At 72.3% G+C, this 57,671-nt stretch carries 46 protein-coding genes (1 of these 46 only partly in view); 22 read left to right on the top strand and 24 right to left on the bottom strand.

The features are described from left to right. The 4 genes from AC07DO_RS24575 to AC07DO_RS24560 form a co-directional block, all read left to right on the top strand. Positions 1-492, top strand: the end of a protein-coding gene (locus AC07DO_RS24575) for a DUF4331 domain-containing protein (RefSeq protein ID WP_479062641.1). 1,059 nt of this gene lie to the left of the window's left edge; only the last 492 of its 1,551 coding nucleotides appear in the window; its start codon lies off the left edge, out of view; the stop codon is at positions 490-492. Between the two features lie 137 nt (positions 493-629). Beyond that, entirely contained in the window at positions 630-1,967 is a 1,338-nt protein-coding gene (locus AC07DO_RS24570) for a tetratricopeptide repeat protein (RefSeq protein WP_479062640.1), read from the top strand. Further along, complete coding sequence (locus tag AC07DO_RS24565) at positions 1,964-3,409, top strand: nickel transporter (RefSeq protein WP_479062639.1); 1,446 nt, start codon at positions 1,964-1,966, stop codon at positions 3,407-3,409. Before AC07DO_RS24570 ends, AC07DO_RS24565 begins: the two co-directional genes overlap by 4 nt. A gap of 31 nt (positions 3,410-3,440) precedes the next feature. Further along, positions 3,441-5,147, top strand: a complete 1,707-nt coding sequence (locus AC07DO_RS24560; protein WP_479062637.1) for a serine/threonine-protein kinase — start codon at positions 3,441-3,443, stop codon at positions 5,145-5,147. A 16-nt stretch (positions 5,148-5,163) separates the two neighbouring features. On the opposite strand, the gene AC07DO_RS24555 is transcribed toward AC07DO_RS24560, so the two are convergent. Next, on the bottom strand, positions 5,164-5,985 hold the full coding sequence (locus AC07DO_RS24555) for an SGNH/GDSL hydrolase family protein (RefSeq protein WP_479062635.1): 822 nt from the start codon (positions 5,983-5,985) through the stop codon (positions 5,164-5,166). A gap of 235 nt (positions 5,986-6,220) precedes the next feature. Here AC07DO_RS24555 and AC07DO_RS24550 point away from each other — a divergent pair, with 235 nt between their 5' ends. The 6 genes from AC07DO_RS24550 (at position 6,221) to AC07DO_RS24525 (ending at position 14,785) form a co-directional block, all read left to right on the top strand. After that, positions 6,221-6,646 (top strand): hypothetical protein, encoded by a 426-nt coding sequence (locus AC07DO_RS24550; RefSeq protein ID WP_479062634.1) that lies wholly within the window; start codon positions 6,221-6,223, stop codon positions 6,644-6,646. A 15-nt stretch (positions 6,647-6,661) separates the two neighbouring features. After that, a complete protein-coding gene (locus AC07DO_RS24545) occupies positions 6,662-7,762 on the top strand; it encodes a GNAT family N-acetyltransferase (RefSeq protein WP_479062632.1) in 1,101 nt (366 codons plus the stop codon). 361 nt (positions 7,763-8,123) lie between these two features. Next, positions 8,124-8,957 carry a glycosyltransferase family 2 protein gene (locus AC07DO_RS24540; RefSeq protein WP_479062630.1) on the top strand — a complete coding sequence of 278 codons (834 nt, stop codon included), beginning with the start codon at positions 8,124-8,126 and terminating at the stop codon, positions 8,955-8,957. Next, positions 8,954-10,000, top strand: a complete 1,047-nt coding sequence (locus tag AC07DO_RS24535) for a glycosyltransferase family 2 protein (RefSeq protein ID WP_479062628.1) — start codon at positions 8,954-8,956, stop codon at positions 9,998-10,000. The genes AC07DO_RS24540 and AC07DO_RS24535 overlap by 4 nt, the downstream gene beginning before the upstream one ends. Then, positions 9,997-10,800, top strand: a complete 804-nt coding sequence (locus AC07DO_RS24530) for a polysaccharide deacetylase family protein (RefSeq protein ID WP_479062627.1) — start codon at positions 9,997-9,999, stop codon at positions 10,798-10,800. The genes AC07DO_RS24535 and AC07DO_RS24530 overlap by 4 nt, the downstream gene beginning before the upstream one ends. Beyond that, positions 10,793-14,785 (top strand): lipopolysaccharide biosynthesis protein, encoded by a 3,993-nt coding sequence (locus AC07DO_RS24525; protein ID WP_479062625.1) that lies wholly within the window; start codon positions 10,793-10,795, stop codon positions 14,783-14,785. Before AC07DO_RS24530 ends, AC07DO_RS24525 begins: the two co-directional genes overlap by 8 nt. 24 nt (positions 14,786-14,809) lie before the next feature. Here the strand turns inward: AC07DO_RS24525 and AC07DO_RS24520 are convergent, their stop codons facing one another. Then, the gene (locus AC07DO_RS24520; protein ID WP_479062623.1) at positions 14,810-16,234 is read right to left on the bottom strand and encodes a GH39 family glycosyl hydrolase; all 1,425 of its coding nucleotides are present in this window, start codon (positions 16,232-16,234) and stop codon (positions 14,810-14,812) included. A 106-nt stretch (positions 16,235-16,340) separates the two neighbouring features. Between AC07DO_RS24520 and AC07DO_RS24515 the strand changes: the two genes are divergently transcribed. Then, positions 16,341-17,435: a DUF5925 domain-containing protein gene (locus AC07DO_RS24515; RefSeq protein ID WP_479062621.1), complete on the top strand. Its 1,095-nt coding sequence runs from the start codon at positions 16,341-16,343 to the stop codon at positions 17,433-17,435. Positions 17,436-17,470: 35 nt separating this feature from the next. Here AC07DO_RS24515 and AC07DO_RS24510 read toward each other — a convergent pair whose 3' ends face one another. Then, positions 17,471-17,851, bottom strand: a complete 381-nt coding sequence (locus AC07DO_RS24510) for a GntR family transcriptional regulator (protein ID WP_479062619.1) — start codon at positions 17,849-17,851, stop codon at positions 17,471-17,473. Between the two features lie 130 nt (positions 17,852-17,981). Here AC07DO_RS24510 and AC07DO_RS24505 point away from each other — a divergent pair, with 130 nt between their 5' ends. Continuing rightward, positions 17,982-18,920: an N-acetyltransferase family protein gene (locus tag AC07DO_RS24505; protein ID WP_479062617.1), complete on the top strand. Its 939-nt coding sequence runs from the start codon at positions 17,982-17,984 to the stop codon at positions 18,918-18,920. After that, on the top strand, positions 18,901-19,413 hold the full coding sequence (locus tag AC07DO_RS24500; protein ID WP_479062615.1) for a ribonuclease FAU-1 family protein: 513 nt from the start codon (positions 18,901-18,903) through the stop codon (positions 19,411-19,413). The genes AC07DO_RS24505 and AC07DO_RS24500 overlap by 20 nt, the downstream gene beginning before the upstream one ends. A 57-nt stretch (positions 19,414-19,470) precedes the next feature. Here AC07DO_RS24500 and AC07DO_RS24495 read toward each other — a convergent pair whose 3' ends face one another. Further along, the gene (locus AC07DO_RS24495) at positions 19,471-20,973 is read right to left on the bottom strand and encodes a methyltransferase domain-containing protein (protein ID WP_479062614.1); all 1,503 of its coding nucleotides are present in this window, start codon (positions 20,971-20,973) and stop codon (positions 19,471-19,473) included. Positions 20,974-21,095: 122 nt separating this feature from the next. Between AC07DO_RS24495 and AC07DO_RS24490 the strand changes: the two genes are divergently transcribed. After that, entirely contained in the window at positions 21,096-21,236 is a 141-nt protein-coding gene (locus tag AC07DO_RS24490) for a hypothetical protein (protein WP_165283996.1), read from the top strand. Positions 21,237-21,260: 24 nt separating this feature from the next. Here the strand turns inward: AC07DO_RS24490 and AC07DO_RS24485 are convergent, their stop codons facing one another. From AC07DO_RS24485 to AC07DO_RS24470, 4 genes are read right to left on the bottom strand one after another with little or no spacing between them, the layout of a single operon-like run. Then, entirely contained in the window at positions 21,261-21,734 is a 474-nt protein-coding gene (locus tag AC07DO_RS24485) for a GNAT family N-acetyltransferase (protein WP_479062612.1), read from the bottom strand. Then, the gene (locus AC07DO_RS24480; RefSeq protein ID WP_479062610.1) at positions 21,731-23,236 is read right to left on the bottom strand and encodes a tripartite tricarboxylate transporter permease; all 1,506 of its coding nucleotides are present in this window, start codon (positions 23,234-23,236) and stop codon (positions 21,731-21,733) included. Before AC07DO_RS24480 ends, AC07DO_RS24485 begins: the two co-directional genes overlap by 4 nt. Position 23,237: 1 nt before the next feature. Further along, positions 23,238-23,762, bottom strand: a complete 525-nt coding sequence (locus AC07DO_RS24475) for a tripartite tricarboxylate transporter TctB family protein (RefSeq protein WP_479063238.1) — start codon at positions 23,760-23,762, stop codon at positions 23,238-23,240. A gap of 38 nt (positions 23,763-23,800) precedes the next feature. Then, positions 23,801-24,784, bottom strand: a complete 984-nt coding sequence (locus tag AC07DO_RS24470) for a Bug family tripartite tricarboxylate transporter substrate binding protein (protein WP_479062609.1) — start codon at positions 24,782-24,784, stop codon at positions 23,801-23,803. Between the two features lie 131 nt (positions 24,785-24,915). Here AC07DO_RS24470 and AC07DO_RS24465 point away from each other — a divergent pair, with 131 nt between their 5' ends. After that, entirely contained in the window at positions 24,916-25,623 is a 708-nt protein-coding gene (locus AC07DO_RS24465) for a response regulator (protein WP_479062607.1), read from the top strand. 201 nt (positions 25,624-25,824) lie between these two features. Next, positions 25,825-26,832, top strand: a complete 1,008-nt coding sequence (locus tag AC07DO_RS24460) for a lytic polysaccharide monooxygenase (protein WP_479062605.1) — start codon at positions 25,825-25,827, stop codon at positions 26,830-26,832. Positions 26,833-26,884: 52 nt separating this feature from the next. On the opposite strand, the gene AC07DO_RS24455 is transcribed toward AC07DO_RS24460, so the two are convergent. The 3 genes from AC07DO_RS24455 to AC07DO_RS24445 all read right to left on the bottom strand — a co-directional run bounded on the left by AC07DO_RS24455 (position 26,885) and on the right by AC07DO_RS24445 (position 32,564). Then, on the bottom strand, positions 26,885-27,757 hold the full coding sequence (locus AC07DO_RS24455) for an esterase/lipase family protein (protein WP_479062604.1): 873 nt from the start codon (positions 27,755-27,757) through the stop codon (positions 26,885-26,887). 257 nt (positions 27,758-28,014) lie between these two features. Then, positions 28,015-28,998 (bottom strand): DNA polymerase Y family protein, encoded by a 984-nt coding sequence (locus AC07DO_RS24450; protein ID WP_479063236.1) that lies wholly within the window; start codon positions 28,996-28,998, stop codon positions 28,015-28,017. A gap of 50 nt (positions 28,999-29,048) precedes the next feature. Continuing rightward, the gene (locus AC07DO_RS24445; RefSeq protein WP_479062603.1) at positions 29,049-32,564 is read right to left on the bottom strand and encodes a DNA polymerase III subunit alpha; all 3,516 of its coding nucleotides are present in this window, start codon (positions 32,562-32,564) and stop codon (positions 29,049-29,051) included. Positions 32,565-32,749: 185 nt separating this feature from the next. Between AC07DO_RS24445 and AC07DO_RS24440 the strand changes: the two genes are divergently transcribed. Further along, on the top strand, positions 32,750-33,802 hold the full coding sequence (locus AC07DO_RS24440; protein ID WP_479062602.1) for an ABC-2 transporter permease: 1,053 nt from the start codon (positions 32,750-32,752) through the stop codon (positions 33,800-33,802). Between the two features lie 68 nt (positions 33,803-33,870). Continuing rightward, a complete protein-coding gene (locus tag AC07DO_RS24435; protein ID WP_479062601.1) occupies positions 33,871-35,019 on the top strand; it encodes an AAA family ATPase in 1,149 nt (382 codons plus the stop codon). Between the two features lie 80 nt (positions 35,020-35,099). Here the strand turns inward: AC07DO_RS24435 and adhE are convergent, their stop codons facing one another. The 10 genes from adhE to AC07DO_RS24385 all read right to left on the bottom strand — a co-directional run bounded on the left by adhE (position 35,100) and on the right by AC07DO_RS24385 (position 48,107). Beyond that, a complete protein-coding gene (gene adhE, locus AC07DO_RS24430) occupies positions 35,100-37,706 on the bottom strand; it encodes a bifunctional acetaldehyde-CoA/alcohol dehydrogenase (protein WP_479062599.1) in 2,607 nt (868 codons plus the stop codon). A gap of 275 nt (positions 37,707-37,981) precedes the next feature. Next, complete coding sequence (locus AC07DO_RS24425) at positions 37,982-39,061, bottom strand: S1 family peptidase (RefSeq protein ID WP_479062598.1); 1,080 nt, start codon at positions 39,059-39,061, stop codon at positions 37,982-37,984. Between the two features lie 279 nt (positions 39,062-39,340). Next, positions 39,341-40,249, bottom strand: a complete 909-nt coding sequence (locus tag AC07DO_RS24420) for a slipin family protein (protein ID WP_479062597.1) — start codon at positions 40,247-40,249, stop codon at positions 39,341-39,343. 135 nt (positions 40,250-40,384) lie between these two features. After that, complete coding sequence (locus AC07DO_RS24415) at positions 40,385-41,287, bottom strand: S1 family peptidase (protein ID WP_479062596.1); 903 nt, start codon at positions 41,285-41,287, stop codon at positions 40,385-40,387. A gap of 232 nt (positions 41,288-41,519) precedes the next feature. Continuing rightward, positions 41,520-42,320 carry a DUF1684 domain-containing protein gene (locus tag AC07DO_RS24410; protein ID WP_479062595.1) on the bottom strand — a complete coding sequence of 267 codons (801 nt, stop codon included), beginning with the start codon at positions 42,318-42,320 and terminating at the stop codon, positions 41,520-41,522. A gap of 5 nt (positions 42,321-42,325) precedes the next feature. Continuing rightward, entirely contained in the window at positions 42,326-43,645 is a 1,320-nt protein-coding gene (locus AC07DO_RS24405) for an NtaA/DmoA family FMN-dependent monooxygenase (RefSeq protein WP_479062594.1), read from the bottom strand. Beyond that, complete coding sequence (locus AC07DO_RS24400) at positions 43,642-44,703, bottom strand: LLM class flavin-dependent oxidoreductase (protein WP_479062592.1); 1,062 nt, start codon at positions 44,701-44,703, stop codon at positions 43,642-43,644. Before AC07DO_RS24400 ends, AC07DO_RS24405 begins: the two co-directional genes overlap by 4 nt. A gap of 8 nt (positions 44,704-44,711) precedes the next feature. Then, positions 44,712-45,488 carry an amino acid ABC transporter ATP-binding protein gene (locus AC07DO_RS24395; RefSeq protein ID WP_479062590.1) on the bottom strand — a complete coding sequence of 259 codons (777 nt, stop codon included), beginning with the start codon at positions 45,486-45,488 and terminating at the stop codon, positions 44,712-44,714. After that, a complete protein-coding gene (locus AC07DO_RS24390; protein ID WP_479062588.1) occupies positions 45,472-47,244 on the bottom strand; it encodes an FAD/NAD(P)-binding protein in 1,773 nt (590 codons plus the stop codon). The genes AC07DO_RS24395 and AC07DO_RS24390 overlap by 17 nt, the downstream gene beginning before the upstream one ends. After that, complete coding sequence (locus AC07DO_RS24385) at positions 47,241-48,107, bottom strand: amino acid ABC transporter permease (RefSeq protein ID WP_479062587.1); 867 nt, start codon at positions 48,105-48,107, stop codon at positions 47,241-47,243. Before AC07DO_RS24385 ends, AC07DO_RS24390 begins: the two co-directional genes overlap by 4 nt. A gap of 501 nt (positions 48,108-48,608) precedes the next feature. Between AC07DO_RS24385 and AC07DO_RS24380 the strand changes: the two genes are divergently transcribed. Continuing rightward, positions 48,609-49,571 carry an ABC transporter substrate-binding protein gene (locus tag AC07DO_RS24380; RefSeq protein ID WP_479062585.1) on the top strand — a complete coding sequence of 321 codons (963 nt, stop codon included), beginning with the start codon at positions 48,609-48,611 and terminating at the stop codon, positions 49,569-49,571. 20 nt (positions 49,572-49,591) lie between these two features. On the opposite strand, the gene AC07DO_RS24375 is transcribed toward AC07DO_RS24380, so the two are convergent. Further along, positions 49,592-50,929 (bottom strand): DUF5685 family protein, encoded by a 1,338-nt coding sequence (locus AC07DO_RS24375; protein WP_479062583.1) that lies wholly within the window; start codon positions 50,927-50,929, stop codon positions 49,592-49,594. A 291-nt stretch (positions 50,930-51,220) separates the two neighbouring features. Here AC07DO_RS24375 and AC07DO_RS24370 point away from each other — a divergent pair, with 291 nt between their 5' ends. Then, positions 51,221-51,670 carry a cell division protein SepF gene (locus AC07DO_RS24370; RefSeq protein ID WP_150166149.1) on the top strand — a complete coding sequence of 150 codons (450 nt, stop codon included), beginning with the start codon at positions 51,221-51,223 and terminating at the stop codon, positions 51,668-51,670. A 61-nt stretch (positions 51,671-51,731) separates the two neighbouring features. Here the strand turns inward: AC07DO_RS24370 and AC07DO_RS24365 are convergent, their stop codons facing one another. Continuing rightward, a complete protein-coding gene (locus AC07DO_RS24365) occupies positions 51,732-52,928 on the bottom strand; it encodes an acyl-CoA dehydrogenase family protein (protein WP_479062581.1) in 1,197 nt (398 codons plus the stop codon). 365 nt (positions 52,929-53,293) lie between these two features. After that, entirely contained in the window at positions 53,294-54,931 is a 1,638-nt protein-coding gene (locus AC07DO_RS24360) for an MFS transporter (RefSeq protein ID WP_479062580.1), read from the bottom strand. Positions 54,932-55,162: 231 nt separating this feature from the next. Here AC07DO_RS24360 and AC07DO_RS24355 point away from each other — a divergent pair, with 231 nt between their 5' ends. Both AC07DO_RS24355 and AC07DO_RS24350 read left to right on the top strand, forming a co-directional pair. Beyond that, positions 55,163-56,311 carry a glycosyltransferase family 39 protein gene (locus tag AC07DO_RS24355; RefSeq protein WP_479062578.1) on the top strand — a complete coding sequence of 383 codons (1,149 nt, stop codon included), beginning with the start codon at positions 55,163-55,165 and terminating at the stop codon, positions 56,309-56,311. Positions 56,312-56,559: 248 nt separating this feature from the next. Next, positions 56,560-57,588 (top strand): phosphatase PAP2 family protein, encoded by a 1,029-nt coding sequence (locus AC07DO_RS24350; RefSeq protein ID WP_479062577.1) that lies wholly within the window; start codon positions 56,560-56,562, stop codon positions 57,586-57,588. The last annotated feature ends 83 nt before the right edge of the window (positions 57,589-57,671 follow it).

Genomic DNA, 57,671 nt, shown 5'->3' with positions numbered 1-57,671 from the left:
AACCAGCCGCCCGGCGTGCGCCCGGCGGAGGCCCTGCGGCTCAACACCTCCATCAAGCCGTCGGCCGACCCGAAACGGCTCGGCGTCCTCGACGGGGACACCGCGGGATTCCCGAACGGGCGGCGGCTCACCGACGACGTCGTCGACATCGAGCTGCAGGCCGTCGCGGGTGAACTCGTGGGCGCCAAGAACGACCTGGGCGACGCGGTGGACGCGAACGACCGGGCGTTCGGCAAGACGTTCCCGTACCTGGCGCTGCCCACGTCCCCGACACACGCGTCCGCGGCCAAGGGCGGCGGCGACAACACCTCGATGCGCGGCGCGCTCGGGGGCGGGGCGAAGGTCCAGGCCCCGTCGTCGTCCGACGGGTCCGGCGCGTCCGACGCGGTGCTGATCGCCTCCGCGGCGGCCGGGGCCGCGGGTGTGCTGCTCGTCGGGCTCGGGCTCGCGTGGTGGCGGGCCAGGAGGCGGGGTGCCGGCGGGGTCTTCTGAGCCCCTCCGGGCCCCTGCCCGGTGCTCTTCGAGCTCCTCCCTGAACGGGCGCGGTCCGCACCTGATCCCCCTGCGGGCCGCGCCTCCTCCCCCCTCTCCGTCTCTGCTTTCACTCTTCCGAACGATTGGTCTTCTCCGTGACACGCATCTCCGTACGGAGCGCCGTGGCCGTCGTCGCGCTGGCCCTCGCGCTCACCTCCGGCGCCGTCGTCGTCAGCGGTGGCGCGGGTGACGACGGGGCGGGGCGGTCCACGCCCGCCGCGGCCGGACCCGCGGCGCCGCTCGACGGTCTGCGCGGCGGCGACCTGGACCGGGGCGTGGAGGCGCTCCGGACCAGGCTGCGCGACCGGCCGAAGGACTTCACGTCCTGGGCCACGCTCGGCACGGCCTACGTCGAGCAGGCCCGCACCCGCGGCGACCCCGCCCTCTACCGCGCCGCCGACCGCGCCCTCGACCGCTCGCTGGAGCTGCGCCCCGGCTACGACGCGGCGCTCGCGGGGCGCGCCGCCGTCGCCGCCGCCCGGCACGACTTCCGCGGCGCCCTGCGCCACGTCACAGCCGCCCTCGCCGAGAACCCGTACGGCGAACGGGCCCTGGCCACCCGCATCGACGCCCTCGTCGAACTCGGGCGCTACGGCGCGGCGTCCCGCGCGGCCGACGAGGCGGACGCGCGGCGGCCCGGCATCCCCGTCTTCACGCGGTACGCGTACGTACGGGAGCTGCGCGGCGACACGGCGACCGCGCGGCGCGTCCTGGAGCGGGCGCTCGACGGTGCGACCGCGCCCGGCGACGTCGCGTACGTGGCGACCGCCCTCGGGCAACTGGCGTGGCGGCAGGGCGAGTACAGGGCCGCGCTGCGCCACTGCGGGGCCGCGCTGCGGGCGGACTCCACGTATCTGCCCGCCCTGGAGTGCCGGGCCAGGGCGCGGGCGGCACGGGGCGGGACGGCGTCGGCGGTGGCCGGGCTGCGCGAGGTCGTCGGGCGGCAGCCGCTGCCGGGTCCTGTTGTGGCGCTCGGCGAACTGTACGAGGCGAAGGGTGAGCCGGCGCGGGCCCGTGAGCAGTACCGCCTCGTGGACGCGTGGGCCGCGCTGGCCCGGGCGAACGGGGTCGACCCCGACCTGGACACGGCTCTCGCCGCGGCCGACCACGGGGACGCGGCTGTGGCGCTGCGGGCGGCGCGCGCCGAGTGGGAGCGGCGCAGGACGGTTCACACGGCGGACGCGCTGGGGTGGGCGCTGCACGTGAACGGACGGGACGAGGAGGCGCTGCGGTACGCGCGGCGCGCCACGGCCACGGGGTTCAAGGAAGCGGCGTTCCGCTACCACCGCGGGATGATCGAACGGGCCGTCGGGGACGAGGAGGCGGCGCGCGGGTCGCTGACGTCGGCGCTGCGCCTGAACCCCGGTTTCTCGCCGGTGGGTGCGCGCGAGGCGCGGGAGGCGCTGCGGTCGCTCGGGGGTGACGGGTCGTGAGGCGCCGGGGGCTGTGGGGGGTCCGGGCCGGTGTGGTGCTCGGGGTGGCCGTCGCGCTCGGCGGCCTCGGCGGTGGCGCGCACGCGCATCCGCTGGGCAACTTCACCGTCAGCCGGTACGACGGACTCGTCGCCGGGCCGGGGCGGCTGACGGTCGACCACGTGGAGGACCTCGCCGAGATCCCCGCCGCCCAGGCCGCTCCGCGCATCCGCGAGGCGGGCCGCGCCGGCTGGGCCGGGCAGCGCTGCCGGGGCGCGGCCGACGACACCCGCGTCACTGTGGCGGGACGGGACGCGGAGCTGACGGTGGGCGCCGCGCGGGTCCGGGTCCGGCCGGGACAGGCGGGGCTCGACACCCTCCGCGTGGAGTGCACCTTCACCGCTCCGCTGCCGCGGGAGGACGGGGTGACCGTGGAGTTCCGGAGCGGCGCGCGGGACGGCACCGGCTGGCGGGAGATCACCGCCCGCGGCGACCGGACGACCCTCACCCGCTCCGACGTGCCGAGGACCTCCGCGTCGGAACGGCTCACCCGCTACCCGAAGCGGCTGCTCTCCGCCCCGCCCGACACCGCCTCCGCGTCGCTGCGGATCATCCGGGGCGGCCCCGCCCTCGCGGACACCCGTCCCGGGGAGGGGGAGAGCGGCGTGGCCTCCGTGCTGCCCCGCGGTGCCGACCGCTGGGCGCGGGCCCTCACCGGCCTGGTCGGCCGGCATCCGCTCACCCCGGCCTTCGCCGCACTCGCCCTCGGCACCGCCGTGCTCCTCGGCGCCCTGCACGCGCTCGCGCCGGGCCACGGCAAGACACTCATGGCCGCCACCGCCGCCGCGCGCGGCCGTGCCTCCGTACGCGACGTGCTGCCGCTCGCCGCGTCCGTGACCGTCACGCACACCCTGGGCGTGCTCGCCCTCGGTCTGCTGGTGAGCGGAGGCTCCGCCGCGGGTCCGTCGGTGGTCGCCTGGCTCGGCATGGCCAGCGGGCTGCTCGTCACGGGTGCGGGGGCGCTGCTCGTGCGCAGGGCGTGGCCGCGACGGCGCGGGACGGGCCACGAGCACGGTCACCCGCACCCTCACGACCACGGCCACCACCACACGCACGCCCACCACCACTCCCCCGGTACCGGCCTGCGGGGCACGCTCTTCCTCGGTTTCGCCGGGGGTCTGGTGCCGAGTCCGTCCGCCGTCGTGGTGCTGGTCGGCGCCGCCGCGCTCGGCGAGGCGTGGTTCGGGCTGCTGCTCGTGGTGGCGTACGGGGTGGGGCTCGCCGCCGCGCTGACGGCCGCCGGGTTCCTCGTCGTACGCGTGGGGGCGTTCGCGGGGCGGCGCGTGGGGTCGGAGTGGGTGCGTCGGCACACCCGGCGGTTCCTGCCGCTCGGTTCGGCCTGCGTGGTTGTCGCTCTTGGGTGCGGATTGGTGTTCAAGGGGGCTGCAACGGCGCTCGGTTGAGCTACTTTTGTGGAGAATCGCACCGCTAGGGATGGGGGCGCCCGTGAGCCGGCCAGAGCGCGTGATCGCGGGGCGGTACCGCCTCCTCGCCCCGTTGGGCGAGGGCGGCATGGGCACCGTGTGGCGTGCCAGGGACGAGGTGCTCGGCCGCGAGGTGGCCGTCAAGGAGGTGCGCGCCCCCGCCGGGCTCCCGGCGCCCGAGGTCGACCGGTTGTACGCGCGCCTCGAGCGGGAGGCCTGGGCGGCCGCCCGCATCCCGCACCGGAACGTGGTGACGGTCTACGACGTCGCGACCGAGCACGGCCGCCCCTGGATCGTCATGGAGCTGGTGCGCGGCCTGTCGCTCTCCGACGTGCTGGAGGCCGAGGGCGCGCTGACCCCGCAGCGGACCGCCGAGATCGGCGCCGAGATCCTCGGCGCCCTGCGCGCCGCCCACGACGCCGGTGTCCTGCACCGCGACGTGAAGCCCGGCAACGTACTGATCGCGAACGACGGCCGCGTCGTCCTGACGGACTTCGGGATCGCGCTGGTCGAGGGGAGTTCGGCGCTGACGATGACCGGTGAGGTCGTCGGGTCGCCCGAATTCCTCGCGCCGGAGCGGGCGTTGGGGCAGCGTCCGGGGCCCGCTTCCGATCTGTGGTCGCTCGGCGTGCTGCTGTACGCCGCGGTGGAGGGCACCTCGCCGTTCCGTCAGGACACGCCGTTGAGCACGTTGCGCGCGGTGGTGGACGAGGAGCTGCCGCCCGCCCGCCGCGCCGGTCCTCTCACGTCGGTCATCGAGGGGCTGCTCCGCAAGGATCCGGACGAGCGGATGTCGGCCGCCGAGGCCGAGCGTGATCTGCGGATCGTGGCCGGGGGCGGCACCCCGCGCACGGAGGCGGCGTTCCCCTACATGCCGACGACCACGTCCGAGCGGCCGCCCTCCGGGCCGACGCCGCCCGCGCCCTTCCCCGTTCCGCCGCCGGGACCGGCCACGGTCGTCGGCGCCCCGACGGACGAGCCGCGCCGGGACCGCCGTGCGAGGGTCGCTCTGGTGGCGGGGCTCGTCGCGCTGGCGCTGGCCCTGGGCGGCCTCACGTACGCCCTGGTCGGCCGGGACGACGACGGGGGCGGCGGCTCCGAAGGAAACCAGAACAACGGCGCCGGGACGACCGGGTCCACCGGCGACGAGGACGGGGGCGGGTCGGCCGGGTCCACGGGCGGGAAGGACGACGGCGGCTCCACGGGCGGCGGCAGCGGAGGCAACGGCAGCAACGGTGGCAGCAACGGTGGCAGCAGCGGCAACGGCGGCGGCAACGGCAGCAACAGCGGGAACAGTGGAAACGGCGGCAACGGCGGCGGCACCAAGCCGCCCGCTCAGAGCGTGAAGGTGCACGTCGTGGGCGCCCACACGCAGTACGAGGGGGCGTGCCCGCCGGCGGCCGGTCAGGCGCCGTCGTTCGCCGCGACGTTCACGGTGGGGCGCGTGCCCGCCACGGTCGAGTACCGCTGGGTCACGGCGTCGGGCGAGTCCGGCGACCCGGGCTGGAAGACGCTGTCCTTCTCGTCGGGCGGCGGGAAGACCCGGCAGGTGAATCACGCGGAGACCGCGTACGACGAGGGCGGCGGGACGTATCAGAACTCCGTCCACGTCCAGGTGCGCGAGCCGGTGTCGGCGACGTCGAACTCGGTCGCGTACACGGTGGCCTGTGAGCAGGAGACCCCGACGGGCGGGGCCTCCTACACGCCGAACGGGTAGGTGGATCCCGGGGAGGTCAGGCCGCCGCGGTGAACACGGGGAGGTAGCCACCGGACTGGCCGGCGGCGGTGGGGTGGTAGGACTCGCCGATGTTGGTCCAGTTCACGCTGTGCAGCCAGGGGCTGCCCGAGCAGATCTCGTGCCCGGAGAAGGCCGCCGTGACGTTGCCGAACGCGAAGCCGTGGTCCGCGGCGCGCTTGGCGGTGGCCGTGTTGAGGTAGTCGGAGGCGTCGTTGATGGCGGCCCGCTCGCGCTCGGAGAGGCCGGCGAGACAGCTGCCGCTCAGCTTGTAGAAGCGGGGATAGCCGAGCACCACGACGCGGGCGGAGGGTGCCTTCGCGCTGATCGCGTCGTACACCTTGTCGAGGTTGCCGGGGAGCGTGGAGTCCACGTACTGGCGGGCCTGGTTGACGCGGGCGACGCAGTTGCTCTCGGACTGCAGCACGCAGGTCGTCATGACGTCGGCGAAGCCCGCGTCGTTGCCGCCGATGGAGATCGACACGAGCCCGGTGCCGCTGCCGAGCGGGCCCAGCTGGTTCGCCAGAACATCACCCGTACGAGCGCCCGAGCAAGCCGTGAAGTTGAAGCTCGAGGGTGAGTGGGCGGCAGCCCACAGCGCGGGGTAGGCGCGGGTGCTGCGCTTGCAGTTGCCGCTGCCGCCGTCGTAACTGCCGGCGCCGACACCCGAGGAGTAGGAGTCGCCGAGGGCCACGTAGCCGGTGGCTGCGGCCTTCCGGTCGGCCGACTGGTCCGCGTGAGCCGCTGCCGCGCCGGTGAGCGCGAAGGCGGCCGCAAGGAGGAGCGAGGACATGTATGCCGTGATTCGGGACAATTTCATGGAACCTCCCTTAGCAGGATTTCTGCCTCGACCGTGGTAGCACCGCTCCCCCGGCCGCCGATAGTGTCCATGTCAATGAATTCCTCAACAATTCCCTTTCCCACGTGGGAAGTTCATCTACCGCGGAAGGGTGTGGCGGGGAACATCTGCACACTCCCTCCGCATCTTGACGGGCCGCCGGGGACTGCGCGACATTGAGGCCCGGCATCCGGTGCGTCGGGGGGCAAAGTCACCAATGCAGACCATCAGGATCAAGGCCCTGCCGTCGGACACGGGGCGCCAGACCGGACAGGGCGCGGCGAAGGACCTGCCGCCACTGCTCGCCGGGGCGGCCGTCGCCGTGGGCGGGGTCGGCGCGGTGCTCGCGCTCGTCGACCTGAGCTCGCCGCTGCGCGGCCCCTTCACCCTCTTCTTCCTCATCGCCGCGCCGGGTGCCGCCATCGGCGCGGCGCTGCGCTCCCTCTCGCCGTGGGGCCGGGCCGTGGCCTCCGTGTCCGGTGCGATGGCCGTCAACCTGCTCGTCGCGCAGGGGATGCTGGCGCTGCACGCGTGGTCGGTGCGCGGAGGCGTCGTCGCGGTCGCGGCACTCAGCTCGCTCGTCCTCCTGCTGATGGCGGGACAGCGGCTGCGCCACCGCGCGGCGAAGAGGCGGACCTCCTGACGTGGACCTCCTGACGTGAACATCACCGTGCACCGTCCCGGCGAACTCACCGCGGCCGACCGGGCGGCGTGGGCCGCGCTGCAGTCCAAGGCGCACCTCGACGGCTCACCCGGGCTCGGCAACCCCTTCCTCTCCCCCGAGTTCGCACTCGCGATCGGGCACGAACGGCGCGGGGTCCGGATCGCCGTCGTGCGCGAGCAGAGCGAGCGGACCGCGTTCCTGCCGTTCCAGCGGTCCGTCACCGGTGTCGGCCGGGCCATCGGCCTCGGCCTCTCGGACTGCCAGGGACTGGTCCACCGGCCGGGCTTCGACTGGGACGCGCGTGACCTGCTGCGGGCCTGCGGCCTCTCCGTGTGGGAGTTCGATCACCTGGTGGGCGGGCAGACGCCGTTCGAGGCGAGCGCGTCCGGCTCGTTCCCGTCCCCCGTCATGGACGTCGACCGGGGCTACGACGCCTATCTAGGCCAACTTCGCGCCCGCGCACCGAAGTTCACTCGCACCACACTGGCCAAGGAGCGCAGGCTCGGCCGCGATCACGGCCCGGTGCGCTACGTGCACGACGAGCGCGACCCCGCGGTCCTCGCCGCACTGATGGGCTGGAAGTCCGCGCAGTACCGCAGGACCGGCCGCAGCGACCGCTTCGCGCACCCGTGGATCGCCCACCTCGTGCGCCGGCTCTTCCACACCCGCTCCGACTCGTTCGCCGGGGTGCTCTCGGTCCTCTACGCCGGGGGCGCGCCGATCGCCGCGCACTTCGGGCTGCGCTCCGAACGGATCCTCGCCTGCTGGTTTCCCGCGTACGATCCGGCGTTCGCCAAGTACTCGCCCGGTCTGGTCCTGCATCTGCGCATGGCCGAGGCCGCGGCGGCCGACGGCATCGCGTACCTCGATCTCGGCCGCGGCCAGAAGGCGTACAAGGACTCCCTCAAGACCCGTGATCTCACCGTCTCCGAGGGGTGGGTGGCGCTCCGTCACCCGGTGGCGTTCGGACACCTCGCGCGGCGCGCACCGGTCAGAGCACTGCGGAACACTGTGCAATCACGACCGGAATTCTTCGAACCGGCCGACAAACTGCTCAAGCAGATGGGTCGAATTCGATCTAGAGGCAGGGAATAAGGCAGTCCGAATGTGGTCGCACAGATTACTCAAATCATGTGAAACGTGGGACCACGTTCCAGGTCTTGCCATACAGTCTCAATCATCAATACCGTCGTACATCCACCCGCAACGGTCCATCACGCAATGCGATCCGGGGGAGGGCTCAGGATCACGGTGAGACCGGAGCGGGGCGCGGTAGGGGGGTGCCGTGCTCGGTGACCGCTCTTCGGCCGAGTCACGTCCCGCGCAATGCCAGCTCACTCGACATGCACGGAGATCCATTTCGGCATGCTCAAGTGTGAACCCCCCTTTCGAACCGGATCAATTGCCGGACCGCCCGGGGGCGGGCGGTCCACCGGACGAGAGGGACACCGGACTCATGAGTTCGTTTGTGCGCCCGGCAGACGCCGGACAAGACCCGCTGGAAGAGATCTCCAGAAACTACCGTCCGATCTCCACGCATTTGGCGATCACGCCACCGGTCAGTGTGGTGATACCCGCCATGAACGAAGCGGAGAACCTCCCGTACGTCTTCAAGACGCTGCCCGACTGGATCCATGAGGTCGTCCTCGTGGACGGCAACTCCACCGACGAAACGGTGGCCGTGGCCCGCGACCTGTGGCCGGACGTGAAGGTCGTCCGCCAGCTCGGCAAGGGCAAGGGCGACGCGCTGATCACCGGCTTCGCCGCGTGCACGGGCGACATCATCGTGATGGTCGACGCCGACGGCTCGGCCGACGGCCAGGAGATCGTCTCCTACGTCTCCGCCCTCGTCTCGGGCGCGGACTTCGCCAAGGGCTCCCGCTTCGCCAACGGCGGCGGCACGGACGACATGACGCCGATCCGCAAGCTCGGCAACCACGTCCTGTGCTCCGTCGTGAACACCAAGTTCGGGGCCCGCTACACCGACCTGTGCTACGGCTACAACGCGTTCTGGCGGCACTGCCTCGACAAGATCGAGCTCGACTGCACCGGCTTCGAGGTGGAGACCCTGATGAACATCCGGGTCGTCAAGGCGGGGCTCAAGGTCCAGGAGATTCCGAGCCACGAGTACCTGCGGATCCACGGCACCAGCAACCTCAGGGCCGTACGGGACGGCATCCGCGTACTGAAGGTGATCCTCTCGGAGCGCTCCAACCGTGACAGACGCGGCGCGCGGCGCAAGGCCGCCCGCGTCCTGCCCCTCCCGGCGGGGCGGGGAGAGGCGTCTTGAGCGCAGGGATCTCCGTCGTCATCTGCGTGTACACGGAGGACCGCTGGGAGGACATCCTCGCGGCGGTCTCCTCGGTCCGCGCGCAGTCACTGACGGCCCGGGAAACACTCCTCGTGGTCGACCACAACCCCACGCTCCTCGAACGGCTCACCAGGGAGTACAAGGCGTACCGCGACACCGGGGAGAACGGGGACGTGCGGGTGCTCGCCAACGCGGGCCCCCGCGGCCTCTCGGCGGGACGCAACACCGGGATCGCCGCGGCCCGCGGCGACATCATCGCCTTCCTCGACGACGACGCCGTCGCCGAACGGGACTGGCTGCGGTACTTCGACGAGGGGTTCGACGACCCGCGGGTCCTCGCCGTCGGCGGCCGCACCCTGCCCGCCTGGGAGTCCGGGAGGCGGCCCGACTGGTTCCCCGAGGAGTTCGACTGGGTCGTCGGCTGTACGTACAAGGGGCTCCCCCGCGGCCGGGTGCGGGTGCGCAACGTCCTCGGCGGCAACGCCTCGTTCCGGCGCGCCGCGTTCGACGCGGCGGGCGGCTTCGCCACGGGCATCGGACGGGACGGCGACAAGCGTCCGCTGGGCTGCGAGGAGACGGAGTTCTGCATCCGCCTCGCCCGCGCGGTCCCGGACGCGGTCCTGCTCATCGACGACCGCTCGGTGATCCACCACCGGGTGCCGGCCGTCCGGGAACGGTTCGGCTACTTCCGTACGCGGACGTACGCGGAAGGCCTCTCCAAGGCGCTCGTCGCCCGCAGCGTCGGCGCGTCGAAGGGCCTCGAGTCCGAACGCCGGTACACCACGCGCGTGCTGCCCTCCGGCGTCGGCCGCGGGCTGCGCGACGCGGTGCTCGGGCGGCCGGGCGGCGCGGGCCGCGCGGGGGCCATCGTGGCGGGCGTGCTCGCCGCGACGGGAGGGTACGTCATCGGGAGCGTCCGTGCGCGCGGGGGCGGCGCCACGTTCCCGGCAGGGCCGGTCGGCGACGTCGACGGGCGTGCCGGGGACGTGCGGAGCGCGGGTGGCGAGGGGGCTGCCGCATGAGCACGGAGACCGTGCCGATCCTGATGTACCACTCCGTGGCGCGCGTACCGAGCGCCGCGACGCACGCGCTGTCGGTGTCGCCCGACGCCTTCGCGCGCCAGATGGAGGTGCTCGGCGAGCAGGGCTTCACACCGCTCACGACCGCCCAGCTGGCCGCCGCCTGGCGGTCGCAGGGAAGGACACTGCCCGAGCGGCCGGTCCTGATCACCTTCGACGACGGCTACGAGGGAGTACACCGGTACGCACTGCCCGTGCTCGCCAAGCACGGCTTCGCGTCGACCCTGTTCGTCTCCACCGGCTGGCTGCGCGGCGAGCACGACACCGGGGGCGGCCTCGACCGCATGCTCGACTGGGACCAGGTGCGCGAACTCGCCGCCGACGGCGCGGAGATCGGCGGGCACAGCCACACGCACCCCGAGCTCGACCAGCTGGACGAGGGCACGCTCCGGTACGAACTGCGGCGCTGCCGCGACATCGTCGCCGACCAGCTGGGCACACGGCCCGTGTCGTTCGCGTACCCCTACGGCTACTCCAGCCGACGGGTCCGTGCACGGGTGCGCGAGACGGGGTTCCGACAGGCGCTCGCCGTCGGCAACGGCCTGGCCCGCCGCGCCCAGGGGCCGTACGCCCTGCGGCGCGTCACCGTGCGCCGCACCACCGGGGCCGAGGAGTTCGAGCGGCTGGTGGCGGGCCGCGCGCTCGGCCGCGCCTTCGCCGGGGACCGCGCCCTCACCAAGGGGTACGCCCTGGTCCGCAGAGCCCGACAGGTCCGCCGGAAGGCACTCGGTTCCCGTGTCTGACACGACCACGTCCCATACCGGCGTCTCCGGTCCCGGGGGCTCCGGGAAGCGGACGCCGGCCGGTACGTCCGGCGGGCCCCGCGGAATGCGCCTGCCCGGCCGGGGCGGCGGCAACAGCCCGCTGTTCCGCAACGCGTACGCGCTGATGCTCAACACGGGCATCTCCGGCGTGCTCGGCGTCGGCTTCTGGCTCGCGGCCGCCCGCTACTACTCGGAGTCGGCGGTCGGCCAGGGATCGGCGGCGATCGCGGCGATGAAGCTCCTCGCGGGCCTCACCGCCGTGACGCTGACGGGCGCCCTCGCACGGTTCATCCCCGTCGCGGGGCGCGCCACCGGCAAGCTCATCTTCCGTACGTACGCGGGGAGTTCGGTGGCGGTGGCGCTCGCCGCCGCTGCCTTCCTGCTCACGCTCGACCTGTGGGGACCCTCGTACCGCTTCCTGCACGGGCCCGTCCACGGCATCGGGTTCGTCCTCGCCGTCGTGGCCTGGTCGGTCCTGACGCTGCAGGACGGAGTCCTGACCGGGCTGCGCAACGCTCTCTGGGTGCCCGTCGGCAACACCGTCTTCTCGGTCGCCAAGCTGGGCCTGCTCATCGCGATGGCCGCGGCGATCCCCACCGCCGGAGTCTTCGTCTCCTGGGTCGCCTCGATCCTCGTGTCGGTGATCCCGCTCGGCTGGCTGGTCTTCCGGCGCCTGGTGCCGCGGCACGTGAAAGCCACCGCCGGGAAGGCCCGTCCGCCGACGCTGCGCGAGATCGGCCACTTCCTGGCCGGCGACTACACCGGCTCGCTCTTCTCGCTCGCCGTGGTCTACCTCGTCCCGGTCATCGTCGCCTCGCAGGTCAGCTCGGTCGACAACGCGTACTTCTACATCACCACCACCATCGGCGGCACCGTCAACCTCCTCGCCATCAACATGGGCGCCTCGCTGACCGTGGAGGGCGCGCACGATCCCGCGCTGCTCGCCGCCAACACCCGCGCCGCGCTGCGCCGGATGGCGACGATCATGCTGCCGGTGTGCGGGATCCTCTTCCTGGCTGCGCCGCTGATCCTGCGCATGTTCGGGCAGGGGTACGCGGACGCGGCCACTCCCCTGCTGCGCTGGTTCGCGGTGGGCGCGCTGCTGCGGGTCGTCATGGAGACGTACTTCGCGGTGCAGCGCGCGCAGAGCAAGACCTCGGGGATCGCCTGGCTGCAGGGCCTGTTGTGCGTCCTGGTGCTCGGACTCACGCTGCTCCTGCTGCCGCGCATGGGGCTGACCGGCGCGGGCATCGCGGAGATCTCCAGCCTGGCCGTGATCGTGGCCGTCGCGGCGCCGAAGCTGTACCGCGTGGTGCGGGCCGCGCCCTCGGCGAAGGCCGAACACGCGGCGCCCGACGGGGACCTGGCCGACCTGGGAACACCGGACGCGCCCACGGTGCAGATGCGGGCCGGGGCGGCGGGGACGGCGGGCGAGGGCGGCGGCGGGGGCCGGACGCACAAGGAGCGGCACGGGCCCGCGTGGGCGTGGCGCGAGTCGCTCGACTCGCCCACCCTCCAGCTCGCCGTGCAGCTCGACTTCGACCACCAGGAGCGGCGGCCGGACGTACGGCCGGGGCCCGGCACGCCTGCCGCGGACACGCCGGTCCGCACGGCGCCCGCGGCACGGAGCGAGGGGGACGACATGGAGCACCGGCCGACCTGGGCACGGAGATCCCCTGCCGGGCCGGTGGCGGACGAGGTGTCGCCCGAGCCGACGTACGCGCCGACACCTGCGGAGTGCGTGGAACCTGCGCAGACCGCCGGACCCCTGGAGACTGCGGAGCCCGCAGAGCACGCGGAGCCCGCGAAACCCGTGACGCCCGTGACGCCCGTGACGCCCGTGACGCCTCCGGGAGCCGTGGAGCCCGAAGAACCCGCGGTCCCGGTTGAGCCCGCCCCCCGCGCCACCCCCGCCGACGGCACCCATGACGACGACGCACCGCCCGAGCGCGCCCCCCGCCACCACGTGCTCGTCATGGCGCTGCTCCTCGCCGCCGCTCTCGCCCTCTACTGGCTGCCCGTCCTCCGCCTCGGCGAACGGGACCTGGACGACATGGGCGGGCTCGGGCTGATCTCCGTGCTGCCGACGCCGACGCTGGTCGGCGCCGCCCTCCTGGTCGTCGTGTTCGCCGCGCTGCTCTGGATGGACCGGCCGATCAAGGGCCTCCTCCTGCTCACCCTGCTCGCGACCGTGGTGTCACTGCACGCGCTGCCCGCCGTCATCGAGACCGAGCCGCGGTTCGCCACGGCCTGGCAGCACCTGGGCTTCATCGAGTACATCGAAAGGACCGGCACCGCGGTGCCGGATCTGGACGCGCGCTGGAGCTGGCCCGGGTTCTTCGCCGCGGCCGCCTTCGTCGCCGAGGCGTGCGGTCTCTCGGACCTGACCGAGGTGATCCGCTGGTGGCCGACGGTCATCCAACTGCTCTACCTGGCACCGATGTTCCTGCTCGTGCGCTCCGTGCGGGCGGCCTGGCGCGCCAAGTGGACGGGCCTGTGGATCTTCGTCCTGAGCGGCTGGGTGGGGCAGGACTACTTCTCGCCGCAGGGCTTCACGTTCCTGCTCTACATCGCCTTCGTGGCCGTGCTGATGGTGTGGTTCCGTGCGCCGCGCATGCTGTGGGCCAAGCGGCGGCCGGGCGAGACCGAGGTCGAACCGGCGGGTCGCAAGGAGCGCGCCGTGCTGCTCCTGGTCCTCATCGGCCTGTTCGCCGCGACGGTCCCCGCCCACCAGCTCACGCCGTTCGTGATGCTCGGCGTGCTGACCGTCCTCGTCCTGGTCGGCCGCTCCGAGCTGCGCGGGCTGCCGATCCTGTTCGGTGTGCTCGTCGCCGTCTGGCTCGGCTTCCTCGCCGAGCCGTACTGGTCGGGCCATTTCGACGAGCTGTTCGGCGGGGTCGGCGGCGTCGGCGGCAACGTGTCGTCGTCGGTCTCCGGGCGCATCGAGGGCGGCAGTTCGACCCATCGGCTGGTGCTGTACGTGCGGGTGGCGATGGCGGGCGCCGTGCTGGCGTTCGCGTGCTGGGGCTGGTGGCGTCGGCGCTTCTACCGGTACGGCGAGCGCTCGCTGCTCGTCCTGACCTTCGTGCCGTTCCTGGGCTTCGGCATGCAGTCGTACGGCGGCGAGATGGCCCTGCGCGTCTTCATGTTCGCGCTGCCGGGCGCCGCCCTGCTCGCCGGTCTCGCGCTGTTCCCGCGGGCGGGGATCACCCCGGACGAGCGCGACCGCGACCGGGTGAGCCTCGCGCCGCTGGCCGCGCTGATGGCCGGGCTCGTCCTGATGGGCGGGTTCCTCGTGGCCCGCTGGGGCAACGAGCCCTTCGAACGGGTCCGCCCCGGCGAGGTCGCGGCGATGGAGTACCTGTACGAGCACGACGACCCGACGGCGCGGCTCCTCTGGATGAGCGACGACACGGTCGAGAACGTCACCCCGTCGATCCCGTGGGGCGCCCGCGACATGGAGAGGCTGGAGTACGTGCCCACGCTCGCGCCCGCCGACCCGGTCCTGGTGTCGGGCCTGGTGAAGGCGCTCAAGGACGCGGGCCCCGACTCGTATCTGATGATCAACCGAGGTCAGACAACCTATCTGCAACTGAACGCCGGCTACCCGACGTCGTGGGAGCCGCGGCTCATCCGCAACCTGGACGACCGCGAGGACCTCAGGAAGGTCTTCTCCAACGCCGACGCGACCCTCTACACCCTGAGCGAGCAGCCGGACGGCAGGGCCGCCGAGCCCGATCCGGGTCCCGCGGGGCCGAGGGTGACGTGGACGCCGTGGTCGGTCGTGGGCGGGCTCGCCGCGGTGGCGCTCATCCTGCTCCTGGGGGCGCGCGAGATGGTGCGGGTCGCGGCGGCGCCGAGCGTGCGGCAGCAGCGGTGGCTGCAGGGCAGCTTCTGGTTCTCGCTGCCGCTGCTCGCGGTGCTGCTCGCCTCGCTGATCCAGCGGTTCCTGACGATGGCGTGAGGGGGACGCGGGCCGGGGGGGCGGCTAGCGCTTGAGCCACTTCACCTCGTACCCCGCCATGTCGAGGCGCCGTCCGTCGACCTTCGCGCTGATCCGCCGGGTGAGGGTGTTGACCACCAGGACGGCCTCGTCGTCGGCGAGGACGCGGACGTCCGCCCGGTCGTCGGAGGTGACGGACACCTTCTCGTACGTCGTACCGGGGCCGAACTCCCTGCCGAACCGCCCGATGAGCTCCAGCATCGGCAGTCCGGCCCCTCCGTCGGGGAGCTCGGTGGAGGTCCAGAGGCAGCCCGCGCACTTCTTGCCGCGTTTCTGCGGGTTCCAGTAGAAGCCGCTCGTGGCGCCGCCGCGGACCATCGCCATCAGGCCGGTCGCCTGGACGGCGACGCGGTGCGCCTCCGACCAGTCGTCGCGGTTGTCCTGGCTGTCGCCCGGCTCCACGTAGTACTCGGCCCACCACAGCGGCAGGTCGCCGGTCCGCTCACGCACCCACTTGCCGACGTCCGTGAACTTCTCGGTGGCCCCGAACTCGTCGGGGAGCAGCTCGTCGTCCGCGGTGTAGCTGGAGCCGTCGACGACGACGAAGTCGGCGCCCGCCTTGTGCTTGTTCCAGTGGTCGAAGGCGTCGAGGATCCGCTGGTCCATGCGGCCCCACGGGCCCTTCGGCTCCTTAGCGATGCCCTCGGTCCGGCGCGGGTCGAAACTGTTCATCACCAGGTAGGGGCCGCCGACCATGATGTCCTCGTCGACCTTCTTGAGCTCTTTGTAGACGAGGTTGTAGAGCTCGGTGTACCCCTCGTAGTCCCAGCGGCCCTCCTCGTCGTTCCAGAAGCCCTTGAACTCGTTCCAGACGACGAAGTGACGGACGTCGGGGTAGCGCTTCGCGACGGTCGCGGCGAGCTTCGCGAAGTCCTTGTAGTGCGCGCGCTCGGGGGCGGTCTCCAGGGCCTGCCGGCTCCAGTCCGTGTTGTCCGCGCCGGGCTCGCCGCCCTTCATCCAGTCGGGCGCGCAGCACAGCGTGACGACGGGGGTGCCCTCGCTCGCCCGGACGAAGTCCATCCGGCGGTCCATCGCCGAGAAGTCGTAACGCCCCTTCACCGGCTCGGGGTTGCCCGCGCCCCAGCCCATGATGTGCTGGATCTGCGGGACGGGTCCGCCCTGGTCCGCGAGCGCGGCGCGGACGCGCTCGACGGCCTTGTCCCCGCCGTCGTCCGCGCTGTACTGGGTGTGGGTGAAGCCCCAGCCCACCTGCGGCTCGGCGGCGCCGGTCGGGACGACGGGCGTGCCGTGCACCTTGTCCCCGTCCGGGGTGGTGCCCGCGGTGCTGCCCCGGTCGCCGGGCAGCGTGTTGACCAACGTGATCACCAGGGCAAGCGCGGTCAGAGCGACGCCGAGCAGCGCGGTGAGACGCCATCGCCGTGCGGTCGCATTCCACTCATGTCGTCCCATCGTCGGCCAGGCTAGCGGCGCAGGTCGGTGGCGGAACAGGTTCCTGACGACAGCGCACGACGGAAAGTGGATGCACAACGGCGCACACGTGCCGGATCATGTCGGCATGTCTGCGAACCCACAGGACGCCCTGCCGATCCGGCTCAACGTCGACGACAGCGACTCACCGACGGATGTCGTGGACGCCCTTTTCCTCGGCCGTTTCGCCACGGGCGAGCAGCCCTTCTCGCACAGCTCCAACATCGACCGCGTCAAGTCCGGTTCCACGCTGTTGCCGCCCGGCGCGAAGGTGCTCCGCGCGGCCCGCGACGACGACCGCAGCGCCACGCTCGCCGAGGGCGAGGGCTGGACGCTGCTGGTCTCGCGCTGGAACCGCGGCGCGGACGTCACGGTGACGGCGACCACCGCCGAACTCGCGGAGGCGATCCTCGGGCAGGCCACGGACGGCGCGCAGGACGAGCCGGAACCCCAGCCCGAGAACGTGACGATGGGCTTCTGGTACGTCTCCCCGCGGCGCGGCCCGCACCGCACCACCCGCCAGATCTCGGCCGGTACGTGGGACGAGGTGCGGGCCAACTACACCGAGCCGGTCGCCGACGCCATGGACACCCTGATGAAGACGACCCCCGAGGACATCTCGGGGCGTCTGCTGCTGCTCCACGGCCCGCCGGGCACCGGCAAGACGTCGGCGCTGCGGACGCTGGCGCGCTCGTGGCGCGACTGGTGCCAGGTGGACTGCGTGCTGGATCCGGAGCGGCTGTTCAGCGACGTCGGCTATCTGATGGACATCGCGATCGGCGAGGAAGACGGGACGGCGAAGGGCCGCTGGCGGCTGCTTCTCCTGGAGGACTGCGACGAGCTGATCCGGGGCGAGGCGAAGCACACGGCGGGCCAGGCCCTCTCGCGGCTGCTCAATCTGACGGACGGCCTGCTCGGCCAGGGCAGGAACGTACTGGTGGGCGTCACGACCAACGAGGACCTGGAGCGCCTGCACCCCGCGGTGGTCCGCCCCGGCCGCTGTCTGGCCCGTGTCGAGGTGGGCCCGCTGACCCGCCCCGAGGCGGTGGAGTGGCTCGGCACGGAGGAGGGGGTGCCCCGCGAGGGCGCGACCCTCGCGGAACTGTTCGCCCTGCGCAGGGGCACATCGCCGACGTCGGTGCCGGGGCAGCGGGAGGGGGCGGACTCGGGGCTGTACCTGTAGGCGCGGCGTGGTCACCCGTAGGCGCGGCGTGGTCTTTACCCGGCGCTCCCGTACGCCGCGCGCAGGGCGTCCTTCACCGCCGCGAGCGCGGCGTCCTCCGCGAGGCCGAGCCTGCGGGCCCGCTCGGCGTACGCCTGCGCCTCGGCCGACGCGGCCCGCGCGGCCGCGTCCCCCGCCGCCGCGACGAACGTCCCGTTCCGCCCCCGGGTCTCGATGACCCCGTCGGCCTCGAGCGCCCGGTAGGCCTTGGCCACCGTGTTGGCGGCGAGTCCGAGGGATTCGGCGAGCCCCCGCACGGTGGGCAGCTTGTAGCCGGCCGGCAGCGCTCCGGACCTCGCCTGTTCGGCGATCCGGGCGCGCACCTGCTCGTACGGCGCGTCGCTCGCGCCCCCGTCGATATCGATCTTCAGCGTCACGGGGTGATTGTCCCGCACCGGCCGCCCCCGGCGGCACATTCCGTGCGCCGGGGCCGTGGCGCGCGACGAGCGGGGACGCCGCGGGAAAATGAGGAGCGGTGCGGCACGTCCCGCCCGTAGCGTGCGGCCCATGACAGTGATCGTCCGAGCCCTCGACCGCGACGCGCCGACAGCCGCCGCGGACGACGCGGGTTTCGCCGCCGTACGCCGGGCCTGCGTGCCCGCCATGCTCGCCACGCCCGCCTCGGTCGCCTTCGACCGCGCCCACGCCCATCCGGACGCCGGGTACCGGCAGTTGGTGGCGGAGACCGACGGCGAGGTCATCGGCACGGCGCAGGTCGGCATCGCCTACGACAGCCCCGAGCCGGGCCAGGGCTTCGCCAACATCTACGTACATCCCGAGCGGCTCGGCCGGGGTGCCGGGACGCTGCTCCTGCGCACGGCGGAGGAGCACCTCGCCGACGCGGGCGTGCGGGACGTCTACTCGTGGGTCCTCGACGAGCCCGCGAACCTCGCCTTCGCCGCCCGCCACGGCTACCGGGCGCGGCGCAGCGCGCACTTCCTCCGCCTGGACCTGGCACACGGCACGCTGCCGCCCCGCCGCGAGCCGCCCGCCGGGGTCGAGCTGGTGGCGGGGTCGGTGTTCGCGGACGACGCGCGTCCGCTGTTCGCGCTGGACGCGGAGACGGTGGTGGACGAACCGGGTGACGTGGCCGCCGAGTTCTCGGACTACGAGCACTGGCTCGCCGAGACCTGGCACCACCCGCTGGTCAGCCAGGAGCTCACCACGGTGGCCCTCGTGGACGGGCGCCCGGCGGCGTTCACCCTGGCCCGCGCGGACGGCGCCGGGCGCTACGCGTCCAACATGACCGGCACCTCGCGCGCCCACCGCGGCCGCGGCCTGGCCAAGCTGGCGAAGAACGACTCCCTGCACCGGGCCCGCGCGGCGGGCTGCACGGAGGCGTTCACGGGCAACGACGCCGGGAACGAGCCGATGCTGGCGATCAACGAGTGGTTCGGTTACGAGATCTGCGGGACGGAGGTCCGCCATGTCCGCACCCTCGGCTGACGACGTGCCGGAGCCGGCAGCGGCGGTCACGCTGGAGGTCGCGCTCGTCAAGGCGGGTCGGACGAAGATCCGTTACCCCGCGGGGCTGCTGCGCGACGACGGGAACCACATCGCCGTCCGGGCGCCCTGGGCGGCCCCCGGCGCTCGCGACTTCGGCTTCGTCCGCTTCGAGCCGGGCGACGTCTTCGTGGAGCACTACTGGCGCGACCGCTGGTACGCGATCAAGGAGGTGTACGCCGCGGACGGGGCCCTCAAGGGCTGGTACTGCGACGTGACCCGCCCGGCCGTCCGCGACGGCGCCGTCCTCACGGTCGAGGACCTGGATCTGGACCTGTGGGTCTCGGCCGACCGCGGCACCGTACTGCGCCTGGACGAGGACGAGTTCGCGGAGAGCGGGCTCGCCGCCGCGGACCCGGGGGCGGCCGCCGCGGCGGTCCGCGCCCTGGACGAGCTGGAAGCGCTGGCGCTGGGCGACGGGTTCGACCTGCGCTGAGCCGGGGCGCGGGCGGGGCGGGGACGCAGCGGCCCCGGCCCGGGCTCGGGGCGCGAACTATTCGGCGACCAGTTCCACTTCGTACCCCCACTCGTCCTCCAGGTAGGCCGCGTACCGGCCCTCGCCGCCCGCGTGCGGGTGCCGGTCCGCGAAGAGCAGGGACCAGCCGTGGTCGGGCGCGGCGGCCACGAGCCGGTCGAGCTCGGCCCGACCCGACACGTGGAACGCCAGGTGGTTGAGGCCGGGGCGGTGCCGGTCGTGGCCGCCGGGCCGCAGGTCCGGGGACTGTTCCAGGACGATGTACGTCTCGTCGCGCCGCCAGCTCATGCCGTGGCCCCAGCGCTGGAACGGCACATGACCCAGCGCGCCGAGCAGCCACCCCCACGGGCCGCGGGCCGCCGCCAGGTCCGGCACCCACAGCTCCACGTGGTGGATCCCGCCCGTCCGCGCCACGGGGGCGAGGGATTCCGGCGCCGTGGTGCGGTCGTCATAGGCCACGGACTCACCGTCGGACTGCCAGTGCACGAGGAACCGCTCACCCGCGCGCCAGGCGGCCAGGCCCGCCCTGCAGTACGCCACCATGTCGTGCGGCAGCGCGGACAGGGGGTGCCAGACGAGCTCGGAGCATTTGTCCGGCTCCGCGTTGACCGGTTCGCCGCCCGCGCCGTGCTCCGCCGAGAAGAACCAGCCGGTGCGCGGCGCCCCGCCGGGACCGCGGTGCTGGACGACCGCCTCCATGCGCAGGTCGGCGGGGTCGAGGTCGAGCCCGACCTCCTCGCGCGCCTCCCGGATCATGGCCGCGCGGACGTCCTCACCGTCCTCCACGTGACCGGAGGGCAGGTGCAGGAGGCCGTCCCCGTACCCCGTACCGGCGCGGCGGGCGAGCAGTACGTCACCGCCGCGGCGCAGGATCAGGTGGACGTCGACGACCTCGGTGTGCCGGGCCGGGGCGGCCGGCACCACGCCCACCACCGCGTACCGCTCGTCGTCGACCCGTCTGCCCCACAGCCGGGCGTCCCCCGAAAGGCGTTCGGAGTGCAGCCGGGCGACGAGCGGGGTGAGGGCCGCCACCAGGCGGGACATGGGGAGGCCTGAAGGGCTCACCGTGCCCCACACGCCCTCGACGAGGATCAGTCTCCCGCCGGGCCGCAGCAGTCCGCGCCAGTGCCGCAGGGTCGCCTCGGGGTCCGGGAAGGTCCACAGGACGTGGCGGGCGAGCACGACGTCGAAGCGCCGCCCCCGGACCGGCGGCCGGCCCGCGTCGCCGACCAGCACCTCGGCGCCCCGGCCCGCCAGCTTCTCGCGGGCCAGCTCCACCATGTCCGGCGAGAGGTCCACCCCGGTGACCCGGTGCCCGCGTTCGGCGGCGAGCAGGGCGAGGCTGCCGGTGCCGCAGCCGAGGTCGAGGACGTCACCGGGGGTGTCCGGCAGCCAGTCCCGCAGGCGGTCCGCCCAGGCCTCGCGCACGGTGTCGTCGCGCAGACCGTGGTCCGGCTCGTCGTCGAAGGCGGCCGCCGCGGCGTCCCAATCGATGGGCCCCGAAGCCTCGTTGCTCGTCATGTCCCGATGGTCGCAGCTGCCACTGACATTCGGCCCTCGATCAGAAAGCGGGCCCCGAGAGGTCTACGACAGGCCTTGAATGGACATCGGTAAGGCAGGAAGCAGAAGGCAGGGAGGCCGCGATGCGCCGAGTGACCACACACAAACCCGCCGCCAAGACCGTCAGTCGTCGGGTGCGGGAGCGTCAGGAGGCGGAGTCCCGGCCCCAGGAGAGGCCCGAGGTCCGCAAGGACGTCCAGCGGACGTGGTGGCCGGACGGGTGAGATGCCGCGGGGGCGGCCGCGCCGTCAGCGGTCCCGGAGCCGCTTGCGGTAGTGGATCCGGTCGTACGGCCCGTCCACGCGTCGCTCGACGACCTCGTACCCGTACCGTTCGTAGATCTTCTGGTTCTCCCGCATGAGCGCGTTGGTGTAGAGCCGGATCTCGGGAAGCCCCAGCTCGCGCGCGTGGGCTTCCACGAAGGAGAGCAGACGCCGGCCCACCCCCCGCCCCGCGGCATCGGGGTGGACCGCGATCGACTCCAGGAGGAGCCGTCCTTCGTAGGGACGGGGGACGAGCACCAGGAGACCCACCACGGGCTCCCCGGTGACGTACACGAAGCCCGCCGCCACATCGGCCGCGTGGTCGGCCTCCATCGGCTTGGGAACCAACCCGATGCGTTCGATGTAGTGGTGGTACGCCGCGTCGGTGACCGCCCGCACGGCGGGCACGTCGGCGGCGGTGGCGAGGCGGATGTCCGTGGGGCCCTCGGTGGTGGTCATGCCTCTACGTCTACGTCACGGCGTCGCGCCCGCACCACCGCCTTCCTCAACAAGGGCCAGGCCACGATCAGGACGATGAGGCCATAGACCGTGACGGAGAACGGCGTGAGGAGGCCGCCGGCGTCCCCGTCGCTGATCTGCAGGGCGCGGCGCAGCTGTTGCTCGGCGTTCGGGCCCAGGATGACGCCGATGACGGCGGGCAGGACCGGCAGTCCGTAGCGCCGCATGCCGAAGCCGATCAGGCCGATGACGAGGAGGACGACGAGGTCGAGCGCTTCGCCGCCGACCGCGTAGGCGCCGACGGCCGCGAAGAAGAGGATGCCCGCGTAGAGGTAGGGGCGCGGGATGCGCAGGAGCTTCGCCCAGACCGGGGCGAGGGGCAGGTTGAGGGCCAGCAGGAGCACCATGCCGACGAACAGCGAGGCGATGAGGCCCCAGACGAGGTCCGCCTCGCGTTCGAAGAGGAGCGGTCCCGGCTGGATGCCGTACTGCTGGAAGGCGGCGAGCATCACGGCGGCGACGGCGGTCGTGGGCAGGCCGAGCGTGAGCATGGAGACGAGGGTGCCCGCCGCCGACGCGGAGGCCGCCGACTCCGGGCCCGCGACGCCCTCGATGGCGCCCTTGCCCCACTCGTCCTTGTGCTTCGACAACCGCTTCTCCGTCACGTACGACAGGAACGTCGGGATCTCCGCGCCGCCCGCGGGGATGGCGCCGAACGGGAAGCCGATGAGGGGGCCGCGCAGCCAGGACTTCCAGGTGCGCCGCACGTCGTCCCCGCCCAGCCAGGGACGGCCCACGGGGATCGCCTGCCCGCTGGTGCGGCGCAGGTGGGCGGCGACCCACAGGGCCTCGCCGATGGCGAAGAGGCCCACCGCGACGATGACCACGTCGATGCCGTCGGCGAGTTGGAGCGAGCCGAAGGTGAGCCGCTGCTGGCCCGTCATCTGGTCGAGGCCGACCAGGCCGATGGTCAGGCCGATGAGGAGCGAGGCGAGGCCGCGGATGCGGGACGAGCCGAGCACGGAGGTGACCGCGATGAACGCGAGCACCATGATGGCGAAGTAGTCGGGCGCGCCGATGTCGACGGCGAGGTCGGCGACGGTGGGGGCGAGCGCGACCAGGAGCAGCGTGCCGATCATGCCCCCGGCGAAGTGCCCGATGGCGGCGGCCGCGAGGGCCTGCGCACCACGGCCCGCCCTGGCCATCGGGTGGCCTTCCATGGCGGCGACGACGGCGGCGCTCTCGCCGGGGGTGTTGAGCAGGATGGAGGTCGTCGAGCCGCCGAACATCGCGCCGTAGTAGATGCCGGCGAACATGATGAAGGCGCCGGTCGGTTCGAGTCCGTACGTCACGGGGAGCAGCAGGGCGACGGCCATGGCGGGCCCGATGCCGGGGAGCACGCCGATCGCGGTGCCGAGGAGCACGCCGACGGCGGCCCACAGGAGGTTGACGGGGGTCAGGGCCGTGCCGAAGCCGTCCATGAGGGAGGTGAAGGCGTTCATGTCACAGCACTCCCATCAGGGGGCCGCCCGGCAGGGGCACGCCGAGCAGGTTGTTGAAGACTTCGTACGTGACGACGGAGAGCCCGGCGGCGATGAGCGGATCGCGGTCGAGGTGGCGGCTGCCGAGGGCGTAGGCGGAGCCCCAGAAGAGCAGCGCTCCCGCGATGGGGAAGCCGACCGGTTCGATGAGGACGGCGGTGGCGAGGAAGACGCCGGCGAGCAGCAGCACGGTGCGCCAGTCGGCGGGTTCGGACAGGTCGATGTCCTCGCCGCCCTCGGCCTCGCCGCGCCCGCCGCGCAGTACGTCGACGGCGAGCAGCAGCGCGACGACGAGCAGCCCGGCCCCGACGACGATCGGCACGGTCTTCGGGCCGATGGGGCCGCGCTGGGTGATCTCGACGTCCATGGTGAGGGCGTCGGTGAGGACGAGGGCGCCGAGGGCGAGGAGCAGGACGCACACGCCGAGTTCGGAGTGGGCGCGCAGCCAGGCGCGGCGGCCGTGCGGCGCGCCGGGGATGCCGGGGATGCCGGGGGCACCGGGGTTGTCGGGGAGGCCGGTGGTGGTCACAGTCCCAGCTCCTTCAGTACCGAGACGACGCGCTTGTCCTGGGCGTCCAGGAAGTCGCCGAACTTCTCTCCGGTGAGGAAGGCGTCGTCCCAGCCGTTCTTCTTCAGGGATGCGCGCCATTCGGGCGACCCGTGCAGCTTCTTGACGAGCCCGGTGAGCTTCTTGCGCTCGGCGTCGCTGAGGCCGGGCGGTGCGACGATGCCGCGCCAGTTGGTGAAGTCCACGTCGTAGCCGGACTCCTTGAGTGTGGGTCCGTCCAGGCCCTTGACCCGCTCGGGTCCGGTGACGGCGAGCAGCCGCAGCTCGCCCGACTTGATCTGGTCGAGGTACTCGCCGACTCCGGAGACACCGAAGGCGACCTTGCTGCCGAGGATGGAGGCGAGAAGCTCACCGCCCCCGTCGAAGGGGACGTAGTTGACCTTCTTCGGGTCGATGCCTGCGGCGCGGGCCATGAGCATCGGTGCGAGGTGGTCGGGCCCGCCGGGAGAAGAACCCCCTCCTACCGGCACCTTGCCCGGGTTCTCCTTCCAGGCGTCGACGAGCTGCCCGATGGTCTTGTACGGGGAGTTCTTGGCGACCACGACGACGTCCTGCTCCTCGGTGAGCCGGGCGATGGGGGTCGTGTCGGCGAGGGTCTTGGGCGAGTCGTTGGAGCGTGCGGCGCCGACGACGCCGAGGCCCATGGACATGGCGAGCTTTCCGTTGCCGTGCTCGCCGACGAGGCGGGTCAGGCCGACGGTGCCTCCCGCTCCGGGCAGGTTGAACACCTCGATGTTGTGGGTGAGTCCGGCGTCCTCGGCGTTCTTGGCGGCGGTGCGTGCGGTGATGTCGTAGCCGCCGCCGGGCGTGTTGGGGACCATGAGGCGCAGGCCGGGGATCTGTGTGCCGGTGTCGGCGCCGCTGCCCGTGGTGAACAGCGGCGGCGCCACGAGCACGAGGAGTGCGGCCCCGGACAGGGCGAGGGGGGTGCGCAGGCGCACGTGTGCCACCACCTGTCGGCGTGTAGTCGGTTGTGAGGTGGCCCACATGTTGCCCGGGCGTTAACAACCTGTCTCTCTTCCGGAACCAACGGACGTTGTGGTCGTTGTGGTCGCGCCCATAGCCTGCGGCGATGACGAGGGTGCTGGTCGTGGACGACGACTTCATGGTCGCCAAGCTGCACAGTCGGTACGTCGCGGCGGTGGCCGGCTTCACCGTGGTCGGGGTCGCCCACAGCGGCGCGGAGGCGGTGCGCCTCGCCGGGGACGTGCGCCCCGACCTCGTACTCCTCGACGTGTACCTGCCCGACATGGACGGCATCGCGGTGCTGCGCGAGATGCGGGCGGCCGAGGAGCGGGAGCCGGGTCGTGAGCCGGTGGACGCCCTGTTCATCACGGCGGCGCGGGACGCGGAGGTGGTGCGGGCGGCGCTGCGGGCCGGCGCGCTGCACTACCTCATCAAGCCCTTCAACCAGGCGGCGCTGCAGGAGCAGTTGCGCCACGTCGCCGCCCTGCGGGCCCGCCTCGACGGCCTGGCGGAGGCCCGCCAGGAGGACGTCGACCAGATCTTCGGCACCCGCCCGCCCGGCTCCCGGGAACTCCCCAAGGGCCTGGCCGCCCACACGGCGGACCTGGTGGAACAGACCTTGCGCGACCACCCGTCCGGCCTCTCGGCATCGGAGTGCGCCGAGGCGGGCGCCCTGTCCCGCGTGAGCGCCCGCCGCTACCTGGAATTCTTCGCGGCCACGCGCCGCGCCGAGGTGACGCTTCGGTACGGGGGGACGGGGCGGCCGGAGCGGCGGTACAGGTGGCTGGGTGAGGGCAATTCGGGCACGACCTGAGCGGAGTCCGAAGGCTTCCTTAACCGCACCATAAGGATCTCCATCCCCCGCCCTCAGCAGGGGATTTCGCGGATCTCAGGGGCTAGTTTTCTGGTCGCCGGGGCGGTGACGAACCGTCGGTGCCGCTGGTGATCGGGGGGCCGTGCCGCCCGTTCGCCACTGCCCCGTGTCCCCCTGAACCACCGTTTGAGGAGAACCGTCATGTCTGCACGCCGCAAGGTCGCAAGCATCGCCGCCGCCGGTGTCGCGCCGCTCGCCCTGACCGCCCTTTCGGTCACGCCCGCCGCCGCGCACGGCTCGATGACGGACCCGGTCAGCCGGGTCTCCGCCTGCTTCCAGGAGGGGCCGGAGTCCCCCAGGTCGGCCGCCTGCAAGGCGGCGGTCGCGGCCAGTGGCGCGCAGGCCTTCTACGACTGGAACGGCGTGAACATCGCCAACGCCGCCGGGAAGTCGAAGGAGATCATCCCGGACGGGAAGCTGTGCAGCGCCGGGAACGACAAGTACAAGGGCCTGGACCTGCCGCGCGCCGACTGGCCGTCCAGCAAGCTGGCCGCGGGCGACCACACGTTCCGCTACAAGGGCACCGCCCCGCACAAGGGCTCCTTCGAGCTGTTCGTCACGAAGGAGTCGTACGACCCGTCGAAGCCCCTGAAGTGGTCGGACCTGGAGGAGAAGCCCTTCGTCAAGGTCACCGACCCGAAGATGGAGAACGGCGACTACGTCTTCGACGGCAAGATCCCCGCCCGTGAGGGCCGGCACCTGATCTACTCGATCTGGCAGCGCTCCGATTCCCCCGAGGCCTTCTACACCTGCTCCGACGTCGTCTTCGGGAAGGACAACGGGGGTTCGGGCGGCTCCGCTCCTGCCCCCGCCGCCTCCGCGCCCACCGACCAGGACATCGAGGCCGGCGCCGACAAGTCCTCCGTCGAGCACCACGGCCACGGGGACGCCGACGCCGAGACGGGCGCCGAGGCCACCGCCCCCGCGCCCGCCGCCCCGGCCGCGGACGAGGCGGCCGGCGACAACCGGCCCGAGGTGAACGGCGGCGCCGAGAAGCCGGTCACCACGGCGGACGGCAACCTCGCCGAGACCGGCGGCGACAGCACCACGCCGTACATCGCGATGGGCGGCGCCGCCATCCTGGCCATCGGCGCCGCGGCGATGTTCGCCACGACCCGCCGCCGGGCCGCCGGACGCCACGGCCGCTGAGCCCCGGACGAGTCAGCGGAACGGAGTCAGCGGAAACGACGCCGGGCACGTGTCACGACAGGCACGTGCTCGGTGTCGCGTGCGCCGGGTCGAGGGCGTTGGCCACCTCGTGGTGGGCGACGCGGTCCAGGATGCCGATCGCGACGTGCTCGGACAGGGCCACGGGGCACAGGTCCTGGAGGGTGACGTTGTGGACGTCCGGGCCGTTCAGGAACTGGGTGCGGTACGGGGTGACGACCTCGTCGTACTGGGTGGCGATGACGGTGTAGCGCACGCCGGGCACCGTGTCGCCGCCCTCGTTGAGCCTGGTCAGGAAGGGCGATCCCGCGACCTGGTCGGCGAGGCTCGGGGTCTTCGTGGTCAGCAGGTCCTCGACGCCGGGGAAGTACGGCAGCAGTTTGGTGAGGCCCAGCAGCGTGGTGCCGTGGTTGTCGGGGGCGAGGCCGATCAGGGCGTTCACCTTGGCGGCGCCGCCGAGGAACTTGAGGTAGTGGCGCGGCATCATGCCGCCCTGCGAGTGCCCGACGAGGTCCGCCTTCTTCGCGCCCGTCGAGGCGAGCACCTTGTCGACGAAGACGTCGAGCTGCCCGGCCGACTTGTCGATGGGACCGAGGCCGTTGAAGAGCGGGACGCCCGGCAGCTGGCCGTAGTCCAGGGAGTAGACGCAGTAGCCGCGCTTGACCAGATAGGGCGCGAGGACGAGCCAGTTGTCGACGGAGTTCCCGAACGTGCCGTGCACGAGGACGACCGGGCGGGGGTGCGCGGCGGACGGCTTGCAGTCGTAGTCGTTCCAGCCCCTCGACGTCGACGTCGACGGAGCCTGCGGCGTGTCGGCCGCGGCCGTGGCGGCGGGGGTGAGGGTGACCGCGCCCGTGACGAGCAGGGCGGCGGCGAGCGCGCGCAGCGCTCGTCTCCAGGGCAGCATCGTGTGATCTCCTTGCGGCTCGGCTCTGGGGAGGTGCGACGACGGAATGCGATGCCCTGTGATCCGGATCACCAGGATGTTGCGTGCACGACAAGCTACGCGCGAGTAGTGCAGGAGTGAAGTTACGCGTCGGTAAAAGTTCCAGCGATCACTGGCAGGGTTCACGGACGCACCAACGAGCGTGCGGCGCAGAGGTCACGTCGCACACCGCAAGGAAGTCGCGCCGTACGGAAGTCACGCCGCACACCACACGCAGGTCACGCCGCCAGCGTCCCCGGCACGATCGCGCCAGGACCGAACTTCGCCCGCGCCCGGTCGGCGACCTCCTCGATGCGGCGGGCCCTCTCGTCCGTCGGGTCGAACGACAGCTGGTGGGTGGCGTGTTCGGCGGGGGCGAGGCCCTCGGCACGCAGGGAGAGGGCGCGCACCCTGGCCCGCTGGAGGCCCAGCGCCTCGTACATGCGGTACGCGGTCTTGGCCAGCTCGGTGGAGTGGGCGGTCCGCTCGGGGAGGGCCCTTGAGCGAGTGATCGTCGAGTAGCCCGTGCGGTCGGCGTACCGCACCGCGAGGACCAGCGTTCGGCACACCTGGTCCTCGCCGCGCATCCGCGCCCCCAGCTCCTCCGCGCCGGAGAGCAGCGCGCGGCGGTGCCGGAAGGGGTCCAGCTCGTCGCGGGAGAAGGGCCGTTCGACGGAGAGCGAGCGCGCGGCGGCGTTCGGCACGACCCGGGTGCGGTCGACGCCCCGCGCCTTCTCGCTCAGCTCGCGTCCCGCGCGGGCGCCGACGAGCCGCTGCAGGGTGGACAGGGGCGCGGCGCCGACCTTCCCGAGGGAGTCGAGGCCGTACTCGCAGAGGGTGCGGGCGGTGGCGCGGCCGATGCCGGGCAGCTCGCCGACCGGCCGGTCGGCGAGGAACTCCCGTACACCGTCCTCCCCTTCGGGTACCGAGCGGGTCACGCCGGGGGCGGCGCCGCGCGCGGCCATCCGCGCCAGCATCGGCCCGGGTCCGGCGCCGATCGCGCACTCCACCCCGTACAGCGCGAGCGCCCGCACCCGGATCAGCGCGGCGAGGTCGACGGCGCCACGTCCGAAGTACCGCCGCGCGCCCCGTACGTCGACGAGCGCGGCGTCGGGCGGGAGCGCCTCGACCTGCGGGGTGAACTCACCAAGCAGAGTGAGGAGTTGGGGAAGCACCGCTTCGTACATGGGAGGCAGCATGAAGCGTACGTAGAGGGTGGTGATGCCGCTGCCCGTCCCGCGCTCCCCGTCGTCCGTCCCGCGCTCCCCGTTGTTCATCCCGCGCTCCCAGGGCTCTGGTGCCACAGCTTCCTCGTCGTCGCCGTCCCTTCGCCCGCCGGGCGCAGATCCGCCCAGGGGTGCATCTCGTAACCGTTGGGCAGGCGGATGCGGCGCCCCTTCGCCACCGGGCCCGACTCCGCCACCGGGCCCGACTCCGTCTCCGGCTCCGGCTCCGTCTCCGTCTCCGGCTCCGGCTCCGGCTCTGGTTCCGGTTCCGGTTCCGGCTCCGCGAGCCGCTGCGCCACCGCGTCGAGGCCGCCCTCCGCGCGCACCTCCACCAGCTCCGCCAGGTTCCACGCCGCCGCGCCCACCACGCTGAGACTGCGCGGCCCGCGGCGCTGCACCACGCCGCGCACGAGCAGCAGCCAGGAGTGGAAGACGGTGTGCGCGCACCGCTCGTGGGCGTCGTCGAAGAAGGCCAGGTCGACCAGGCCCGTGCCGTCGTCCAGGGTGGTGAAGATGACGCGCTTGCCGGAGCGGATCGGCGGGGTCTGCGTGGCGGCCTTGGCGCCCGCGACCAGGACGGTCGCCCCGTGTTCGGCCTCGCGCAGACGCTTGGCACTGAGGGCCCCGAGCTCCTCGAGGAAGGCGCGGTGGTCGCCCATGAGGTGGCGCGAGGAGTCCATGCCGAGGACGCCGAGTTCGGCGCTGAGCCGCTCCGCGTCGTCCAGGTCGGGCAGGCCCGCGGGGGCCGTCTTCCGCCCGCCCTCCAAGGGAAGTTGGGCGCCGGCCGCGCCGCGCGCGCCGCGCCGCAGCTCGGCCAGGTGCAACTGCAGGTCGCGGCGGTTGGCGCCGAACGCGTCGAGCGCGCCGACCTGCGCGAGCCGCTGCGCGACCGGCTTGGAGGGCCTGGCGCGCTCCCAGAAGTCGACGAGCGAGGTGTAGGGCTGACCGTCGGCGATCCGGGCGGCCTCGGCCTCGCTGATGCCGTGCACGTCGGAGAGCGCGAGCCGCAGCCCCCACCGGTCCGGCGCCCCCTCGGAACCGGACACCAGTTCGATACGGTGAGCGACCGCCGACCGGTTCACGTCCAGGGGAAGGATCGGCACCCCCCTCCGCCGCGCGTCCGCGAGCAGCAGCCGCTTCGGGTACATCCCGGGGTCGTGCGTGAGCAACCCGGCGTAGAACGCGGCCGGGTGATGGGCCTTCAGCCACGCCGACTGGTAGGTGGGCACGGCGAAGGCCACCGCGTGCGCCTTGCAGAAGCCGTACGAGCCGAAGGCCTCGACGATCCCCCAGGTGCGGCCGATGGTCTCCGCGTCGTACCCCCTGGCCGCCGCGTGCTGCGCGAACCAGAAGCGGATCCGGCCCTGCGACTCGGGGTCGGAGAGTCCGCGCCGCACCCGGTCCGCCTCGTCGCGCCCGCAGCCGGTCATGATGTCGACGATCTGGATGACCTGCTCGTGGAAGACGACGACGCCGTACGTCTCCTTCAGCGGCTCCGCGAGGTCGGGGTGCGGATAGCGGACGGGCGCGCGGCCGTGCCTGGACTCGATGAAGGGCCGCACCATGTCCGCGGCGACCGGGCCAGGACGGAACAGCGAGATGTCGACCACCAGGTCGTGGAAGGTCGCCGGCTGGAGCCGCCCGACCAGGTCGCGCTGGCCCGGCGACTCGATCTGGAAGCACCCCAGCGTCTCGGTGGACTTGATCAGCCGGTACGTCGCCGGATCGCCCGGCGGCACCTGGCGCGGGTCGTCGAGGTCCACGGCGGTGCCCGTGGCCCGCTCGACCTCCGCCACCGCGTGCGCCATCGCCGACTGCATCCGCACGCCGAGCACGTCCAGCTTGAGCAGGCCGAGGTCCTCGACGTCGTCCTTGTCGAACTGCGACATGGGCAGCCCCTCGCCGCTGGTCGGCATCACGGGGGTGCGGGCGAGCAGCGAGGCGTCGGAGAGCAGCACCCCGCACGGGTGCATGGCGACACCGCGCGGCAGCGCGTCCAGCGCCTCGACGAGGTCCCACAGCCGGTCGCGGTCGCCCAGTTCCTCGGCGATCGCCCGGAGTTCGGGCAGCTCCTTCATCGCGGAGCGGGCGTCGCGGGCGCGGACGTGCGGGAAGGCCTTGGCGATCCGGTCGATGTCGGCCGGGTCCATGGACAGGGCGGCGCCCACGTCGCGTACGGCATGGCGCACCCGGTACGTCTCGGGCATGGCGACCGTCGCGACGCGCTCGGGTCCGAAGCGGCCGATGATCGCGCGGTAGACCTCGAGGCGGCGGGCCGACTCGACGTCGATGTCGATGTCCGGCAGGACGTGCCGCCGCTTGGACAGGAACCGCTCCATGAGCAGCCCGTGCTCGACGGGGTCGGCGTGCGCGATGCCGATGAGGTGGTTGACCAGGGATCCGGCGCCCGAGCCGCGCGCCGCGACCCGGATGCCCAGGTCCCGCACGTCGTCGACGACCTGGGCCACGGTCAGGAAGTAGGAGGCGTATCCGTGGTGGTCGATGATGTCCAGCTCATGGTGCATCCGCTCCCAGTAGTCGCGCCGCGAGTCGTAGCCGCGCAGCACCATGCCCGCCGCGGCCCGCGAGGCGAGGACGCGCTGCGCGGTGCGGCGCCCCGCGCCGACGAGGTGCGGTTCGGGGAAGCGTACGGAGCCGATACCGATGTCGTCCTCGGGGTCGACGAGGCATTCGGCGGCGGCCGCCCCGGTCTGTTCGACGAGGCGGTGGGCGGTGTCGCGGCGGAAGCCCGCGGCCTCGACGACGCGTTCGGCGACGTGCAGCATGGCGTCGGCGCCCTTCAGCCACCGCTCGCCGCTGTCGAGTTCCTTGGTCGGGTCGATGGGGACGAGGCGGCGGGCGGCGTCGAGGACGTCGGCGACGGGGCCCTGGCCGGGGTCGGCGTAGCGCACGGCGTTACTCAGGACGGGGCGCACGCCCTGCTCGGCGGCGAAGCCGACGGTGCGCGCGGCCAGGCGCAGGGAGCCGGGGCCCGTGCCTTCGCGGCCGTGCCAGACGGATTCCAGGCGCAGCGCGTCGCCGTACCGCTCGCGCCAGGGGGCGAGGAGGCGGGCGGCCCGGTCGGGGCGGCCCGCGGTGAGTGCACGGCCCACGTCGGAGGCGGGGCCGAGCAGCACGGTGAGGCCTTCGCCGTGGTTCTCCTGCCAGGGCAGGACGGGCTGCCCCTCCGCCGTGCCGTCGCGGTGCGCGGCGGTGACCAGGCGGCAGAGCGCGGCCCAGCCGGTGGCGCCGTCCCTGGCGAGGAAGGTGACGCGGGGGGTCGACTCGTCGATGAAGGCGCCGCCGCGCACGGGGGCCCGCCGGTGCTCACCCCTCGCGGGGGCGGGCGCGCCCACCGCGAGCTCGGCCCCGAACAGCGGCCGTACGCCCGCCTTGGCCGCGGCCTTGGCGAACCGGACGGCGCCCGCGAGGGTGTCCCGGTCGGTGAGCGCGAGGGCGTCCATGCCGCGTTCGGCGGCGCGCTCGGCGAGCCGCTCCGGGTGCGACGCGCCGTACCGCAGGGAGAAACCGGAGACGGTGTGCAGATGCGTGAACCCGGGCACACGCACCTCCTGAAACTCCGAACCGATCCGATCTGGCATCCCCCGTCTCCCACCATAGACCAGTTTCGAATACACGTACGACACATACGTTCGATTAGCGTGCGAGGGCTGCCCCAGCCGCCTCCGCATCGTCCGTTCGGCCCATCCCACCTGCGCGAACGCCCCGCACCCCGGAGCGTGGAGGCATGAGGTTCGCCGACGAATTGAAGAGCGCCGTCACTCCGCGAGCAGCCCTGCTCGTCATCGGCGTACTCGCCCTGCAGCTGCTGTTCATCGCCTCCTACGTAGGAGCCCTGCACAACCCGAAACCGACAGACGTGCCCTTCGGAGTCGTCGCCCCCGGGGCCGCGGCCGAGCAGACCGCCGACCGGCTGAAGAAGCTCCCCGGCGACCCGCTCGACCCGCGCGTCCTCAAGGACGAGGCGGCGGCACGCCACCAGATCATGAACCGCGACATCGACGGCGCCCTGCTCGTCGACCCGCGCGGCTCGACCGACACCCTCCTGGTCGCGTCCGGCGGCGGCACCGCCCTCTCCAGGACCCTCACCACCCTCGCCACCGACGTCGACGCCGCCGAGAAGCGCACCGTGAAGACCGTCGACGTGGCCCCCGCGTCGGGCCAGGACTTCAACGGCCTCTCGTCGTTCTACCTGGTCGTCGGCTGGTGCGTCGGCGGCTATCTGTGCGCGTCGATCCTCGCGATCAGCGCGGGCTCCCGGGCCTCCAACGTGCCGCGCGCGGTCATCAGGCTCGGCACCATGGCGCTCTACTCGATCGTCGGCGGGCTCGGCGGCGCGGTCATCATCGGGCCGATCCTCGGCGCCCTGCCCGGCAGCGTCCTCGGCCTGTGGGGGCTCGGCGCCCTGGTGATCTTCGGGGTCGGCGCGATCACCCTCGCCCTACAGTCGCTCACCGGCATCGTCGGCATCGGCCTGGCCGTCCTCCTCGTCGTCATCGCGGGCAACCCCAGCGCGGGCGGCGCCTTCCCGCTGCCGATGCTGCCGCCCTTCTGGGAGGCGATCGGGCCCTGGCTGCCGCCGGGCGCGGGCACCTGGGTCGCCCGCTCCATCGCGTACTTCGAGGGGAACTCGGTCACCCGGGCGCTCCTCGTCCTCTCCGCCTGGGCCGTCCTCGGCGTCGTCGTCACCCTCGCCCTGTCCGCCCGGCGCAAGACGCACAACAACGGCACCATCGACCTCAGCGGCACGAACTACGGCAGCGGCAGCAGCCGCCTCTGATGACGTGAGCGCCGGGCGCCCCCGATCCGCGACGGGCGTTGTCAGACCCGGGTGCGAGGCTGAGACGCATGATCCGCACACTCGCCGTCGAGAACTACCGCTCCCTGCGCAAGCTGATCGTCCCGCTGGACCGGCTGAACGTGATCACGGGGGCGAACGGCACGGGCAAGTCCAGCCTGTACCGCTCTCTGCGTCTGCTCGCCGACTCCGCCACGGGCGGCGCGGTCGCGGCCCTGGCCCGCGAGGGCGGCCTGCCGTCCGCGCTCTGGGCGGGCGAACGGAAGGCCGAGCCCACCGGGCTGAGGCTCGGCTTCGCCGGCGACGAGTTCGGGTACGCGGTCGACTTCGGCCTCCCCCAGTCCAGCGGCGCGGGCCCGCGGGGCGCGCCGTCCCTCTTTCAGCTCGACCCCGAGATCAAGCGCGAGTCCACCTGGGCGGGCCCCGTCCTGCGGCCCGCGGCGCTACTCTGCGACCGCGCGGGCCCCGCGGTGCGCACCCGCACGGCCGACGGCGGCTGGCACCGCACCCAGGGCATCCGTCCGTACGACAGCATGCTGAGCGAGTTCGCCGACCCCCAGCTGGCACCCGACCTGCTGCGGCTGCGCGAGCTGATCCGCTCCTGGCGGTTCTACGACCACGTGCGCACCGACGCCGACGCGCCCGCCCGCGCCGCCCGCATCGGCACCCGCACGCCGGTCCTCGCCCACGACGGCGCGGATCTGGCCGCCGCTCTCCAGACCATCCGCGAGATCGGCGACGACGCGGCGCTCGACGACGCGGTGGACGACGCCTTCCCCGGCAGCCGGGTCCGCGTCGTCGACAACGGCGGCAGGTTCGAGCTCCAGCTGCACCAGCGCGGGCTGCTGCGCCCGCTGGGCCCCGCCGAGCTGTCCGACGGCACGCTGCGCTATCTGCTGTGGACGGCCGCACTCCTGACCCCGCGGCCGCCCGCGCTGCTCGTCCTGAACGAGCCGGAGACGAGCCTGCACCCGGACCTCCTGCGCCCGCTCGCGGACCTGATCGTCGCCGCGACGCAGGACACACAGGTCGTCCTGGTGACCCATGCCCGCCCTCTCGCCGAGGCGGTGGCCAAGGGAGCGGCCCGCCACCGGGTCGACGTCAACTCCATCGAGCTGACAAAGGAGTCGGGCCAAACGACAGTGGCGGGCCGGGAGAGCCTCCTGGACGAGCCCTTGTGGTACTGGCCGAAACGATGAGGCGCCCCTTAAGGGGCGCCTCATAGGGGCGCGGGGAACTGTGCGACAAGCCACAGCGGACCCGCAGCCGGGAACCGGGATCAGGCCCCTCCCCCGTCCCCGTAATACGCCCGCCGCATCAACGCCTCCATCTCGGAGAGCATCGGCATCCGCGGGTTGGCCGGCGCGCACTGGTCCGCGTACGCGTTCATCGCCTGCTGCGGCAGCGCCTCCAGGAAGGCCGCCTCGTCCACACCCTCCTCCTGGAACGAGGCGGGGATCCCGCACTTGGCGCGCAGCTCCTCGACCGCGCGGGCGTAGGACTCGACGCCCTCCTCGGGGGTCGAGGCCGGCAGGCCCAGCATCCGGGCGATCTCCTGGAACCGCTCCGGCGCCCGGTACACCTCGGCCTTCGGCCAGGGCGTCGCCTTGCCGGACACCGTGCCGTTGTGCCGAATGACGTGCGGCAGGAGCAGCGCGTTGGTGCGGCCGTGGGCGACGTGGAACGTGTTGCCGAGGGTGTGCGCCATGGCGTGGACCAGGCCGAGGAAGGCGTTGGCGAAGGCCATGCCCGCGACGGTCGAGGCGTTGTGCATCTTCTCGCGCGCCTCGGGGTCCTCCGCCCCGTTCACGACGCACCGCTCCAGGTTCTCGAAGATCAGCTTGATGGCCTGGAGGCAGAGCCCGTCGGTGTAGTCGTTCGCGTACGCCGAGACGTACGCCTCCGTGGCGTGGGTCAGCGCGTCGAAGCCGGAGTCGGCGGTGACGGTCGCCGGGAGCCGCATCGGCAGGACGGGGTCGACGATCGCGACGTTCGGGGTGAGTGCGTAGTCGGCGAGGGGGTACTTCTGCGCGGCCGCCGGGTCGGAGATGACCGCGAACGGGGTGACCTCCGAGCCGGTGCCCGAGGTCGTCGGGACGGCCACCAGCTGTGCCTTCTCACCGAGCCCGGGGAACCTGAACGCCCGCTTGCGGATGTCGAAGAACTTCTCCTTGGTGTCCGCGAACTCGACCTCCGGGTGCTCGTACATGAGCCACATGATCTTGGCCGCGTCCATCGGCGAGCCGCCGCCGAGGGCGATGATCGTGTCCGGCTCGAAGTCCCGCATCAGGGCGGCGCCCGCCCGCACCGTGGAGAGCTCCGGGTTGGGCTCGACGTTGTCGATGACCTGGACGGTGACGGCCGAGGGGCGGGCCGCGAGGATGTCGGTCACGCGCGTGACGAAGCCGAGGGCCGACATGGTCTTGTCGGTGACGATCGAGACCCGCTTGATGCCGTCCATCTCACCGAGGTAGCGCAGCGCGTTGCGCTCGAAGTAGATCTTCGGCGGGACCTTGAACCACTGCATGTTGTTGTTGCGCCGTCCGATCCGCTTGATGTTGACCAGGTTGACCGCGGAGACGTTGTTGGACACCGAGTTGCGTCCGTAGCTGCCGCAGCCGAGGGTGAGCGAGGGGAGGAAGGAGTTGTAGACGTCGCCGATGCCGCCGAAGGTGGAGGGCGCGTTGACGATGACGCGGACCGCCTTGACGCGCTTGCCGAACTCCTCGGCGAGCTCCTCGTCCTCGGTATGGATGGCGGCGCTGTGCCCGAGCCCGTGGAACTCGACCATCTGCGCGGCCAGTTCGAGGCCGTGCTCGGTGGTGTCGGCCTTCAGGGCGGCGAGGACCGGGGAGAGCTTCTCGCGGGTGAGCGGTTCGCCCTCGCCGACCTCCGCGCACTCGGCGATGATCACCGACGTGCCCTCGGGGACCTCGAACCCTGCCTGTTCGGCGATCCACTGAGGAGACCTGCCGACGACGTCCGCGTTGAGCTTGGCGCCCGCGCAGTTGTTGGCGAAGGCGGTCGTGCCGAAGACGAACTCCTCCAGCTTGGTCTTCTCGGCCGCCGTGACGACGTACGCGCCGAGCCGCCGGAACTCCTCGATCCCCTCGTCGTAGATCTCCCTGTCGAGGATGACGGCCTGCTCGGAGGCGCAGATCATGCCGTGGTCGAAGGCCTTGGAGAGCACGATGTCGTGCACGGCCCGCCGCAGCTTGCCGCTCCGTGCGACGTACGCGGGTACGTTGCCCGCGCCGACGCCCAGCGCGGGCTTGCCGCAGGAGTAGGCGGCCTTCACCATCGCGTTGCCGCCGGTGGCGAGGATCGTGGAGATGCCGTCGTGGTTCATGAGGAGACCGGTGGCCTCCATCGAGGGTTCCTCGACCCACTGCACGCAGTCCTCGGGCGCGCCCGCCTCGACCGCCGCGTCCCGCACGATCCGCGCGGCCTCGGCGGAGCAGCGCTGGGCGCTCGGGTGGAAGGCGAAGACGATCGGATTGCGGGTCTTGAGGGCGATGAGCGCCTTGAAGATCGTGGTGGAGGTCGGGTTGGTCACCGGGGTCATCGCGCAGACGACGCCCACCGGTTCGGCGATCTCGGTGACGCCGTTCAGTTCGTCGCGGGAGACGACGCCCGCGGTCCTCAGTCCGCGCAGCGAGTTGACGACGTGCTCGCAGGCGAAGAGGTTCTTGACGGCCTTGTCCTCGAAGAGGCCGCGGCCGGTCTCCTCGACCGCCTGCCGCGCGAGCTCCCCGTGCCGGCTCAGCGCGGCGAGGGAGGCCTTCTTGACGATGTGGTCGACCTGTTCCTGGTCGTACGTCGCGAACCGTTCGAGGGCCGTGAGCGCCCTCTCGACCAGTCCGTCCACCATCTCGTTGGCCTGCATGGCGGCACTCCTTCATCGGATTCGTCGAGCCCTTTTCACTCCACCTCAATTCCACACCTGAACGTGTCCCGCGAGGCCCCGAAAAAGGCCCCAACCGCAGGGAAGAAGGTCCTTCCGGGGAGAAGCAGGCACCTTCAAAGACGCTCCTGACCTGCGTCAACTCCAAGTGACTTTAGACCCATGCGCGCTTGTGAAAACTTTCACAAGAAATGCGAGAAATACGGAAAGCCCCGCCCCCACAGGTGCGGGGGCGGGGCGTCAAGCGTCCTGCGAGGTCAGCCGATTTCCGCCCCGTAGGCCGAAAGGGCCTCCGGAACCGGCTGGAAGAAGGTCTCGCCGCCGGACGAGCAGTCGCCGCTGCCGCCCGAGGTGAGACCGAGCGCGGTGTCGCCGGCGAAGAGCGCGCCGCCGCTGTCGCCGGGCTCGGCGCAGACCGTGGTCTGGATCAGACCGTCGACCTGGCCCTCCTGGTAGTTGACCGTGGCGTCGAGCGCGGTGACGTCACCGTCGTGGACCTGAGTGGTGCTGCCGCTGCGCGTCACCTTCTGCCCGACCGTGGCGTCCCCGGCCTTGCTGATCGCCTGGGTGCCGCCGTAGAGGTTCACCTCGCTGGGGTGCGGGGTGTCGGCCGTGTACTTCACGATGGCGTAGTCGTTGCCCGGGAAGCTGGACTCCTCCGTGGCGCCGATCTCCGAGCCGCCCTGCGAGTCGGACCAGCTCTTCACCGCGTTGCCGCAGTGTCCCGCCGTCAGGAAGTACGGCTCGCCGCCCTTGACGACGTTGAAGCCGAGCGAGCAGCGCGAGCCGCTCCCCCAGATCGCGTCGCCGCCGGCGATGAAGGCCTTGTACTCGCCCTTGCTGCGCTTGAGTTCGGCCTTGCCGCCGAGGCTCTTCACGACCGAGCCGACCTTGTCGAGCTTCGCGCCCTTGACCGTGCGGTCGGCCGTGACGACGACCTTGTTGGTGGCCGGGTCCATCGCCCACGAGGTGCCGGGCACGGCCGCCTTGTCGTCGAGCGTGGCGCGGGCGCTCTTCAGCTCGGCGAGGGAGTTCTCGACGATTCTGGCCTTGCCGCCCGCCGACTCGACGGTGTCCGCCGCGCTCTCGTTCAGCACGTTCACGACGAGGGTCTTGGCCTTCGCGTCGTAGTACGTGCCCGCGGCGTCGGCGCCGAGCTCCTCGCCCAGGGACGAGGCGAGCTTTCCGGCCTTGGTCACGGAGAGGGTGTCGGGGGTGGGGGTGGGGGAGTTCTCGCTCGCGTTCGCAGTCTGGAAGGTGATTCCCGCGGCGACCAGCGCGGCGATGCCCGCGCCTGCCACGGCGGCACGGCGCTTGGGTATGCGACGGTGCTTCAAAGCTCACGACCTCCTGTGGGGGGAGCGACCCGTTCGGCGTGGGGGCCTCGCGGGTCGCGGGTCTTGCGCAGCACGGAACCACCACGCTGAATTAGCCGCGTCCATGCCAAGTTGACCTCGCTAACTATCCCGACGCCATCCGGTCGCACACAAGGTCCACTTCAGGACGCGCATGCGGGAACGACAGTGCGCCCCTTGTGCGTTGAGTGAGCCGGGTCACAGCACGTCGGTCCCCGTTGCAAACACCGCGTGCGAGGAACGGTCGCCAGCCGGTAAGGACTAGTCCTGTCCGGATCTCGACCCCGCGGAAGGGCCGGGCTCTCCGACTTCCGCGTCCCTCGCTCCGGAATCCGGCGGCTTTCCGGGCTCCGCGTGGTTCCCCTGCGACTGCTGCTGCGGCTGCGGCTGCGGCTGCGGCTGCGGCAGGGCCTGTTGGGCCCGCTCCAGGAAGCGGAGGAGCTCCACGGGGAAGGGCAGGACGAGGGTGGAGTTCTTCTCGGCGGCGACGGCCACCACGGTCTGCAGGAGCCGGAGTTGGAGCGCGGCGGGCTCCTCGGACATCTCGTGGGCGGCCTCGGCGAGCTTCTTGGAGGCCTGGAGCTCGGCGTCGGCGTTGATGACGCGGGCGCGCCGCTCGCGGTCGGCCTCGGCCTGTCGGGCCATGGACCGCTTCATCGTCTCGGGCAGCGACACGTCCTTGATCTCGACGCGGTCGATCTGCACGCCCCACCCGACGGCCGGGGAGTCGATCATCAGCTCCAGGCCCTGGTTGAGCTTCTCGCGGTTGGACAACAGGTCGTCCAGGTTGCTCTTGCCGATGATGGAGCGCAGCGACGTCTGTGCCATCTGCGAGACCGCGAAGCGGTAGTCCTCCACCTCGACGACCGCCTCGGCGGCGTCCATGACCTTGAAGTAGATGACGGCGTCGACGCGGACCGTGACGTTGTCGCGCGTGATGCCGTCCTGGGCGGGCACCGGCATCGTCACGATCTGCATGTTGACCCGGCGGAGCCGGTCCACCAGGGGCACGATCATGGTGAACCCCGGTCCGCGCACGGAGCTCTGGAGCTTTCCGAGGCGCAGCACCACACCTCGCTCGTACTGTTTGATGACGCGCGCCGCCGCCATCGCGTAGACCGCTCCGACCGACCCGAGGGTCAGCCCCACCGCCACCAGCTCCTCGACCATGCCGGCCCCCCAGGGTCCGAATTGGGCGTGTTGCGCGCTCCTTCGAAGGTAGCTCGCCCCTCGGGCAAGAGCGAGCCCCCGACCGGTGTCCGGACGGGGGCCTGTGGCGGTGGGACTCTGCCGGCGGGCGCTGTGTCAGTAGACGCTGACGTTGTACGCGCGCAGCGCCTCGGTGACCGGCTGGAAGAACGTGGTGCCGCCCGACGAGCAGTTGCCGCTGCCGCCGGAGGTCAGGCCGAGGGCCGTGGAGCCCGAGTACAGCGGGCCGCCGCTGTCGCCCGGCTCGGCGCAGACCGTGGTCTTGATCATGCCGTAGACGACGTCACCGCCGCCGTAGTTCACGGTCTGGTTCAGCGCGGTGACACGGCCGCTGTGCGTGCCGGTCGTGGAGCCGCGCCGGGTGACGTTCTGTCCGACGGTCGGGTCGGCGGCGCGGGTGATGTCCTGGCTGCCCACGGTGCCGGACTTGGTGACGGAGGTGTTCGTGTACTTGACGATGCCGTAGTCGTTGGTCGGGAAGCTCGAGCCCGACGTGGTGCCGAGCACGGTGGTCTTCGCCGAGTTGGACCACCAGGTGCCCGCGCCGTCGGTGCAGTGACCGGCGGTCAGGAAGTAGTAGGTGCTGCCGTTGCGCACGTTGAAGCCGAGCGAACAGCGCCAGCTGCTCGCGTAGATCGCGTCGCCGCCGGAGATGTACTTCTTGAACGTGCCCGGGGTGCGCTCGATCTTCAGCGCGTCGGCGTTGGCTCCCGCCGCGTCCTTGAGCTTCGCGATCTCGGCCTTGGAGACCGTGCTGTCGGCGGTCACGACGACCTGCTTGGTCTTCGGGTCGACGCCCCAGGCGGTGCCGGCGACATCGGCGCCGAGGACGGCGTCACTGGCCTGTTCGAGCTGCGCGGCGCTGAAGGTCGCGGTGCCGTCCTGCGCGGTGGCCGCGGGCACGGCGAGCGCTCCGGCGGCCACGAGCCCGGTGGCCACGGCGAGCAGACGGGTGTGTCTTGATATGCCGTTGTGGGGGATGGTGCGCTTGATCCTCACGTTTGTTCCTCCCGAGGGAAGTCAGTGGGTCCTTGTGGGTTGAGGACCCGTGAGGCGCAGCCAAAGAGACAGCCCGGATTCCGGTTACGCCGTGCTCCTGACAAGCGCTGCTCGGGAGTATTGGCGGGTGGACATGAGCCGCACAAGGGCGCCTTTCGGCCGACACGGGCCCTGGAAGCGGCCGAAGTCCTCGGGCCTGTGCCGGAGGCCCGTGGGCCCGTGCCGGAAGCCGCTAGCGGTCCCGGAGGTTCCGCTCCCCCGCCGCGATGTCGACGGGCAGCGTGTTGCCGGGCGGCGGGAAGGGGCAGATGAAGTGGTCGGCGAAGGCGCACGGGGGCAGCAGCGCACGGTTGAAGTCGACGGTGGTGCGGCCGTCGGCGTCGGGCGCGGCGGGCCGCAGGAAGCGGAAGCGGTGGCTGGAGACGCCGCTGGTGGCATCCGCGAAGACCGCCCACAGCGACCCGTCGGCCTCGACGCTCACCCGGAGGGTGTGCTCGACTCCCCCGATCCTGAAGGAGAGTTCACCGCCGAGTCCGAGCCCGCGCTCCTTGCCGTCCGCGTTGCCGACCGTGACGGTGCGGTCCTCGTCGTACGCGGTGAAGCGCCCCGGCACCGTCCAGCGCTCGTCGTACGCGGTGGCGTCGATGCCACGGAAGGCGCGGCGCGCGGCGGCGTCCGGGTCGAAGTCGCGCACCGCCCACAGGCCTTCGCGCCGGATGACGACGAGGCGGCGCCCGCCGAGCGCGACGCGGGCGTCGGCGACCGGGCCGCCGTCGGCGCCGAGCCGGACCTCGCCGGTGAGGGGCGCACCGTCCACGGTGAGGCCGTCGTCCGGACCCGCGGTCAGGACGACCGCGTCGGGCGTGTCCGCCCAGTGCCCGGGGATGCCCGGGAGGTGCCCCTCCGGGTGGTCGGCGAGCCAGTACGTGCCCGTGAGGGAGAGCGGCCCGTAGGGGGCCGACACCGTCTCCGTCCGCTGCTCGTGCCAGTGCTTCCAGTCCTGTGCCGCGTCCGCGGAGTGCCCGGTGCTCATGATGGTCAACCCTTCCATACCGGCTCGCGCAGCCCGAGGTGGGAGCGGAGCGTCGTGCCCTCGTACGCCGTGCGGTACGCGCCGCGTTCCTGGAGCAGCGGCACCACCCGGTCCACGAAGTCGTCGAGGCCGCCGGGGGTGAGGTGCGGCACGAGGATGAAGCCGTCGGCGGCGTCGGTGCGCACGAACTCCGTCAGGTCGGCGGCGACCCGGTCCGGGGTGCCGATGAAGGACTGGCGTGCCGTGGTCTCGATGACGGTCTGGCGGATGGAGAGCCCCTTGGCCTCGGACAGCGCCCGCCACTTGGCGGCGACGGCGAGGGGGTCGGTGATCTTCACCCGGCCCTGGACGAGCTCGGAGTCCGGGTCCGGGTCGATGTCGGGCAGCGGCCCGTCCGGGTCGTACGCGGAGAGGTCGACGCCCCAGACCTGTTCCAGGGCGAGGATCGCGTTCTGCGGGGAGACCTGTTCGCGGCGGATCTCGGTGGCCTTCTCCTGCGCCTCGGCCGCGGTGTCGCCGAGGACGAAGGTGACGCCGGGCATGATCTTCAGGTCGTCGGCGGCGCGCCCGTACTTCGCGAGGCGGCCCTTCACGTCGGCGTAGAACTCACGGCCCGCCTCCAGTGTGCCGTGCCGCGTGAAGATCACATCGGCGGCGGACGCGGCGAACTCCCGCCCCTCCGGCGAGTCGCCCGCCTGGATCACGACGGGGTGCCCCTGTGGGGAGCGGGGCGCGGTGAACTCGCCCTCGATGGAGAAGTGCCGCCCGTGGTGCGCGAACGGCTGCGGCCTGCCGTCCGGCGACCAGGAGTCCCACAGCTCGCGGGCAGTCGCCAGGAACTCGGCGGCGCGTGTGTACCGGTCGGCCCGGTCGAGGTAGCCGCCGCGCCGGAAGTTCTCGCCGGTGAAGGCGTCCGAGGTGGTGACCACGTTCCAGGCGGCGCGTCCCGCGCTCAGATGGTCGAGGGCGGCGAACCTGCGGGCCAGCTCGAAGGGTTCGTTGAAGGTGGCGTTGACGGTGCCGGCGAGACCGAGCCGCTCGGTGACGGCGGCGAGCGCGGTCAGGACGGTCAGCGACTCGGGCCGCCCGACGACGTCCAGGTCGTGGATGCGCCCCTTGTGCTCGCGCAGCCGCAGCCCTTCGGCGAGGAAGAAGAAGTCGAAGAGGCCGCGCTCGGCCGTGCGGGCGAGCGAGGCGAAGGACGAGAAGTCGATGTGCGAGCCGGATGCGGGGTCAGACCAGACGGTGGTGCTGTTGACGCCGGGGAAGTGGGCGGCCAGGTGCACCTGCTTGGGCCGCTGGGCCGTCTCGTGTCGCTGTGTCATGCGGACTCCCCCGTGAGCGCTGCGTATCGGTTGGCGGGCCGGGTCAGCCCCAGGTGCTCGCGGAGCGTGCTGCCCGGATAGAAGGTGCGGAACAGGCCGCGGTGCTGGAGCAGCGCGACGGTGCCGTTGACGAGCCGCTCCAGGTCCCGGCGGGGCTCGGCGGGCGTGAGGTGGAAGCCGTCGACGGCGCCCGCGCGGTGCCAGTCGGCGATGAGCTCGGCGAGGTCGACGGGCCCGCCGCGGTAGGCGGGCCCTTCGGCGGTGGGCAGCGGTCCGCCGCCGTGGCCCGGCTCGGCGGCCTGCTCGCCGCCGCCGAGGTCGACGTCGAGGGCGGCGAACACCAGGAGCGTTTGCGGGTCGCGTCCGAACCGGGCGGCCAGGCCGCGCAGTTCGGCGCGGGCGGCGTCGGCCCGTTCGGCGGAGGCGGCGCGCACCAGGGCGACGTCCGCGTGCCGGGCGGCGGTCTCGCGGGCCTGCGGCGCGGTCGCGTCGACGACCCGCACCGGGTGGCCCTGCGGCGGCCGCGGCACGATGGAGGGCCCGCGCACCGAGAACGTACGGCCTGCGAAGTCGGCGTAGTGCAGCTTGTCCCGGTCGATGAAGCGGCCGGTCGCCACGTCCCGTATCTCCGCGTCGTCCTCCCAGCTGTCCCACAGCCGGGCGGCGGCGTCGGCGACGTCACCGGCCTCCCGCCACAGCTCCTCGCGCGGCGCGGCGCGGCGCCGCCCGAAGAGCCGTGCCTCGGCCTCCGTCGCCGAGACGTCGAGCGCCCAGCCGGCCCGCCCGTGGCTGACCCAGTCGAGGGTCGCCACGGCGGCCTGCACGTGGAACGGCTCGGTGTGCGTGGTCGTGACGGTCGGCACGAGGCCGATGCGTGCGGTGCCGGGCGCGATCCTGGCGGCGACGGCGAGCGCGTCGGGTCCGGGGCGCGCGAAGGAGTCCGCGAGCGTCACGAAGTCGAGCGCCCCGTGTTCGGCGAGGAGCGCCGATTCGAGGTAGGGGGCGGCGTCGTGGGTGTCGGGCCTGTCGATGGCGACGGCCAGGTGGAGGGCAGGCATGCGTACTCCTAGAGGACCTTGGAGAGGAAGGCGCGCGTGCGGTCGTGGCGCGGCCTGTCGAGTACGTCGGCGGGGGCGCCCTGTTCGACGACGCGGCCGTCGTCCATGAAGACGACGGTGTCGGCCACCTCGCGTGCGAAGCCGATCTCGTGGGTGACGACGATCATCGTGGTGCCCTGCCGGGCGAGGTCCTTGATGACGTCGAGGACCTCGCCGACCAGTTCGGGGTCGAGAGCCGACGTCGGCTCGTCGAAGAGGAGCAGGTGCGGTTCCAGGGCGAGCGCGCGGGCGATGGCGACGCGCTGCTGCTGTCCGCCGGAGAGCTGCCGGGGGTAGGCGCGAGCCTTGTCGGCGAGGCCGACCCGCTCCAGGAGCTCCCGCGCGGCCCGCTCCGCGCCGGGGCGGGGCCGTTTGAGCGCGGAGACGGGTGCCTCGACGATGTTCTCCAGCACGGTCAGGTGCGGGAAGAGGTTGAAGTTCTGGAAGACGAAGCCGATCCGGGTGCGCTGCTTCAGCACTTCGCGTTCGGGCAGCTCGTACAGCTTGTCGCCGGAGCGCCGGTAGCCGATGAGCGACCCGTCGACGGTGATCCGTCCCGCGTCGACCTTCTCCAGGTGGTTGATGGTGCGCAGGAGGGTGGACTTGCCGGATCCCGAGGGGCCGATGACGACGGTGACCTCGCCCCTGCCGACGTGCAGGTCGACGCCCTTCAGGACCCGCAGGGAGCCGAAGGACTTGTGCACGGAACGGACGTCGACCATGGGGGTGTCACTGGGCTGGGACATGGGTTCCTCGGTTCGTGGGGGTGTGCAGGAAGTCGAGTACGGCGCGTGCCGTGGCGTCGTTCTGCCGGAAGGTGGGGCTGTTGGTGCGCGGGCGGGTGAACGCTCCGGCGCCGCGCGCGTCGGTGTGCGGGCCGAGTGCAAAGCGGCGCGGGTGCGGCACGCCCGCCCGGTCGAGCACCCGTCCGTCGGCCGGGTCGACGGCGAGGAGCCCGGCGGCGGTCGACGCGGCGCCCTCCGCGTGCAGAGCGCGCAGGAGCGGGTCGCGGGTGCGGGCGAGGGTGGGCTGCGGGAGCCGTGCCTCGACGAGAGCGCGGGCCTCGGTGACCTGCCCGGGCAGGGTGGGGCTCTGGGCGCGGAACACCCCGTCCTCGGCGGTGACCTGGACGTCCGCGCCGAGGAACCGGACGACTCCGGCACGGGAGAGGGCGAGCAACTGCTTCAGCCGGGGGCCCGGCGGCCCCGACGCGAGGTAGCTGAAGAAGCCGTGCCACCACGTCCCGACGTCGCCGAGCCGCACCAGTTGCCCGTAGACGGAGAGCAGTCCGAGGAAGACGGCGAGGTCGGGGCTGTGTCCGGGGTCGTGCCTGCGCGCGAGGTCGTCGGTGATGTGGGCGCGAAGACCGTCCTGCAGCGCCGCGTACGAGGTGTGCCGCACCCCGGCCAGCGGGTGGTCGAGTGCGGTGAGGTCGAGCCGGTCGGCGGGGTCGGGCACGGCGGAGGCGACGAGGGCGTCCAGTTCGGGGCTGCCGGGGTCGCAGGCCGCGTACTTCTCGTCGAAGTCCGTCCAGGCGGTGCGGGTGCGTTCGGGGTGGGCGGTGAAGAGGCGGTGGTAGTGGGCGAAGCCGAGCTCCTTCTCGACGAGCGGCCAGACGTCGCGCCGGAAGTCGTACCCGCCGGGTCTCGCGAGGAGGCCGTCGATCTCGGCGGGGCCCAAGTAGCGGGGAAGCGGCGGACGTTCGCCGTCCCAGTCGTAGCCGATCTTCGAGCGGTAGGGGACGCCGCGCCGCGACCCGACGTACAGGACGGGCTCACGGCCCGAGGGGTGGTACATGTCCCCTTCGTACCGTCCGCCGCGCCCCTCGGTGAGGAGCACCATCAGGTCGACGAAGGCGAGGCCGAAGCCGCGCACGACGACGGGTGCGCCGGGTTCGAGCCGCGACAGGTCGGTGTCGGCGGTGAAGTCGGGCGGCAGGTGCACGAGGCCGGTGCGCTCGGCGTACGCGGCCAGGTCGGCCTGTTCGTCGTCGAGTTCGGCGTCCAGGTGTCCTTGCGCGAGGATGACGACGTCGGCGGCGAGCGGTGCGTCGACGCCTTCGAGCGCCACTTCCTGGCGGGTGTCGCGCGCCCCGGTGACGCGCAGGGCCCTGCGCCGGTGGTGGTGGACGACGACGCCTTCGGGCAGGGCGGCGACGGCCTTCTCGTACACCCAGCGGAGGTAGGCGCTCTGCTCGCGGCGGCCGAGGAAGGCCCGTCCGTCGCGCCCGGTCCACTCGTGGAGCGCGGGGCCAGGCAGGACGGGACCGGCGACCTCCACCGTCTCGTCGGTGAACATCGTGACGTCCTGGGCCTGCGAGTTCATCCAGAGCAGCGGCGACTGGTCGTGCCGCCAGATGCGCCCGCCGCCCGGCGGATAGGGGTCGACGAGGTGGATGTCGAGCCCCGGACCGCCGTACAGCTCGTCCGCGTTGGCGCCGACCCGCTCCAGGATGCCGGTGGCACGCGGCCCCGCGCCCACGATGACCAGGGAACGCCTCACCGGGCACGCTCCGAACCCCGTGCGTAGTGCCGCTCGACGTAGTACTGGCCGACGCTCAGCACCGAGGTGACCACGACGTACCAGAGGGTGGCGACCACGAGGAGCGGGATCACCTGGTAGGTGCGGTGGTAGACGAGCTGCACGGAGTAGAGCAGGTCCTGCACGGCGATGACGGAGACGATCGAGGTGCCTTTGAGGGTGCCGATCAGCATGTTCCCGGCCGGCGGCACGATGGACCGCATGGCCTGCGGCAGGATGATCCGCCGCCACCTGCGCCACCGTCCGAGGCCCAGCGACTGCGCCGCCTCGGTCTGCCCGCGGTCGACGGAGAGGATCCCGCCGCGCACCACTTCGGCGGCGTACGCGGCCTCGTGCAGGGTGAGCCCGATGACGGCGATGGTGACGGGGCCGAGGAGGTTCACCGTCTTCACGCCGAACAGCTGCGGGTACAGCGCCCCGATGTTGAACCAGAAGAGCAGCTGCACCAGGATCGGCATCGATCTGAAGAACCAGACGTAACCCCAACTCACCGCCCGCAGAACGGGGTTGGCGGAGAGCCTGCCCAGGGCGAGGAGCGTGCCGAGGGCGAAGCCGAGCACCATGACGAGGGCCGTCAGCCAGAGCGTGAGCCCGAGCCCGCGCAGCACGGACGCGGAGGTGAAGTAGTCGCCGACGACGCCCCATTGGAACGCGTCGTTGCGTACGACGGAGCGGGCGGCCAGCGCGAGCAGGACCAGGACGGCGACGGCCGCCGTCCACTGTCCCGCGCGGGGGCGGGGCACGATGCGTGGCTCGGCGGGGAGTTGGGCGGGTTCGCGGGGCTCGGGGACCGGCGCCGGTTTGGCGAGGATGTCGGAAGACATGCGGAAGGCTCCGTGGATACAGACGATCGAACACGGGTGATGCCTTCACACGGACCGAGCCCCTCAGCACGATCCGCCTCGAGATTACGGTGCTCCTCACACGCACTGTCAAGGCTGTCCAGGATGTGAGCCTTACGTCTCACGGCAGTTGACGCGGAAACGGATGCCTGTTCCACTTGGCCCATGCATCCGCAGCAGTGGCTGGTCACGCGCTCCCACATCGACTTCGGTCGAGTGTGGTCGGCGTCTTGTTGATGCCCTTCTGAGCCGACCCCCTGCGCGCCGGGCCCGTTCCGGGCCCGCCTCCCTCTTCTTCCACGGACCGGTCGGTCTTCCGCGTACGTCCGACGTCCGCGCCACCGCGCGCCGTCGACCCCGCCTTCACACGCGTACGTCACCGCTCTCCCGTCACGAGCGGTGACACCCCCTCCCCTCGCACTTCCCTCGTACGTCTCGTACGTCCGCTTCGCCCTGCCCTGCCGAGCTGGAGACCGTCACGCCATGAGCACGCCCCCGCAGTCCCGCCGCATCCCGGCGGCCTTCACCCTGATCACCGCGGCCACCCTCGTTCTGACCGGATGCGGTTCGGGCGGTGACGCCGCGGGGTCCGCGGGCGGCGCGGCCCCGGCCGGCAGGAGCGCGAAGATCCCGACCACGGACGTGGTGGCCACCGTCGAGAAGGACGGGACGGCGGCGCGCCTGCTCCCCGAGGACGTACGCTCCCGTGGCTCGCTCTCCGTCGCCTCCTCCGTGGGCGGCACGCCGCCCGGCGCGCTCTACCTGGAGGACGGCAGGACGATCGTCGGCCAGGACATCGACTTCGCGGACGCGGTCGCCAAGGTCCTCGGCCTGAAGCTGAAGCGGGAGGCCGCGAGCTTCGAGGCGATCCTGCCGGCTCTGGGCAGCGGCAAGTACGACCTGGGTACGGGCAACTTCGGCGTGACCGACGAGCGCCGGAAGACCATCGACTTCGTCACGTACATCAACGACGGGCAGGGCTTCGCCGTCCGCAAGGACAGCAAGCTGACGAAGGTCACCGACTTCGAGCAGCTGTGCGGCCTGAACGTGGCGACCGGGGCGGGCACCACCTTCGAGGTCACCCTGGAGGACAACAAGCACGTCTGCGAGGAGGCGGGCAAGAAGCCGTACAGCGTGAAGACGTACGCCGAGCAGGGCGCGGTCTGGGCCGCGCTCCAGCAGGGCCGGGCCGACGTGGTGATGTCCACCATCAACGGTCTGCGCTACGCCGTGAAACAGCAGGAGGGCCTGAAGTTCCTCGGCGAGTACCGGCGGCTGGACGTCGGCTTCGCCTTCAAGAAGGGCTCGGAGCTCGCGCCCGCCTTCCGGGCGGCGGTCGACCGGCTCATCAAGGACGGCACGTACGACCGCATCCTCAAGAAGTGGGGCACGCAGGGGTCCGCGATCGAGAAGTCGCGGATCTCGCCGCCCGAGATCAGGAGCTGACGCCCGGTCACTCCGCCCGGCTACAGCCCGCAGTCGCAGCAGGAGCAGCACTCACAGATGCCGCAGCAGCCGCAGTCGCAGTCGCCGCAGTTGCTGCAGCAGCCCTCGCGCTTCTTGCGGGACCAGGGGCCCTCGTACGTGTCGGCGCAGCACATCTTGCAGGTGCAGCAGAGCCCGATGGCGACGGCACACCCCGCCCAGAAGCCGCGCTTGCCGGGCTTCGGGGGCTGCGGCTCGAAGCCGGGGCCCCCGCCGAAGCCACCGGGACCACCGAATCCGCCGGGCCCACCGGGACCGCCAGGCCCACCGGGTCCACCAGGACCGACCGGTCCGCCGGGAGCCCCGCCCCCGTAGGGGTTGCCTCCCCCGTACGGGTTCCCGCCCCCGTACGGACCCCCGTACGCCCCGCCGCCACCCTGCGGCGGAGCCCCGTACCCCCCTCCCCGCGGCGGTCCGAAGGACCCGCCCTGATGCGCCGTCACCTCATGCCCGTGCCCGCACGCCACCGTGCCGAAGGCCCGGTCGATCGACGTGCCCAGCTCGTGCGCGAGCAGCCGGTGCGCCAGCTTGCCGTCGGTGAACTCGGCGTCACGCAGCGCGAGCCTGATGCCGTGCAGCGCGTCGTCGGCGAGGCGGCGCGCCTCGGCCAGTGACGTGCCGGTCGCGGTGAGCGGGTTCCACGCGCCCGACGCGGCGTCGGCCTCCTTGTCCTCGACGGCGTCGAGCAGGTGGGCGAGCCTGCCGAAGAGGCGGCCCGCCTCGGCGAGCGGCGCCGCGTTGCCGGGCCGCCCGGCGAGCACGGCGGTGTGCGCGAAGGCCGCGGCGGTCGCGGTCTCCGTCGGCTCGGTGACCGCGAGCAGCGAGGTACCGGGGCCCGCCAAGGCCTCCACACCGGCCTGCCGTTCGACGGCGTCGACCAGGACCGCCGTGTCGAACCCCACATCGGCGCCGGTCCGCGCGCCCGCCCGGTCCCAGTTCCGCGCCACGCGGCGGGCGGCGACGGCCACCGGCCTGCGCGCCAGGATCCCGTCCCCGTCGACGACATGGTCACGGACCTTCGCCGACGCGAGCACCAGCGAGACGGCGGCGGCGAGCCGCGCCCCCTCCCCCTGGGCGACGGAGGCGGTCCGCATCCCGCGCAGCGGGCAGGGCCCCGCGGTGCGCCGCCAACCGGTCGACCGCTCCGCCTGAGCCTCCGTCAGAACCGAGATGATCAGGCCGTCGTAGTTGGTGACGACGCGTGCGAACTGCCCGTGGTCACCGCGCAGCGCGAGGCAGAGCCCGCACAGATGCGCCATCCACTGGGTCTTGAGCCCTTCGCCGAGGCGATGGCTGCAGGGCCTGACGATTCCGAACAAGACGACTCCCCCGAGAGGCCCGTGTGTGATCAACCCCGGCATCGTAGCCATCGGCCCGTTCACCCGTACGCACCGGCCGTCACCCATACGCCGTGAAGAATCATATTTCACTCACTGTCAGCAGCCGTGCACAGCACGACCCTTGGAGCGCACCGCACATCGTCGTGTTGACTCTGCACCAGTACCGTCACGAAAACCCCGCGCGGCGACTATCCACTTGGCGCATCATCCGCATCATGGACGACGATAGGGATGCGGAATTCAGGGAAACCGCTGCGAGAGGAGGCGTCCATGGGATCGGTGCGCAAGGCGAGTGCCTGGCTTGGCCTCGTCGACGACAACAACGACGAGCGTTACTACGACGACGGCTACGAAGACGACCGGAGCGAGGGACCCGACCAGCCGGAGGCCTGGGTCACCGACCCGCGCGTGCGGGTGGCGAGCGAGAAGGCCCAGGAGCAGGAACACCGGATCGGGACCGTGACCCCGGACAGCTTCCGGGACGCCCGCCGCATCGGTGAGCTCTTCCGGGACGGCGTCCCGGTCATCATGAACCTGACGTCCATGGAGCCCACCGACGCCAAGCGCGTGGTCGACTTCGCGGCGGGCCTCACGTTCGGGCTGCGCGGTTCGATCGAGCGGGTGGCCACGCGGGTCTTCCTGCTCACGCCGGCCGACACGCAGATCGTCAACGGCGAGGCCGGAAGCCGCGCGTCGGACGGCTTCTTCAACCAGAGCTAGGGGCAGGGCCGCTCACCGGAGCCCCGGGACGGTCCCGGGCCGGTCACCGTCGCCGCCACCGTCACCGGAAGGCGTCGAGACCGGTGAGCGCCTTGCCCAGTACCAGCTGATGCATCTCGGACGTGCCCTCGTAGGTGAGGACGGACTCGAGGTTCGTCGCGTGCCGCATGACGGGGTACTCCAGCGAGATCCCGTTGGCGCCCAGGATGGTCCTGGCCGTGCGGCAGATCTCGATCGCCTCACGCGCGTTGTTGAGCTTGCCGAAGCTGATCTGCTCGGGACGCAGCTTCCCCGCGTCCATGCGCCGCCCCAGGTGGTGGGCGAGCAGGATCCCCTTGTGCAGCTCGACCGCCATGTCGGCGATCTTGGCCTGGGTGAGCTGGAAGCCGCCGATGGCCCGGCCGAACTGCTCACGGCTCTGCGCGTACTCCACGGCCGCCTCGAAGGACGAACGGGCCGCGCCCATGGCACCCCAGACGATGCCGTAGCGGGCGTGCGAGAGACAGCTCAGGGGGCCCTTGAGGCCGACGACCTCGGGCAGCACCGCGTCCGCGGGCAGCCGCACCTCGTCGAGGACCAGCTCACTGGTGACGCTCGCGCGCAGCGACCACTTGTGCTTGATCTCGGGCGCCGAGAACCCCTGTGCGTCGGTCGGTACGACGAATCCCCTGATGCCGTCGTCGGTCTGCGCCCAGACGACGGCGACGCCGGCCACCGAGCCGTTGGTGATCCACATCTTGCGGCCGGTGAGCACCCAGTCGGTGCCGTCCTTCTTCGCGTGCGTACGCATGGACGCCGGGTCGGAGCCGTGGTCGGGCTCGGTCAGACCGAAGCAGCCGATGATCTCGCCGGCGGCCATGCCCGGCAGCCAGCGCTGCTTCTGCTCCTCGGAGCCGAAGCGGTGGATGGCGTACATGGCGAGGGAGCCCTGCACGGAGACGAGGGAGCGGATCCCGGAGTCGGCGGCCTCCAGCTCCAGACAGGCGAGCCCGTACTGCACGGCGCTGGCGCCCGCGCACCCGTAGCCCTCCAGGGACATCCCGAGCGCCCCGAGGGAACCCAGCTCACGGGCCAGCTCGCGGATGCCGGGCAGCTCGCCCTTCTCGTACCAGTCGGCGATGTGCGGCAGGACACGGTCGGTCGCCCAGGTACGGACGGTGTCCCGGATCGCGAGGTCCTCCGGGTCGAGGAGGTCGTCGATGCCCAGGGGGTCGGCGGGGTCGAAGGGCGGCAGAGGGATGCGGGCGCTTGCGGACATGCGGGCCTCCGGCAACACAAAACTAGCACTGTTAGTTAGCACACTCGCGCCGACGTTACGACGCAGTCTCCCCCACGTCCAGAGCACCAGCCCCCAGCCCCCTCAAGGACCCCAAGGAACCGCACGACAACCCACAAACGACCCGCACCCAGAATCCGCGCCCCTTAAGGGGCGCGGGGAACCGCGCGACAAGCCACGAACGACCCGCGGCCGAAGAACCCAGCCCTTCAAGGGGCGCGGGGAACTGCGCGACAAGCCACAAACCACCCGCGGCCGAAGAACCCAGCCCCTCAAAGGGGCGCGGGGAACTGCGCAAACAACCACCGCCAACCCGCACCCGAAGAACCCGGCGGAGCCCGAGAAGGTCAGACGTCCACGGACGACCCCGCCCCGACCCGCGCCGGGTCACGGGGCGCCGGCACCCCCTGCTCGGCCCGCCCCGCAGGCGCAGGCACACCACACTCCATGCCCCGCGGCAACCTCAGCGCAGCCACCGCACCGAGCAACAGCAACCCCGCACTGACCAGCAAGGTCACATGCAGCCCGTGCACGAAGGAGTCCCGAGCCGCGCTCCGGAGCGCGGCCCCCGCCCCGCCCCCGACCCGCGCGGCGACTTCGTACGCCTCCCCGAGCGAATGCCCCGCCGCCGCGCTGTCCGCGGCCGACACCCCGTGCACCGACGACAGCCCCGGCGCGTACGCCGCGTTCATGACGCTGCCGAGCAGCGCGATGCCGATGCCCGCGCCGAGCTGGTAGGACGTCTCGCCGATCGCGGCCGCGCCGCCCGCCTGCGCCTGCGGCGCCTCGCTCAGCATCGACTCGTACGCGCCGAAGAGCGTCGTCTCCAGGCCGAAACCGAGCAGCACGAACCCGACAAGCAGCAGCGCATCGTTCGCGTGTCCGCCCATGCCCGTGAGCAGCAGCACGGCGAACGCGGTCAGACAGAAGCCGGCGCAGACCATCGCGCGCGGCCCGAGACCGCTGAGCATCTTCGAGCCCGCGAGGCCCGCGGCCATCGCGGCGATCGTCAGAGGGAGCAGTCGCAGCCCCGTCTCCAGCGGGGAGAGTCCCAGCACCAGCTGGAGGTACTGCGCGGCGATCAGTTCGAGGCCCACGAGGGCGAGCATGGCGAGGACGATGCAGCCGACCGACGTGCTGAACGCGGGCCGCATGAACATCGACAGGTCGACCAGCGGATGCCTGCGCCGCCGCTGCCGGCGGACGAACCCGATGAGCAGGGCGCCGCCGAGGAAGAGGGAGAGGAGGGTCGTGAGGCCGAGCGGGTCCTCGCCGCCACCGAGCCGCTTCACCCCGAGGACGAGGCCGAAGAGCCCGGTCGCGGCCATCAGCGCGCCGACCACGTCCCACGGCCCGTCCCTGTCGCCGGTCGACTCGGGCAGCAGCCAGCGGCCGATGGGCAGGCTGACCAGCATCAACGGGATGTTTATGAGGAAGACCGAGCCCCACCAGAAGTGCTCGAGGAGGAACCCGCCGAGCAGCGGCCCGACGGCCGCGCCCACCGCGGCGACCGCACTCCATATGCCGATGGCGACGGCCCGCTCGCGCCGGTCGGGGAAGACCTGGCGCAGGATCGAAAGCGTCGCGGGCATGATCATCGCGCCGCCGACGCCGAGCAGCGCGCGGGCCGCGATGAGGACCTGCGCGTTGTCCGCGAGGGCCGCGACCGCGGAGGCGACGCCGAAGAGCGCGTATCCGAGGAGGAGGACGCGTCTGCGGCCGACGCGGTCGCCGAGCGTGCCGAAGAGGATGAGGAGCGAGGCGCAGACGAGTGGATAGATGTCGACGATCCACAGCAGTTCGATGGCGCCGGGCTTCAGGTCCTCGGTGACCGCGGGCACGGCGACGTGCAGCACGGTGGCGTCGACGGCGACGAGCAGCAGGCTCACGCAGAGGACGACGAGCACGACCCAGCGATTGGCCCCGGCACCGGCCCCGGATCCCCGACGGCCCTGCGGTGCTGCGGCCGTGGTCGTCCCGGACATGTGCGTACCTCCCAGTGGTCCCTCGCATCGGCGGCCTGCGGGGTGGTGAAGTCCCGGCTCCGGCGGCGCAGACAGGGCGAGTGAGCCGTCAGAGTACGCGAGTCCGCGCCCGGGGCGCGTGGCGGACCTCTCACGGTTGTACGGATGTGATGTGGCGTGCACCACGCCCCCTGTCCTTCGGCCACGCCCCGTGGCCGCGTCCGGTTCCCGGGACGCCCGATAATCGAGCGCGTGACAGATCTTGATCAACGCCTTCCGCCGGCCCCGGCGGGCTCCGTGCTGCGCCGCGCGGCGCCCGCGCTCCTCGTGTACGCGGGGGTGCGCGCGCTGGGCGTCGCCGTCCTCGCGGTCTGGGGCGCGGCGGCGGGCAAGAGCCCGCACACGCTGCTGTCCGCCCGCTGGGACTCCCTCTGGTACACCCGCGTCGCCGAGCACGGATACGGCTGGGAAGTGACGCTCCCGGACGGCAGCGTCCACTCGAACCTCGCGTTCTTCCCGCTGCTGCCCTGGCTGGAGCGGCTCGTGTCGGCGGTGAGCCCGTTGTCGTACGCCGACGCGGGGCTCGTGGTGAGCGGGGTCGCGTCGCTCTTCGCGGCCGCCGGGATCTTCGCGGTCGCCGAGCGCGTGTACGGGCGGCGGGCCGGGATCTGCGCGGCCGCGCTGTGGGCGGTGCTGCCGGTCGGCATCGTGCAGTCGATGGCGTACAGCGAGTCACTGTTCACGGCGCTCGCGGCCTGGTCGTTGTACGCGGTGCTCAGGGAGCGCTGGGTGACGGCTGGCGCGCTCGCCTCGCTGGCGGGGCTCACGCGGCCGGTGGGCGCGGCGGTGGTCGCCGCGATCTGGGCGGCGGCCGCCGTCCGGATGTGCCGGGAGCGGCGGGCGGAGCGGCGCATGCTGCTCGGCGTGGTCCTGGCCCCGCTGGGCGCCGCGGCCTACGTCCTGTGGGTGGGGCACCGCACCGGGGGCGGGCTCTTCGGCTATCTCGACGTCCAGGCCGGCTGGGGCAACGGCTTCGACTTCGGCTACGCCTTCGTGCGCTTCGTCGGGGAGAAGTTCACCTCGGTGCCGGGCGCCCTCGCGGGCCTCGGCCTGATCGTCGGCGTCGGTCTGGTCGTGTGGCTGTACGTTCTGGGCGTGCGCCGTGGGCAGCCGCTGCCGCTGCTCGTCTACTGCGGGGTCGTCGTCGTGCTCGCCCTCTGCGCGGCCGGCTACTTCGGCTCGAAGCCGCGGCTCCTGATGCCCGCCTTCCCGCTCCTGCTGCCGGTCGCGGTGGCGCTCGCCCGGCTGCGGACGTCCAGGTCTGCGCTGGTCCTCGGGGGTGTGGCGGTGGCGAGCGCGGTCTATGGGGCGTTCTGGCTGCACGGCTCGGGCCCGCCCTGATCGCGTCATGATCATTTCCGTGCCCTCCGGTGAGCGAAGGGCAAATTCCGCGCCAGGACCCGGTGAACGAATTCATAAGGGGCATAAAACCGCGCCGGAAATGATCAGCCAATTGACTAAGGCGGTCGGTGCGGAATAAACAAACCACGGGAATAAACCCCGTGTTGAGATCAATCCCACATCACATCGTCATCACAAAGCCACTGATTCGGCCTAGTGCCGCACTCACTCGCTGTAACGTCGATTGGGTGCGTACCGAACGAAACCTCACCCGTCTTGACCGGGTCTTCGCCCGGCTGGACCGTGAGCCGGAACGACCGGCCCACCTCGATGTGCCGAGGATGAGCCGGCACAGGGTCGTGCTCTTCAGCGCGACCCTGGCCTTCTACCTGGCCATCGTCGTCGCCGTGCTGACCACCTCGTGGCTGGTGCGGTTCGACTGGCAGGTCATGTTCTTCCGGCCCTACCAGCAGTGGCCGGAGATCCACGCCTTCCTCGACTACTGGGTCGTGCTCGGCCAGCGCGGCCCGACGGCCGTGATGGTCGCGGCCTGGCTCGGCTGGCGCTCCTGGCGGCAGCACACGCTGCGCCCGCTCCTCATGTTCGGCGCCGCCCTCCTCCTGCTCAACGTCACCGTGGGCGCCGCCAAGATCGGCATGGGCCGCCTCGGCCCGCACTACGCCACCGCGATCGGCTCGAACGAGATGTGGCTCGGCGGCGATATATTCCCTTCGGGCCACACCGCCAACGCCGTCGTGACCTGGGGAATCCTGGCCTACCTCGCCTCGACCCCGCGTACCCGCCGCTATCTGTCGGCCCTCTCCGCGGTGGTCTCGCTGAGCGTCGGCCTCACCACCGTCTACCTCGGTACGCACTGGCTGAGCGACGTCTTCCTCGGCTGGGCCGCGGGTCTGCTCATCCTGCTCGCGCTGCCCTGGTTCGAGACGCTGATCGCCCGCGTCGAGGCCATGATCTTCAGCGTCCGCGAGGCCTGGCGGGCCCGCCGCACCGGCATCATCACGGTGCCGGAGCCCGGCCCTGCGCCGGTCGGCGCCACCGCCATGGTCCCGCAGCGCACGTTCGCGGAGGGCGACGCACCCGTGCGCGAGCCGGTCGCCGCCGCCCGCGGCGCACGCCCCGCGGCCTACCTGGCGCCCGGACCGCACACGGCCCGCTCGGAGCGGACCCCGGTCACCCCTGCGGGCAGCCGCCGCCCGCCGCACTCCGACCGCGTGCCGCGCGGCACCACGTCGGCCCGCCCGGTGGCGGGCGGCTGACCCGAGAACGGCGGGGGCCGGTACGCACAGCCCATCCCCCGCACCGCGAAGGCCCCGGTTCCCCATCGGAACCGGGGCCTTCC

The organism is Streptomyces sp. NPDC045678 (assembly GCF_056432085.1).
The sequence above is the reverse complement of the archived record's forward strand: the minus strand, read 5'-3'. Positions and strand labels throughout refer to the sequence as shown.

What these genes read in the sequence shown, in the direction of transcription:
- AC07DO_RS24560 (WP_479062637.1), top strand. Translation starts at nt 3,441, where the DNA reads ATGGGGGCGCCCGTGAGCCGGCCAGAGCGCGTGATCGCGGGGCGGTAC.
- AC07DO_RS24555 (WP_479062635.1), bottom strand. Translation starts at nt 5,985, where the DNA reads ATGAAATTGTCCCGAATCACGGCATACATGTCCTCGCTCCTCCTTGCG.
- AC07DO_RS24550 (WP_479062634.1), top strand. Translation starts at nt 6,221, where the DNA reads ATGCAGACCATCAGGATCAAGGCCCTGCCGTCGGACACGGGGCGCCAG.
- AC07DO_RS24540 (WP_479062630.1), top strand. Translation starts at nt 8,124, where the DNA reads ATGAGTTCGTTTGTGCGCCCGGCAGACGCCGGACAAGACCCGCTGGAA.
- AC07DO_RS24530 (WP_479062627.1), top strand. Translation starts at nt 9,997, where the DNA reads ATGAGCACGGAGACCGTGCCGATCCTGATGTACCACTCCGTGGCGCGC.
- AC07DO_RS24520 (WP_479062623.1), bottom strand. Translation starts at nt 16,234, where the DNA reads ATGGGACGACATGAGTGGAATGCGACCGCACGGCGATGGCGTCTCACC.
- AC07DO_RS24515 (WP_479062621.1), top strand. Translation starts at nt 16,341, where the DNA reads ATGTCTGCGAACCCACAGGACGCCCTGCCGATCCGGCTCAACGTCGAC.
- AC07DO_RS24505 (WP_479062617.1), top strand. Translation starts at nt 17,982, where the DNA reads ATGACAGTGATCGTCCGAGCCCTCGACCGCGACGCGCCGACAGCCGCC.
- AC07DO_RS24500 (WP_479062615.1), top strand. Translation starts at nt 18,901, where the DNA reads ATGTCCGCACCCTCGGCTGACGACGTGCCGGAGCCGGCAGCGGCGGTC.
- AC07DO_RS24495 (WP_479062614.1), bottom strand. Translation starts at nt 20,973, where the DNA reads ATGACGAGCAACGAGGCTTCGGGGCCCATCGATTGGGACGCCGCGGCG.
- AC07DO_RS24490 (WP_165283996.1), top strand. Translation starts at nt 21,096, where the DNA reads ATGCGCCGAGTGACCACACACAAACCCGCCGCCAAGACCGTCAGTCGT.
- AC07DO_RS24485 (WP_479062612.1), bottom strand. Translation starts at nt 21,734, where the DNA reads ATGACCACCACCGAGGGCCCCACGGACATCCGCCTCGCCACCGCCGCC.
- AC07DO_RS24480 (WP_479062610.1), bottom strand. Translation starts at nt 23,236, where the DNA reads ATGAACGCCTTCACCTCCCTCATGGACGGCTTCGGCACGGCCCTGACC.
- AC07DO_RS24465 (WP_479062607.1), top strand. Translation starts at nt 24,916, where the DNA reads ATGACGAGGGTGCTGGTCGTGGACGACGACTTCATGGTCGCCAAGCTG.
- AC07DO_RS24460 (WP_479062605.1), top strand. Translation starts at nt 25,825, where the DNA reads ATGTCTGCACGCCGCAAGGTCGCAAGCATCGCCGCCGCCGGTGTCGCG.
- AC07DO_RS24455 (WP_479062604.1), bottom strand. Translation starts at nt 27,757, where the DNA reads ATGCTGCCCTGGAGACGAGCGCTGCGCGCGCTCGCCGCCGCCCTGCTC.
- AC07DO_RS24440 (WP_479062602.1), top strand. Translation starts at nt 32,750, where the DNA reads ATGAGGTTCGCCGACGAATTGAAGAGCGCCGTCACTCCGCGAGCAGCC.
- AC07DO_RS24435 (WP_479062601.1), top strand. Translation starts at nt 33,871, where the DNA reads ATGATCCGCACACTCGCCGTCGAGAACTACCGCTCCCTGCGCAAGCTG.
- adhE (WP_479062599.1), bottom strand. Translation starts at nt 37,706, where the DNA reads ATGCAGGCCAACGAGATGGTGGACGGACTGGTCGAGAGGGCGCTCACG.
- AC07DO_RS24420 (WP_479062597.1), bottom strand. Translation starts at nt 40,249, where the DNA reads ATGGTCGAGGAGCTGGTGGCGGTGGGGCTGACCCTCGGGTCGGTCGGA.
- AC07DO_RS24410 (WP_479062595.1), bottom strand. Translation starts at nt 42,320, where the DNA reads ATGAGCACCGGGCACTCCGCGGACGCGGCACAGGACTGGAAGCACTGG.
- AC07DO_RS24405 (WP_479062594.1), bottom strand. Translation starts at nt 43,645, where the DNA reads ATGACACAGCGACACGAGACGGCCCAGCGGCCCAAGCAGGTGCACCTG.
- AC07DO_RS24400 (WP_479062592.1), bottom strand. Translation starts at nt 44,703, where the DNA reads ATGCCTGCCCTCCACCTGGCCGTCGCCATCGACAGGCCCGACACCCAC.
- AC07DO_RS24395 (WP_479062590.1), bottom strand. Translation starts at nt 45,488, where the DNA reads ATGTCCCAGCCCAGTGACACCCCCATGGTCGACGTCCGTTCCGTGCAC.
- AC07DO_RS24385 (WP_479062587.1), bottom strand. Translation starts at nt 48,107, where the DNA reads ATGTCTTCCGACATCCTCGCCAAACCGGCGCCGGTCCCCGAGCCCCGC.
- AC07DO_RS24380 (WP_479062585.1), top strand. Translation starts at nt 48,609, where the DNA reads ATGAGCACGCCCCCGCAGTCCCGCCGCATCCCGGCGGCCTTCACCCTG.
- AC07DO_RS24370 (WP_150166149.1), top strand. Translation starts at nt 51,221, where the DNA reads ATGGGATCGGTGCGCAAGGCGAGTGCCTGGCTTGGCCTCGTCGACGAC.
- AC07DO_RS24365 (WP_479062581.1), bottom strand. Translation starts at nt 52,928, where the DNA reads ATGTCCGCAAGCGCCCGCATCCCTCTGCCGCCCTTCGACCCCGCCGAC.
- AC07DO_RS24360 (WP_479062580.1), bottom strand. Translation starts at nt 54,931, where the DNA reads ATGTCCGGGACGACCACGGCCGCAGCACCGCAGGGCCGTCGGGGATCC.